Genomic DNA, 52,761 nt, shown 5'->3' on the forward strand with positions numbered 1-52,761 from the left:
AAACTTAGCCCGTGCCGGGGCCGCTGAGACCAGACCGGTGGGATAGACGGGTTCAGATGGGGCTTTGATGCATGGGTGGTCTGTTGTTGTGCAAATTGGTATCATACTGTGGTTAATGTGTCGACTCCGTGATGCATGTTTGTACGTTCCCGACGGTCGGTTTGCCAGAAGCGCCCCGCCGGTTGTTCCAGACCCGTTTCGAAGAAAGGAAACAACACTCACCTATGGCAGCTAAAAAATCATCTCCCTTGAAGATCATCCCGCTCGGCGGCCTTGATGGCATCGGCAAGAACATGACGGTCTTCGAGTGCGGCGACGACATGGTGCTCGTCGACGCTGGCCTCATGTTCCCCGACGACTCGCAGCCCGGTATCGATCTGGTGCTCCCGGATTACACCTACGTTCTGGAGAACGAGGAAAAGCTCCGCGGCATCATCGTCACTCACGGCCACGAGGACCACACCGGTTCGCTACCGTATCTGCTGCAGGACCTCAACAACAAGGTGCCCATCTTCTCGAGCAAGCTGACGCTCGGCTTCATCGAGGGCAAGCTCTCCGAGTTCCGCATCCGCGCGCCCAAGTTCCGCGAGGTCAAGGGCGGCAGCCATGTCAATCTCGGTGGCATCTCGCTCGATTTCTTCTCGATGACGCACTCCATCCCGGGCGCTCTGGGCGTGTTCATCCGCACCAACCAGGGCACCGTTATGCACACTGGCGACTTTAAGCTCGACCAGACGCCCATCGACGGCGTCACGCCCGACTATGCCGCTATCAGCCGCTTTGCCAAGCAGGGCATCGACCTGTTGCTATCCGACTCCACCAACGCCACGGTCCCCGGCTTTACCAAGTCCGAGGCCGAGGTCGGCCCCAACCTGCTGCATGCCATCAAGAATGCTCCGGGCCGCGTGTTTGTCGCCTCGTTCTCGAGCCACATCCATCGTCTGCAGCAGATCTGCGATGCCGCCCGCAAGTGCGGCCGCAAGGTCGTCGTGACCGGTCGTTCCATGCTCACTAACACCCGCGTGGCACGCGAGCTCGGTTATCTCAACATCGATGATGCCGATATCATCGATGCCTTCGATATTGACAACCTGCCCGACGACAAGATCGTCGTCATGTGCACCGGTTCGCAGGGCGAGCCGCTGTCGGCTCTTTCGCGCATGGCCAACGGCGAGCACAAGACGCTCTCCATCCACGAGGGCGATACCGTCATCCTCTCGGCAACGCCGGTCCCCGGTAACGAGAAAGCCGTTCAGCAGGTCGTCAACAGCCTCGCCAAGCTCGGCTGCGACGTGTGGGATAAGAACCGCGCCCTCGTTCACGTCTCGGGTCACGGTAGCCAGGAGGAGCTCAAGCTCCTGATGGCCATGGCCAAGCCTACGTACTTTATGCCGGTCCACGGCGAGGCCGTGCATCTGCGCGCCCATGCTCAACTTGCACGCAAGATGGGCCTCAAGGAAGATCATATCTTTATCCTCGACAACGGAGATACGCTCGAGATGCGCGGCGGTATCGTCAGGCGCGGTACGCCTGTTGAGTCCGGCGTCGTCTACGTCGACGGACTACGCATCGGCGATACCGACCCGATCGTTCTGCGCGATCGTCAGAAGCTTGCCAACGACGGCATGGTCACGGCTGTCGCTATCGTTTCGATCAAGCACAAGAAGATCGAGGCCATCGAGTTCTCGGGCCGCGGCGTCTCCTTTGCCATCGATGACCAGTTCTCCGAGGACGCCTCGGCGTCCATCATGAAGACGATCGAGAAGGGCAAGTTCAGCTTTACGAGCAGCGGTTCCGACGCCATTCGCAAGGCCCTGCGCGACTCGCTCTCTAACTTTATCTGGAGCCGTACGCGCACTCGTCCAATGATCATTCCGGTCGTCATGGAGGTTTAGTTTGGCGCGCGGAACTGCACAAAACGCCAAAGGCAATAAGGCCAATAACCAACCGGCATCTGCTAAGGGTGCCGGTTCCCATCTTCGTGCCAATAAGGGCCACGAGACCGAGTTCGACGATTTTGAGCCCCTGGTCGAGCCTTCGGCCAACCGCGATATCGCCGGCGTTGTCATTGCCGTTTTGGCGATTGCGTCCTTCATTGCCGTGATTTCGCCGGCGACCGCACCCGTTACGGCTGCGGTTGCCGGTTTCTACCACCTGGGCTTTGGTCTGGGCGCCTACGTGCTTCCGATCGTCATTTTGCTGTTTGCCGCCACGCTGTTTTTAGGCGAGGACTCGCCGCTTAACGTACGCTCTGTTGCGGGCGGCGCCGTGGTCTTTATCGCCGTCGTCTCCATTCTTTCGCTGATGGTGCCGGGTACCAGCGACTCGTGCGACCTTATGTTCACGCCGCAAAACCTGTCCGCCTCGGGTGGCTACATCGGTGCGTTTATTGCGAGTGCGCTGCAGAATGCCCTTGGTAAGCCTATCGCGATGGTGGTCCTTTTGGGTCTGGCTGTCGTGGGCTTTGTCATTATCGGCTTTTCGGTGGGCGGCGTTTTGCGCTCTGCCCGCGACCGTGCTGCCGATTTTGCCGAGCGCCGTCGTGCCGACGTCAACGCGAGTCCGTGGGGTGACGACGAAGCTCTGTCGGTGCCCGGCGTTGCCCGTCCGCACCTGAGCATTCTTCGTCAGAAGGGCTCCGATGCTGCCGTGACCACGGTCATGGGCAACGATGCGGGCCCAGTTTTGGACGATGACGACGAGGACGAGGATCCGTTTGTCGACGTGTCCGATGCCGTGGAGGCCGAGCGCGCTAAGACCACGCTGCTGCCTCGCCGTCATGCCAAGAAGGGCAAGACGGCTCCCAAACTCAATACGAGTGAGCCCGACCCGTCTTGGTCCGAGAGCGAGATTGAGCTTACCGAGGGCGATGGCGAGGACGACGAGTCCCCGCTCGAGACTGCTAAAACCACCTTGCTGCCCCGACGTCATGCAAAGCGCGGTCAGGTGACCGGCCAGCTTTCGATGGAGGACGATCCGGACAAGGTCGACGAGTCCGAACCGCCGTTTGCCGTGAATCCCGTCTCGGCCGCCCCTCAAATTCCTGATTTCCTCAAGCATCCCAAGGCTGCCGATATGGCTGTCGAGGGCGCTGTCGAGGCATCTATTTCTAGCGATGGGGGAGCGGGTAGTGCTTCCGCTGATGCCGAGGGCGAAGAAGAGGATGGCCTCAAGCTTCCGCCGCTTGAAATCCTGCATGCAAACCCTCAGTCCGCTTCTGCCGCGTCTTCGGACAAGGAGCTGGAACAGACCGCCGAGTCGTTGCAGTCCACGCTGCTTGAGTTTGGCCGTAGCGCTCGCGTCGTTGGCTGGATTGCCGGTCCCACGGTGACGACCTTTAAGCTGCAGCCCGGCGAGGGCGAGCGCGTGAGCAAGATTTCGAGCCTTGAGGACGACATCGCGCTGTCGCTTGCCGCTCAGTCCGTGCGTATCTTTGCGCCGATTCCCGGCACCTCGCTTGTGGGTATCGAGATTCCCAACCGCAAGCGTCAGAACGTCAACTTGGGCGATGTGCTGCCCTATGTTAAGGGCGGTCCCCTTGAGCTCGCCATCGGCCGCGATGCAGAGGGCACGCCGGTCGTCGCCGACCTCGCTAAGATGCCCCACCTGCTGATCGCCGGTACCACGGGTTCCGGTAAGTCGGTCATGATCAACTCCATCATCACGACCCTGCTCATGCGCGCCCTTCCCGAGGACGTTCGCTTGATCATGGTCGACCCCAAGCGCGTTGAGCTTGCGGGCTATAACGGTCTGCCGCATCTTTACGTGCCCGTAGTGACCGAGCCTAAGCAGGCCGCGAGCGCTCTGCAGTGGGCGGTGTCCGAGATGGAGCGTCGCCTGAAGGTTTTCGAGCGGCTCAACGTGCGCAAGATCTCGACGTATAACGAAAAACAGGCCGCCGGCGAGTTTGAGCACTACGACAACCCGCCGCAAAAGATGCCTTATTTGGTCATCATCATCGACGAGCTCTCGGACCTGATGATGGTCGCCGGCAAGGACGTCGAGGCGTCGATTGTGCGTATCGCCCAGCTGGGCCGTGCCGCCGGTATCCACCTTATCGTGGCGACTCAGCGCCCCAGCTCCAACGTGGTGACGGGCCTCATCAAGGCCAACATCACCAACCGCATCGCCTTCAACGTCGCCACGGGCATCGACTCCCGCGTCATCATCGACCAGATGGGTGCCGAAAAGCTCACCGGTTTGGGCGACATGCTGTTCTCCAAGGTCGACTGGGGCAAGCCTCGCCGTATCCAGGGCTGCTTTGTCTCGGATGACGAAATCAACGAGATTGTCGAGTTCGTCAAGTCGCAGAGCGAGCCCGACTACCACGAGGAGATCCTGTCTGCCGTGGCGCCCGCTTCCATGTCCATGGCGGGTGGCGGCGGCATTGTCCGCACCGGAGTCGCCGAGCCGCAAGACGATGATCCGCTCATTTGGGAAGCCGCCCATATTGTGGTGGAATCGCAGCTTGGCTCCACATCTGGCCTGCAACGTCGTCTGAAGGTTGGCTATGCGCGTGCCGGGCGTATTATGGACATGCTGGAAGAAAAGGGTGTCGTCGGCCCGCCCGATGGTTCCAAGCCGCGCGAGGTCCTGTTGGACGAGGAAGGGCTTGCCGCGCTGGAATCTGTCGACGCCGAGATGGCACGTGAAGATCGTGAGTTTGGAGGATTCTGATGGCTGCACGCTTTGGTGACATGTTGCTCGAGCAGCGTCGCCGAATGGGCCTTTCCATTCAGCAGGTCGCCAACACCATCAAAATCAGGCCTCAGATCATCGAGTTTTTCGAGACCGGTAACTTTGCCTCGATGCCGCCGCGCGGCTATGCGCAGGGTATGATTTCGAGCTATGCTCGCTTTTTGGGCCTCAATCCGCGCGAGGTCGTCAATGCCTACTTTGACGACCTGATGGCATACGAACGCGAGACGTCGCAGCAGGGCGGTCGTTTTCAGGACGCCGCCGGCTACGTCAATTCGCGTTCCTCGGTCGACAACGGGCGCTTCCTGATGGTTCAGGGCGGTCGTTCGACCCGCTATGGACAGCGTCCTCAGCAGGCCGGTTATATTACCGAGACGGGTTCGGGCGAGGAGATTCGCTCACAGCGTGACCGGTTCCGCAGTACGCCGATGCCCGAGGACCGTGCACTTCCCGCTGCCCGTGGCGTGGCGCGTGACCCTCGTGCCGGCTATGGCGACGGCGGCTATTCCGATCGCGGTTACCGTGGTGTTCCCACCGGACGCTCTCGCGGTGGCTATGCGGATGCCGATACCACGCAGGTGACGCCGCGTCTTCGATCTCAGTCGCAGACCTTTAGCCAGTGCTCCTCAGCACCTCGTTCGGGCCAGCGCAACTACCAGGGTCGCGGCGAGCTCTCCCCCCGCTCGGGCCAGCGCAATGTGCAGCACCAGGGTAGCTATCGCGGACGTTCCGACAATAACCGCGGTCGCATGCCCCAGGGCACTGATCGCGGTGTTTCCAATCGTGGACGCGGCGGTGGGCGTGCTCCCCAGAACAACGGTCTCGATCCTCGTATCGTTTACGCCGGCATCGGTGCCGTGGCGCTGCTGCTGATCGTACTCATCGTGGTGCTCCTGCGTGGCTGCGGCTCCTCGGCGCCCGAGTCGACGCCCGAAACGCCCGTTGCCACCAAGACAACGACTAAGAAGTCTCCCAAGAAGACCGAATCCGTCGATGAGGATGAAGATACCGACAAGACGGCGCCCGAGTCGGCCGATTCGGACACCGCCAAGACGACAGCCAAGAAGGAAGAGAGCAAGGTCACAAAGGTCAAGATTTCCGTTGCCAAGGGCAAGACTGCTTGGATTGAGGTCAAGGTTGATGGCAAGTCGGTCTATGGCGCCCAGGCGACCGGCCCCTTTGAGCAGGAATACACGCCAGAGTCCTCGATCGAGATCACCACGTCCAAGCCTTCCGATGTCACCGTTACCAAGAACGGTGAAAAGGTCCGTTACGATACCAAGACCTCGGGCGTGGCGCGTGTGACGATCACCGTTCCCAAGAAGGAGACGACTGATTCCGAGAATGGTGAAAGTTCTGATGGTGCCGACACCCCCGATGGTACCGATTCCACCGACGGCCCCGATACCCAGTCCACGGATGGCGCCGATACCGCACCTGGCGGTCAGGCGCCCGCCGATTCAACCGACTAGTCGTACGATAGCTACTAAGCCGCTCGTACGCGAAAGGAAACATCATGGCTAAAGATTCCAGCTTCGACGTCGTGTCCGAGGTCAACATGCAAGAGGTCGATAATGCCTTCCAGCAGACCACGCGCGAGATTTCCCAGCGCTATGACCTGAAGGATTCCGGCGCCACTATCGAGCTTTCGAAGGGCGACAAGCTCTTTACGATCAATGCCCCGGCCGACTTTGTCTCCAAGCAGATCATCGATGTCCTAACCTCCAAGCTCATCAAGCGCGGCATCGATCTTAAGGCCGTGTCTTGGGATGCGCCTCAGGCGGCATCGGGCGGCACCGTGCGCGTGCTCGGCCATATCGTCGAGGGCATCGACCAGGCGACCGCCAAGAAGATCAATAAGGACATCAAGGACCAAAAGCTCAAGGTCAAGGTGACGATTGAGGCCGACAAGCTGCGTGTTTCCTCTGCTTCGAAGGACGCGTTGCAGACCGTGATCCAGTTCCTGCGCGACCAGGACTACGGTCAGCCGCTGCAGTTCACCAACTACCGCTAGTATTATTCGAAAGGACCGCTCTCCAACATGGATACACCGTTGGGCTCCGTGCTCTACATCACCCTCGGGTGCGCTAAGAACGAGGTCGACACCGACCGCATGCGCTCTCTCTTGACCGCCGCAGGCTACGAGGAGGCATTCGATCCGCAGGATGCCGATATCGCCATCGTCAATACGTGCTCGTTCCTTGCCTCTGCAACGTCCGAGAGCATCGAGACCACGCTCGAGCTTGCCAACGAGGTGCAGGACGGCGTTCGTTCCTGCCCGATTGTCATGTGCGGCTGTGTGCCGTCACGCTACGGGGATGACCTGCCCGATGAGCTGCCCGAGGTCGCGGCCTTTGTGAAGACCGACGAGGAAGACGGCCTCGTCGCGGTTATTGATGACGTGCTGGGCGTCGAGCGCGAGATTGCCGCCTATATTCCGCAGGTCAAGCGCACCGTCGAGGGCGCTGTCGCCTACGTCAAGATCTCCGATGGCTGCAACCGCTTCTGCAGCTTCTGCATGATCCCGTATATCCGCGGTCGTTATCACTCGCGCAATGCCGAGAGCATTATCTCCGAGGTACGCGACCTGGTCGCCGGTGGTGTGCGCGAGATCGTTCTGATCGGTCAGGACACGGGCATCTGGGGTTCCGACTTTGCCGACGAGGACCTTGCCGAGGGCGCGCCGCGCAATCTGGCACAGCTGCTGCAGGCCGTTGCTAAGGTGGTGCATCCTCATAACGTCTGGGTCCGTGTGCTCTACCTACAGCCCGAGGGCATGACCGACGAGCTTATCGAGACCATTCGCGACACGCCCGAGGTGCTGCCCTATATCGATATTCCCGTGCAGCACTGCGACGCGCGCATCCTCAAGGCCATGCGCCGCTCCGGTTCGCGCCAGGAGCTCGAGGACCTGTTCCGCGACCTGCGCGAGCGCATCCCCGGTATCGTGATCCGCTCCACGGCCATGGTGGGGTTCCCGACCGAGACCGACGACGAGTTCCGCGATCTCATTGACTTTATGGACACCGTGGGCTTTGACTACACGAGTGTTTTTGCCTACTCGCAGGAGGAGGGTAGCCTGGCCGCCAAGATGGAAGGTCAGGTCGACGAAGAGGTTAAGCTCGACCGCGCCCAGGAGGCTATGGATCTGGCCGAGTCGCTCGGCTTTGCCGCGACTGCCGCGCACGTGGGCGAGCGCGCCCAGGTGATCGTCGACGGTATCGAGGAGACCGAGGACGGTACCGAGCTGATCGGACATGCCTGGTTCCAGGCGCCCGATTCCGATGGCGCGGTGCATCTGGATGCCAGCGAGGCATCTGTGGGCGACATTCTGACGGTCGAGTTTACCGATAGCTTCTGCTACGAGCTTATCGGTCATGTTGTGGAGTAGGAGAGCGTCGTGGCTAACGAGAGCAATAAGGAACTGACGAGTGTTTGGACGCCCGCCAACATCGTGACGTGCGTGCGCATCGTCTTTATTCCGGTGTTCATGATTGCATCGGCGCTGTCTCACACGAGTGTTGCCGGTACGGATTGGAGCGCCTTCGACGGCCCGCTCGCCGCCGCCGCCTTTATTCTGTACGTCATCCTGTCGTGCACGGATAAGGTCGACGGCTATCTGGCACGCTCGCGCAACGAGATCACCGATTTCGGTAAGTTCTTGGATCCCATCGCCGATAAGTTGCTCGTGTTCTCGGCCCTGCTGCTTTTCTTGGATTTTGGTGCCGTAACCGTGTGGTCGGTGTTCATCATCCTGTTCCGCGAGCTGCTGGTGAGCGCCCTGCGCATGGTCGCGAGTGCGGCCGGTGTGGTCGTTGCGGCCGATAAGCTCGGGAAGTACAAGACGGCGACTACGATGGTTTCCATCTGCGGCTATTTGTGCGTCTTTGCGATGGCCGGTTTGCACCTTGGCCCGGTGGCGGTGACACTCGGCATCTACTCGGTGTCGCGCTTCCTGTACGCCGTGGCCGTTATCCTGACCGTTATCTCGGGCGCCCAGTACTTCTGGAATTGCCGCAAGATCGTCTTTTCGGTCTAGGTCCTGGTAGGTATGAGGGAATCATTTGAGCAGATTGCCGCGCACAATGAAGAGCTCGCACGCGATATTGTCGAGCGTGCAAGCGCTCATGGTGTGACGGTTTCGACGGCTGAATCTCTGACAGCGGGCATGATCGCCTCGACGATCGCCGATATCCCGGGTGCCTCGGCGGTGCTGCGCGGCGGTGCGGTGACGTACTGCGACGAGATTAAGCATCGCGTGCTCGGCGTTGAGCAAGAGACGCTCGACCGCTATACCGCGGTGTCGTATCAGGCGGCGCGCGAGATGGCTACCGGTTCGCTGGAGCTGTACCAGAGCGATATTGCCGTGAGCGCGACGGGCTATGCCGGTCCCGGTGGAGGCACCGAGGACGATTCGGCTGGAACCTTTTATATTGGCTGGGCATATCGCTCGGGCGATGGGGGAGTGCCGGTCGTGGACTCCATTCGTTGTCACTATGAGGGCGATCGTTCGTGTGTTCGTGCCCATGCGGTCGCGGAGGCACTGGGTCGCATTGTCTGCGTGCTCCATTCTATGGAATAGACGTGTTTTTAAGGGGCCTCCGGGCCCCTAAATTGTGAAGAAGGGGACCTCTGACGAATTTACTCTTTGTGCAGGTAGTTGATGTATTTTCCTTCGTCATGCCTTGCTTGGTTCGCCTGCGGTCAAGTTTTTGGTCAGTGTTTGGTCGGCGTTTGGTTGGGATTTGGAAAGGTCGGCTTCATATGATTTATCTGAACGGTTGACCACGAACAGCCGTTCGTTTATTATCGATGCAGATTGTTAAGAGGAGGGCTATTCATGGCCAAGAATTCAGGTCCCGTACGTACCGTTCATGCTCGCACGACGGGTAAAGAGCGTGATGAGATGATTGCCACCACCAAAGCCGAGATCGAGAAGAAATTCGGCCAGGGTTCCATCATGAGGTACGGCGACGGTGGTCCCGAGCTCGAGGTCGAGGCCATTCCCACGGGCGCCCTGGCCCTCGATGCCGCTCTGGGCATCGGCGGCGTGCCGCGCGGCCGTATCGTCGAGATTTACGGCCCCGAGTCCTCCGGCAAGACAACGCTTTCGCTCGAGATTTTGGCAGAGGCTCAGGCTATGGGCGGCGTCGTGGCATTTATTGATGCCGAGCACGCGCTCGATCCCACGTATGCCGCGCGTATCGGCGTGGACATCGATGAGGTCCTCATTTCCCAGCCCGATACGGGCGAGCAGGCGCTCGAGATCGTCGACATGCTCGTGCGCTCTGGCGCTATCGACGCCATCGTCGTCGACTCCGTCGCCGCTTTGACTCCGCGTGCCGAGATCGAGGGCGAGATCGGCGATACTACGGTCGGCCTTCAGGCCCGTCTGATGAGCCAGGCGCTCCGCAAGCTCGCCGGCTCGCTCGCCAAATCTAAAACGACCTGCATCTTCATTAACCAGCTGCGCGAGAAGATCGGCGTCATGTTCGGCAACCCCGAGACTACGACGGGCGGCCGTGCCCTCAAGTTCTTCTCGTCGGTGCGCATCGATATTCGTCGCATCGACAGCATCAAGCTCAAGGACGAGGTCATCGGCAATCGTGTGCGCGCCAAGGTCGTTAAGAATAAGGTGGCCGCACCGTTTCGCTCGGCCGAGTTCGACATCATGTACGGCACGGGCATCTCTAAGGAGGGCTCGATTCTGGACATGGCCGTCGAGTGCGGTATCTGCAAAAAGATGGGCTCTTGGTTTGCTTACGGTGAGGACAAGCTCGGTAATGGTCGCGAGGCCGCTAAGGCATTCCTGCGCGAACACCCCGATTGTGCTGACGAGATCGAGCATAAGGTTCGTCTCGCTTGCGGCCTTGAATTCGATGACGATGCTCCGTCCGAGGTCGAGCTGACCGATCAGCCTAAAACTGAGGAGTTCGATGAGCTTTACGCCATCGATGGCTCCGCGATGCTCGATGATGACGACGAGTAGCGGATGCCCTCATGTCGTATATGGTGACCGAGGCCACGGTCGTCTTTCCCGATAAGAAGGCGGCCTCCTCGTTCTCGAGTGGGTATGCATCAAAAAAGCCTTGTGCACATATCGACTGTGAGCTCGAGGGCGGTTTTGAACGATCCATCTGGATTCCTGTTCGTGTCGCGCGCCTGTTCCTTAAAAATCGCCCCGATCTTCCTTGCGATTGGGATGTGTTTCGCGAGGCGGTACAGCTCATTGAGCGTAAATGCGCGCTTACCATGGTGACTGAGATGCTGTCGCGCCGAGACCATGCCACGGGTGAGGTCCGCGACAAGCTGGCTCGCTATGGTTTTCGTGCGGCTGCGATTGAATTCGCCGTTGAGCGTGCCACTGAGTATCGCTTTTTAGATGAGAGGCGCTTTTGTTCGTATTTTATCGAGGAGCGCAAGCGACGCGGCTGGGGACAGCGCAAGATTGAAACCGAGCTCAAGCGCCGCCATGTCGTACTCGATGATATCCCCGGCTATCCTGAGGAGTATTTTGCCGTGGAGGATGACATGGCTCGCGCATCGGCTTTACTCGCGAAGCGTCGTGTTCCCGAGACACGTGGATTCGAAAAGCTCGTCCGATTTTTGATGGGCAAGGGTTTTTCGTACCGCATCGCCGCCGATGCCGTTAAGGCGCGTCTCGATGCCGAACGTGAAGAATGTGCAGTTTAGACACATTCTAGACACATGCGTTTTGCGTACCTGCCGTTCACCGCGTTTTAGCCGCCGTGCTGGGTGCATTTATTTGACAGTTGTTGCGGTTCAACGTACGATAAACACTGTCATTTGCTTTGTGATATGCGCTCATCTTTGATGAGTTTGTTTATATGTTTATCTGTATCCGACCCGCATAAGCTGCGCCCATATTACTCAAATGTCGCGAGCCGTTCGTAAGGACGGTTCGCTTTGTTGTGTAACGAATCCATAAAAAGGAGTGAGCATGCCTATCATCGCAGCGCTCGTTGGCATCGTTTTGGGTGCCATCGCCGCCATTGCCTACATGCGCACCGCCAAGCAGGGTAGTCTTCACGAGGCCGACGAAAAGATCCAGTCGGCACATGCACAGGCTGAGTCCCTAATCGGCGATGCAAAGCGCCAGGCCGAGACCCTCAAAAAAGAGGCTCTGCTCGAGGCTAAAGAGGAGATCATCAAGAACAAGCAGGCTGCCGAGGCCGAGGATAAGCAGCGTAAGAACGAGATTCGTTCGCTCGAGAACCGTGTGATGCAGCGCGAGGAGTCCCTCGATCGCCGCAACGATGCCCTCGACAAGCGTGAGCACCAGCTGTCCAGCCAGGCTGGCCAAGTCGAGAAGCGCTCCCGCGAGCTTGAGGAGCTCTGCGCTCAGCAGACCTCGGAGCTCGAGCGTATCGCCGACCTGACTCGTGAGGACGCTCACAAGGAGCTCCTCGACAAGGTTCGTGGCGAGGTTACCCACGAGGCCGCCACGATCATCCGTGAGTCCGAGCAGCAGGTTCGCGCCGAGTGCCACAAGACCGCTCAGGAAATCTTGTCGCTGGCTATTCAACGCTGTGCCGCCGACCACACCGCCGAGGTTACCGTTACCTCCGTGCACATTCCTTCCGATGACCTCAAGGGTCGCATCATCGGTCGCGAGGGTCGCAACATCCGTACCTTCGAGCAGGTTTCCGGCGTCAACCTGGTCATCGATGATACGCCCGAGACCGTTGTGCTTTCGAGCTTCGATCCGGTCCGTCGTGAGACCGCCCGCGTCGCCCTCGAGAACCTTATTGCTGACGGCCGCATTCACCCTGCCCGCATCGAGGAGATGTATCACAAGGCCGCCGACTTGGTTCAGCAGCGCGTGCGCGAGGCTGGCGAACAGGCTGCCTTCGATACCGGTATCCACGATCTGCACCCCGAGATCGTTAAGACCCTGGGTGCTCTGCGCTACCGCACCTCGTTTGGCCAGAACGTGCTTCAGCATTCCCTCGAGGTTTCCGACCTGTGCGGCGTGATGGCTTCCGAGCTTGGCCTGGACGTTATGACCGCTAAGCGTGCCGGCCTGCTGCACGATCTTGGCAAGGCTATCGACCATGACGTCGAGGGTCCGCATGCCGTTATCGGCGCCGAGCTCGCCCGTCGCTATGGCGAGAAACCCGTTATCGTTCACGCTATCGAGGCTCACCACGCCGACGTCGACCCCAACACGGTGCTCGATGTTCTGGTCCAGGCTGCCGATGCCGTTTCTGCCTCTCGCCCCGGTGCCCGTCGCGAATCGGCCGAGAATTATATCAAGCGTCTTGAGAAGCTCGAGGAGATCGCCAACTCTCATGACGGCGTCGTGCGTACCTATGCCATGCAGGCTGGTCGCGAGGTCCACGTCATGGTTCAGCCGGACAAGATTTCCGATGCCCAGTCCACGGTCTTGGCTCATGACATCGCCCATCAGATCGAGGAAGAGATGGAGTATCCCGGTCAGGTGCGCGTCGTCGTGATTCGCGAGAGCCGCGCTGTCGATATCGCTAAATAACATGAACGACGCGAACGAGCTCATCTCATTTATCGCGTCGATGTCGGGGGAGGGCAACCTTCGCGTCGAGGAGAACCTTGGCGAGGGCTATGTCCGCCTCCGCGTTTCGGAGGCCGAGCGGCGCCAGGCAAAGCACGACATCCAGCATGTCGAGGATATTGTCATCGAAATGCTGCGCAACGCCCGTGATGCCGGCGCCGACAAGGTCTATCTCGCCACGACCAAGGAAGATGGCGTCCGTACGCTCGTCTTTCTGGACAATGGTTCGGGCGTGCCGCAGGATATGCAGGAGCGCATCTTCGATGCCCGCGTTACCTCCAAGCTCGAGAGCATGAAGATGGATCGTTGGGGCGTTCACGGTCGAGGCATGGCATTGTTCTCGATTAAGCAGAACACCGACGAGGCACGCGTTGTCGCATCTGATGTTGACCTTGGCTCGGTCTTTAAGGTGAGCGTCGCTACCGACCGCCTTGGCGAGCGTGCCGATCAGTCCAGCTGGCCTCAGGCCGTGAAGGACGAGGACGGTCACTATGTCTGCGCCCGCGGCCCTCACAACATCATTCGTGCCGCCTGCGAGTTTGCCCTCGAGGAACTACGCGCCTGTGATGTCTATCTGGGGTCCCCTTCCGAGATCGCCGCGACGCTGCATGCGCAGGCCTCCAGCCGTCTCGATGCTTCTCGTCTTTTGTTTATCGATGACGAAGCCGAGCTTCCCGTGGTCGATCGTCTGGGTCTTGCTTCGGATGCGGAAGACTTTATCCGTATCTGTTCGGGTTTGGGCCTTGAGATGTCCGAGCGTACGGCGCATCGGATCTTGGCGGGCCAGATTAAGCCCGTTCGCGGTGTGACCGCACGCCTGCTACGCGAGCGTGATTCGTCCTCACATGCGGCTGCTCCGGTTGATCTCGCCAAAGATCGTCGCGGGCTGCGTATCGCTAAGGACGATATGGCGCAGTTCTCGCGAGCCGTGGAACGCGACTTTAACGATCTTGCATCGCGGTACTATCTCAACCTTTGCGGCGATCCCAAGATTCGTGTTTCGCGTGATCGTATTATCGTGACGTTCGATCTTGCCAAAGAGGAATAGCATCTTTACCGAGTCCGTTCGCTACGTTACAGTTATTGCAGTTAAAACGTACTTTTAAACGCAGGAGTTTCTTCATGGATTGCCTGAAGGTATCAAGCAAATCTTCGCCCGCGTCCGTTGCCGGCGCCATTGCCGGCATGGTCAAAGATGGCGTTCCCGTCAATATTCAGTGTGTCGGCGCGGGTGCCGTCAACCAGGCCATTAAGGCTGTGGCCATTGCACGCGGATTTTTGATTCCGACCGGGTTTGATATTTCCTGTGCGCCGGTGTTTTCCGACATCCTCATCAACGGGGAGTCACGCACGGCCATCCGTCTTTCTATTTACGTTCATCAGATTAATCGAGCTGCTATGGATAACGTTGTGATGGACGACGTTAAGCCTGTGGCATAGAGTGTTTACCCTTTGCCCGCCCTCTTTGATTCCGCTTATTCCACCTCGTTAGGACTTATACACATGGACCAGGGTTCCGTACGCGATATTCTTGCCGGTAAAACCTACTTTATCCGCACCTTTGGCTGCCAGATGAATCAGCACGACTCCGAGCGCGTGAGTGGCCTGCTCGACTCGTATGGCTGCCTCATGGCGCTCGATCCGGAGCATGCTGACATTGTCGTGTTCATGACGTGCTGCGTTCGTGAGGCCGCTGACACCCGTCTGTACGGTCAGTGCAACTCTTGTAAGAGCCTCCCGCCTTCGCCTTCTGGCAAGCGCGTGGTCGCCGTGGGCGGCTGCATCGCGCAGCGCGACGGTGAGGGTCTGCTCACCAATGTCGATAACGTCAATGTCATCTTTGGCACGCATTCCATCGCGCATGTGGCCGAGCTCATTGCCGAGGCATTCTTGGACGGCAAGCGTCATATTCGCACCAATGAGCACGAGGACACGGATGCTATGAGCATGCCGTGGCATCGTGAGACCCAGTATCACGCTTGGGTCCCCATTATGACGGGCTGCAATAACTTCTGTACCTATTGCATCGTGCCGTATGTGCGCGGTCGCGAAAAGAGCCGCCCTTTCGAGGAGATTGTCGACGAGGTGACCGGCTTGGTACGCCAAGGCGTGCGTGAGATTACGCTGCTGGGCCAAAACGTCAACTCCTATGGTCGCGATCTGTTTGGCAAGCCGCGCTTTGCCGACCTGCTGCGTGCCGTGGGCGATACGGGTGTAGAGCGTATCTTCTTTACTTCCTCGCACCCCAAAGACCTGCTGCCCGAGACCATCGACGCTATGGCCGAGACGCCTGCCGTCATGCCGCAGCTGCACCTGGCAGTTCAGTCGGGCTCGACGCGCATCCTTAAAGAGATGAATCGTCGCTATACGCGCGAGGATTATCTGGGGCTCGTCGATCGCATCCGCAATCGCATGCCCGATATCGCGCTTTCGACCGATATTATCGTGGGCTTCCCCGGCGAGACCGAGGAAGACTTTGAGCAGACGCTTTCGCTTGCCGAGACGGTCCGTTATGCTCAGGCCTATACGTTTATCTATTCCAAGCGCGCCGGTACTCCGGCCGCCGAGATTGACGATCCCACGCCGCATGAGGTGATTCTTGAGCGCTTCAACCGTCTGGTGAAGGTTATCGAGACCACAGCGCACGAGTATAACCAGGGTGAGCTCCACACCGTTGTGCCGGCGCTTATTGAGGGTACGAGCAAAAAGAACGACGCGGTGCTGCTGGGCAAGAGTCCTAAGAATCAGACCGTTCATGCACCGATTCCCGAGGGTTACAGCATCGATCAGTTGATTGGCAAGATTGTCGATGTTGACGTCGACGTTGCCAAGACGTGGTATCTGTCCGGATCCGTTGTGGGTGAGCCTCGCTAATGATTGCTCCCAGGGCAGGCCTTTCCGCCGTCGCGATTGTCGGTCCGACCGCGGTTGGCAAAAGTGATGCCGCAGATCGTTTGGCGGCTCGCCTTTCGTCCGAAGTGCTGTCGTGTGACGCGATGCAAATCTATCGAGGCATGGATATCGGTACTGCCAAAATGGCACCCGAGGAATGCACGGCGCCGCAACGCCTGGTCGATATTGTTGAACCAGGCGTTGCATATTCTGCGGCGCTGTATCAGGCAGACGCTCGTGTGCATGTTGAGCGCTTGCTGGGCGAGGGCCGCCTACCGGTGTTTTGCGGGGGCACGGGTTTGTATCTCAAGGCCGCCCTGGATGAGATGGATTTTCCCTCGGGCGAACTTGAGGACGATCGCCGCACGGGGTATCAGGAGCTTGCCGAGCGCATGGGCGATGAAGCGCTGCACGCGCTGCTTGCCGAGCGTGACCCCGAGTCCGCTGCGGTCATCCACCCCCATAATGTTCGCCGCGTGATTCGCGCGCTCGAAATGCACGATGATGGTGTTTCCTACGCGCAGCAAAAGTCGCAGTTTAGTGTTCCGCGCGAGCATTATCACGCTCTGTGGTTTGGATTGACGCGTAATCGCGAGTCGCTTTACGAGCGTATTAACCTACGCGTCGATCTGATGTTTGAACAGGGTCTTGTTGATGAGGTTCGCGGTCTTATGGACCAGGGGCTGGGAGGTGCCCTGACTTCGATGCAGGCGATTGGCTATAAAGAGATTATCGATGCCTTTGACGGCGTCATTTCTATGGATGAGGCTTGCGAACTCATCAAGATGCGTTCGCGGCGCTATGCCAAGCGTCAGCTTTCGTGGTTTAAACGCGATGACCGCATCGTTTGGTTCGATATGGACAAGTTTTCGATCGATGAGGTCGTTGAGGATATCCTTCACCGTATCGAGGCGGCCTAATGGCTCGGTTTCCCCTCGTTCCTACGGCCCCTGAGCCCGAACGTGCCGTTCTTGTCGGAGTTGAGTGGCGCGATAACGCCTGGCCGCTCGACCGTTCGCTTGACGAGCTTGAGCGCCTGGCCCATACGGCTGGCGCCCAGTGCGTGGCGCGTTTGTCGCAGCGTCTTGTTAAGCCGTATCCAACATCGTTTATTGGCTCCGGTAAGGTCGAGGAGCTTTGCGGGCTCGTTCATCGTATGGATGCCGATGTCGTTATCTTCGACGACGATTTAACGCCCTCGCAGCAGTCTTATCTGGAGAAAGCCGTGGGCGAACCGGTTAAGATTATCGACCGTACGGCCTTGATTCTCGATATCTTTGGCCTGCACGCTCAGACCCGTGAGGGCCGCCTGCAGGTGCAGCTGGCGCAGCTGCAGTATCTGTTGCCTCGCTTGCGCGGTATGTGGAGCCATCTTGCTAAAGAGCAGACACGCGGTGGCATTGGTTCGCGCTTTGGCCAGGGCGAAAGCCAGCTCGAGGTTGACCGACGTTTGATTCGCAACAAGATTGCCGCGCTTCGTCGCGAGCTTTATCAGGTTGAACAGTGTCGCGATGTCCAGTCAAAGAGCCGTATCGAGTCGCCGGCGTTTCGCGTTGCCTTAGCCGGTTATACCAATGCCGGTAAGTCGACGCTGCTCAATCGCCTGACCGGTTCGACGGTGCTTTCACAGGACAAATTATTTGCCACGCTCGATCCGACGACGCGCTCGTATCGCTTGCCCGGCGGTCGTGGTATGACCATTACCGATACCGTTGGCTTTATTCAAAAGCTACCGCATGGTCTCGTTGATGCCTTTAAGTCTACGCTATCTGAGGTCCTTGGTGCCGACCTGATCCTTAAAGTTGTGGATGCCTCTGACGAGGACTACGAGCGCCAGCTCGAGGCAGTCGATCGTGTTCTTGACGAGATCGGTGCCGGCGAGCGTTTGACGCTTACGGTGTTCAATAAAATCGACCTACTCGATAGCGTCGATCGATTGAGTTTCCATCGTCGGTATCCCGAGGCCGTGCTGTTCTCGGCCCAGACGAGCGAGGGACTCGACGATCTCGTCGACCGTATTGCTCGTGAGGCCGCTGCCACCGACGTGTTGCTCTCCGCTGATATTCCGTATCGCGAGGGCGCCCTTATCACCTTGGTGCATGAGCAGGGAACCCTTCTGCATGAGGAATATCTTGAGGACGGCGTTCGCATTGTGGCGAAGTTGCCGGCCCGAATCGCCCCGCGTTTTGAGCGCTATCGTACGGAATAAGCGAGTTCTAGCACGCCTAGAATGACAGGCTGATGGAACAGGTAGAACGGTAAGGCGTGCCGACCGAGGACTGTGAGCGCCGGGATGGGATTGGCGTATGCCCATGCTGGCGCTTCGAGGCTTGATTCTTGTGCTGCCTGGGCAGCGCAAAAGCCGGTAAGGTACATAAAGACAAACGGAATGAGCGGATAGTAGTCTCCCGAAACAAAACCCGGGCTCGGGAATCCAAGCCATGCCAGGTAGGGGAGTGGGTAGATCGCTTTTGGAATGCCCCAGGTTAGGGCAAAAAGAACAAGGCACGCTGCAATGCCCCACGAGCCCGGTATTTTTTGGAGTACCGGACGGGTGAGTGCAACTACCGCCGTGCATGCTGCCATGCAATAAACGATGCCAAAGTTTACCGACTCGTCGACTGATACCAGTGTAGTTGCAATCCATACAATCAAGGCTGCGGCGGCGTATTTGAGGGTGCGCTTAACGTTATTGCGCGAGAGCGTGCACATCCAACCGGCGATAAATAAAAATACCCAGCTGATGCTAGCGCGCCAGATATCCTGGAAAACCGTTTCGGTAAACCATGGCATATCCCATCCATATAGGTAGGCCAAATCGTAGCAGGTGTGAAAACCTGCCATCGATAGCATCGTAAACCCTCGGACGGTATCAAATATGGTGATGCGATTTTGCATTACGAGAACCGGCGCATTAAACCGACAACCTTACCCAAAATAACGGGGTTCGTCGCATAGATGGGCTCCATAGTGTCGTTCTCGGGCTGCAAGCGCACACGCCCCTGCTCCTTGTAGAACGTCTTGACGGTCGCCGAGCCATCGATCATAGCCACGACGATTTCGCCGTTCATGGCGCTCTTTTGCTCGCGAACGATAATGTAGTCACCGTTGTAGATGCCGACATTGATCATGGAGCTGCCGTGCACCTCAAGGATAAAGGAGCCCTGGTCTGTGGCGATTTCGGTCGGGATGGTAAAGGTGTCCTCGATATTTTGCTCGGCCAGAATGGGAATCCCAGCCGCGACGCGACCGACGAGCGGCAGCGAGACCGTTCCGCGGGGTGCCGTGGGTTCATCGGATTTGGAAATCGAGACGGAGGATCCGTCCTCATCAAAGAGCTCTAGGGCGCGAGGCTTGGTGGAATCGCGCTTGAGCAGGCCTCGAGCCTCCAGGGCAGAGAGATGAGCATGCACCGTGCTGGGGGAGGAGAGGCCTACGGCCGATGCCATCTCGCGCACACTGGGCGGATAGCCCTTCTCTTGCTGATATTCCTTGATGAAGTCGTAAATCTGCTGCTGACGCTTGGTAATTTTGCGAGCCATCAGGGGATCCTCTCTACCAATGTCAAACAAATGTTCGATTATTGCTTGACAGGAACAACTGTTCGCAGATAATAATAACCGAACATTCGTTCTCGCGCTAGACATTTTTGTCCGCGCGGCTTGATAAAACTGTTCTCAGCAAAACACGCGAGAGGAGAACATGATGAACGCAACGGATATGGTCCAGGGAAACCTCGCCCTTAAGCTCGAGACGCCTGCGGCGCCGGCTTTCACGGTTGTCAAAGGCGGCCGATCTGGTTTCCAAACGCTGCCTGGTAAGCCCGTCCGCAGCCAGCGTGTCGCCACGACTTCGGCCCCCGCTGCTCTGAAGGTCTCGACGATTGTCGCTCTTGCCGTTGCGCTCACGCTCTTCTTTGTACTTGCTACCTCGATCTTCAGCGCTCGTCACGCCGCATATGCCGAGTCGGTATCCAACGTTACCTACGAGACCGTTCGTGTTCAGTCTGGCGATTCCTTGTGGTCGCTTGCCCAGGAGCATCCTATTGAGGGTCTTTCCACACAGGAGACCTCTGATATGATCCGCGACGTCAATCATCTGGAGCATGGCTCGCTCGATGCCGGTGCGCATCTTAAAGTTCCCGCACGTTCCTAAGATTTAAGTACCGTCGCATGGTACCCTTGTAATCGTTTTAGAGGAGGTACCATGCGCTGTCCCAAATGCGGTAAGGCACATACCCGCGTCGTTGATTCCCGCATGCAGGAATCTAATAACACCATCAAGCGCCGTCGCGAATGCTGCTCGTGCAATTATCGCTTTACGACATTTGAGCGTTGTGAAGACCCTATCGAGGTCATTAAGTCAGACGGAACCAAGCAACGGTTCGATCGCAATAAGCTGCTGGTCGGTTTGATGCGCGCCACGATCAAGCGTGATATCGACACTAAAAAGCTCAATGAGATCATTGACGATATAGAGGTCGAGCTTCGCTCTCGTACACTCACGGCCGTTACGTCTCATGAGCTGGGCGATATGGTTCTTAAGCGGTTGGCCAAGATCGATAAAGTGGCCTACATCCGCTTTGCCTCGGTCTATCGCGATTTCAAAGATGTCGATGAGTTTCTGCAAGAGCTCGACAAGCTAAGGTGATTTCATGTCCAACATTACCGTTAACATTAAGCGTCTCGACCCAGCCGTCGAGCTTCCCAAATACGCCCATCCTACGGATGCCGGCCTTGATCTCCGCGCCAACGAAGACTGCACCCTCAAACCCTTTGAGCGACGTTTGGTCTCCACGGGCCTAGCTATCGCCCTGCCCGACGGCTACGCCGGCTTCGTCCAGCCCCGCAGCGGCCTGGCCATTAAGCAGGGCCTGTCTATAGTCAACACGCCCGGTCTCATCGATGCTCACTATCGAGGAGAGCTCAAAGTCATCCTCATTAACCTAGACCCTACGAACGACATCCAAATCAACAAAGGCGACCGCATCGCCCAACTTGTCATCCAAGAAGTCCCCACGGTCAACCTCGTAGAAGTAGAAGAACTAGACGAAACCGACCGAGGCAAAGGAGGCTTCGGCTCCAGCGGCGTAGCTTAGGGGCGCTCGTATCTCTCCCGGCCGTCTCTCACACATATCATTCCATGCTCAAACATTCTCGCTTCGCTCGCTGCGAAACTGCGCGTGGAACGATATGTGTGAGAGACGGCCGGGCGGCTACTCGCTTGAAAAAATAATTACATTCTAGTAAGCCAATGCGACAAAGAAACAATCCCTTTGTCGCATTGGCCTACTACATTTAGATTTTCCAGTTTCATCTTTGCAGGTTCTAGTGGTGGGGAATCTGGTATAGCTGCTAGTACGTAAACGCAGCTTTCCCGTGGGAGGCCCCTATATATCGTCCCACGCGCAGTTTCGCAGCGCAGCGAGAATGTTTGAGCATGGGATGATATATAGGGGCCTCCCACGGGAAAGCGGGCATTAAGACGCTAGCGGATATGCGCGGGTTTTCCGCCCCAGTAAAAGCGGCAGAAGGCTCGTTTGCGTTTTTGTGGTTTTCCGACGAGTTCCATGGTTGCGATGGCAATGTCTTCGGCTGCGCGTGGTCGGCGCAACACTTCGCCATTGATGAGCAATGCCTTGAGCGACTCCGGATGATCGTGGAGATGGCGCAACGTCACGATGAGCTCTCGTGCCGTGGTGACGTGCATGCTGGCGCCCATGCCGGTGAGCATCGTGGTGTTGGCCTTTTCCTGGCCATAGGACTTGCCCAGCAGGATCATCGGCAGATGTGCGCATAGGCACTCGGTGACCGTGAGTCCGCCCGATTTGAGGATTGCCAAGTCGCAGCCGTGCATGAGGGCCGCCATGTCGTCGACATAGTCCAACACCGTGACGTTCTCGAGCTTCATGGCATCGAAGAGCGTCTTCAGCCGGGTGGCATACTCCAGGTCTTTGCCAGGCAGAAAGACAAAGTGCATGTCTTCGAAGCTGCGCAGGAAGGGGAGTGTGTGGTCCATCGCCGCGCGAAAGCGGACGTAAGGCTGAGGCAAGCTGGCACCGGCCATTACCAGAACGACGGTCTTGTCAGTGGGGAGGTTGAACTTGGCTAGTTCTTCCTCGCGATTGTAGTCCGTGTCGAATCCGGCGCGAATAGGAATGCCGGTAATGCGAATCTTTGCCTCGGGCACCTTGCGCGGACGCAGCGTTTCGGCCATAAATTCGTTGGCAACACAGAATAGATCGGTGTCCTTGTGGGGCCACCAGCCCTCGACTTCGTAGTCGGTCGGCACGCAGGTGACCGGATAATCGATACCCGTAATGACGCGGGCGCCCACGGCAACATTGGCTGCTGTGATGTGCGTTGCGACCACGGCTATGGGCCTGCGGCTACGAATATATTCGTTGAAGGCGGGGAACATAATTCGCGACCATGCCGTGCCGCCACCCCAGAGAAGATGTCCCGTAAGCGTATATCGCCAGGTCAGGTCGTAAATGGGGCGCGTGGCTCCCGTGAAAGAAGCCGCGGTCTTATTGCCGTCGAATGTAATACGTCCAAAATCAAGGATATCGAGCACTTCAATCTCAACATCCTCGGGGATACCATTGGTGCCGCGGATGAGGTCGAATGCCTGCGCAATCGCATTTGCGGCGGCCTTGTGGCCCGAGCCGACCGAGGCGTGCACGATGGTCACGAGAGGTTTTTGCTGAGCCAAGAGTGAGGTTTGCTTCGATTGGGGAGTGCTTTGCGTGAGCAGGGGAGCGTCATCGCTCGTCTGCGTCTGATCCATCGATAACTCCCCTTCGACGTTGTAACACGGTTTTATCATTGTAGTGCATGAGTGTCACGTTCACGTAAATTTGGGTATGAGCGCAAGGAATGACAACGTTTCGACGAGAGGACTCTTCATGACTACCGATCAGACGATCGACGTTGCGATTATCGGCGGCGGTCCCGCGGGCTATGCTGCCGCCATTTATGCGGCGCGCGCCAACCTGACGACGACTGTCCTTGAGCAGGGCATGTCGGGCGGACAGATCACCACGACCAACGAGATCGAGAATTATCCTGGCATTCCGCTGCTGAGCGGTGCTGAACTTGGTGAGCGGTTCCAACAGCATGCTGAAGGCCTGGGGGCTCAGGTTGAATGGAGTATGGTGACAGGCGTCGATTACGATGCCGATGCGGCTCAATTTACCATCCATCACGATATGGGCGACACAGCGGCCAAGAGCGTCATTGCGTGCATGGGCGCCACGCCGCGTCCTGCAGGTTTTGTTGGCGAGGACACGTATCGCGGTCGAGGCGTTTCGTATTGCGCGACGTGTGACGGCATGTTCTTCCGTGGCAAGCAAGTCTTTGTTATCGGAGGCGGCAATTCGGCATGCGAAGAGGCGCTGTTCCTGTCCGACATTGCCAGCAGCGTGACCATCGTGCTGCGTCGCGATCAATTCCGTGCACCCGAAGGCGTTGTGAATAAGGTGCTTGCTAAGGACAATATTTCAGTTAGGTACCAAACTAGTATTGTTGAGCTTTCCGGTGAGGCGATGCCCACGACAATTACCTTCAAGGACAATGCGAGCGGCAAGACGCATACTGAGGCCTTTGAACCTGGCTCGTTTGGCATTTTTGTCTTTGCCGGCACGCAACCTCATACCGAACTTGTCGAGCATCTGGTCGATCTGGGGCCCGATGGCGGCATCCTTACCGATGAGTCCATGGCCACCCGTACACCCGGCTTATTCGCAGCCGGCGATATCCGTTCCAAGCGTTTGCGTCAGGTTGTGACCGCCGTTTCGGACGGAGCTATAGCGGCAACCAGCGCATACACTTTCTTACGCGCATAAGTACGATAATATATCTTATGTAAGGTTGTTATCTTTAAACAAAGTGGTTGGACGGTGCATCAATGTGCTGTCCAACCACTTTTACTTAGCGGCTATGTGGTATGCAAAACTAGATAACCTAGAATACAATATAGAAAACGAACGGAGGTCTCTTATGAACCACGTCAAACATGTTATCCCGATGTCCGATACATCGGTCAGCATTAAGCCGGAGGATATTCAGCCAACGGTGCTGCCGGATGCATTTATTCAGTCCGATATGGCGGGTAAACTCAACGCGTTGAGCCTGCCACGCTATGATCAGCTGCCCAATGTAACGCTCTATCGCGATCAGGTTATTGAATATGTTGCGTTGTGGATGGAGCCGCTTTCGATTTGCGTAGAGCAGCCCGTTATCACGCCATCGATGATCAATAACTACGTGAAGGTCGGCCTCGTTCCTGCTCCGGTTAAAAAGCAGTATGGCCGTGAGCAGATTGCGCGTCTCATCGTCATTTGTATCTTTAAGCAGGTGCTGCCCATCGCCGCGATTCAGGCGCTCTTTAATATTCAGCGTTTGAGCTACGACGCTCCGACGGCTTTCGATTATGTAGTCGATCAACTTGAATCATCGATTCGTGCGGCATTTTCCGTCGAGCAGACTCCTGTGTCCGATACCGCACATCAGGTTACGCGCGAGTCACTGCTCGTACGCAGTGCTGTATCGTCCTTCGTTTCGAAGGCGTACCTGATGAGCTACCTCAAGTTCAATGGGTTTCATAGCTAACCGAGGTATAAGACGGGCGGGATAAAGAGCCATTGGCCCCTTATCCCGCCCGTACGTTTGTCAAGTTGGACATTATCGGCCCGAAGCCACGCCCATGCCGTAGCCGATAATGAGGCCGTGCATTTCGGCATAGTATGAATCTAGCCCGTTACAGGGCATGATGATGGTCTTGGAGCCGGGCCAGTGTTCCGCAATGCGGCTGGCAAGTGCCTGGGCGCCCGCCTCATTATCGACATGGTCGATAACGACTTCGCCACCAGTATAGCCTTCGGCCTCCATGGTATCGATAATCTTGCCAAGCATCTTCTTTTCGCCACGCGTGTGCCCAACGAGTTCAATTTTGCCCGCTTCGCTCGCCGTGCCCAAAATGCGGATATTGAGCTTGTTGGCGATGACTCCGGCCGCCTTAGGGATACGTCCGGCCTTGGCGAGGTTTGCGTAATTGCACAGGCTAAAGAGGATCTTGCTGTTCTGCTCCAAGCTATCAAAGTAGGCACAGGCGTCCTCAAAGGAGGCATCCGGGTTGCTCGCAAGATAGCGGTCGAACAGCAGGAAGATTAGGTCCATTTTGCCACCTGCGGCTCGTGAGTTAACCAAATGAATCTGACGGTTGGGATCTTCGGCAAGCACCATGTCACGTGCGGTGGCCGCGGCATTGTAGCTTCCTGAGACGCCCTCGGAGATGGGCATGCAAATCGTCTTGTCGGCAAGCCTAAAGAGTTCGGCCCACTCCCCTACGCTTGGACAGGCGCTCGAAGAAGCACTCGACTCCGCCTGCACGGCACTATTGAGCTCGTGCACGTCGAGCGTGAGGTCATCGATAAACTCTCGCTCCCCCACTCGGATCTTAAGGGGTGCAAATGCGAAGGTGGTATGAGGTGCGGTTGGCTGCCAATCGCGAAGATTGCAGCTCGAATCGGAGATAAGTGCCCAGCTCATTGAGGGTCCTTTCTAATTGTTCCCCAACAATTATAGCCATCTTTCTGATCGATTGGACGGCTATCTAGTTTTGAATACTAGATAGCCGTGTTGATCTCAAGGCAAAAGGTAGGGGCAAAAAGAATGGGCCTCGTGACTCAAGATCGCGGGGCCCACGTTCGTTCGCTGTAGTAATAAATTAGTAGCGTACGAAGATGTAGTTGTTGTTCATACCGGCTGCGACGGAGCTGATGATGACGCCCGTTTTGTAGTCGGAAGCATGGATCATCTGACCATTACCGATATAGATGCCGGTATGGTAGGAGTTAACCACAACATCGCCGGGTTGCGGATCGGACACACGGGTCCAACCCATGAAGGTGCCGGTGGTGCCCAGACGGCAGTAGCGTCCCGTGAGGCAATAGCTTACAAAACCGGAGCAGTCAAAGCTGTCCGGTCCAATGCCACCCCAAGAGTAAGCGTATCCGAGCTTGCTATAGGCGCGCGAAACAACGGAACCGCCATCAACGGACGGGCTCGGTGCGGAAGGCGTCGGAGAAGGAGCCGGAGCCGGAGCGGGCGTCGGGGGCTGCGGCGTAGGGGCGGGAGCCGGAGCGGGTGCCGGCGTGTTGCCACCGCCGTCGTTGGTCGTACCGCCACCCTTGTTGGTGTTCTCGGTCGTACCGGCGGTGTCGTTGCTCACCGTGGCCTTTTCGGCGGTGCTAGCATTTATGCCAGCCTGCAGCGCGGCGTTGGCCTGGGCCTCGGCAGCAAGCTCGGCCTGCAACTGTGAATCCAGGGAGTTCACGACACTCTGGGCATCAGCCTGCTGGGCATTGAGCTCGTCGACCTTCTTCTGCGTCGCGGCGACGTTCTGCTCCTGCTCGGTTTGCTTATCGGTAAGCTGCTGCTTAAGGTCCTTGACCTCTTGAATGGTTTGGGCCTGCTTGTCGGACACCTTACCGTAGTAGAACAGGCGGTTGAGCATGTCGCCCAGATCGTCGACGCCCGTCAGAACCTGAAGGAGACTCAGACCGCCGGTCTTGTACTCACCGGCAACGTAGGTCGAAAGCTTTGCCTGACCTTCGGCAATCTCTTGCTGCTTTTGCGTGATCTCGCCTGCAGTCTGATCAAGCTCCTGCGTCTGCGCGGAGAGTTCATCATGAATTTGCTGGGTTTGCGTGCCAATCTGCTCGAGTTTAGTACGAGCAGCGGCAAGGTCGGATGCGGTATCGGCGTAGGCCGGAGCCACGAGGCCCAAGCCCAAAACACAAGCGAGGGTTGCCGTAGCAGCGCAGCGTGCCATATTTCTGTGCGTATTTGCTGTGCGCATGGAGCTTCCTTTCCAGTACTAGGGTAACGGCTAGTCCACCGTTACCAGGCTAAAGAGCTCAACGTCCTCATGGGAAGGCGTGAGCTTCTCGCGCGGGTTAAGAAACGCAAGCTCAAGGATACAGCCATAGCCTACAAGCTTTGCGCCCATATCTCGCACCAGTTTACCTGTTGCCTCGACGGTTCCGCCCGTCGCGACCAAGTCGTCCAGAATCAACACGGTATCTTTAGAGCTGATGGCATCGGCGTGGATCTCGATAGAATCCGTTCCATACTCGAGCTCGTAGCTCTCGCTGACCGTCTTGCGCGGCAGTTTGCCCGGCTTACGTGCGGGAACAAAGCCGGCACCCAGGGCGACGGCCACGGGAACACCGACCATAAAGCCGCGGGCCTCGGGTCCCACGACCTTGGTAATGCCCATGTCGGCAAAATGCTCGGTCAGGGCATCCACCATGGCCTTCAGGGCCTCGGGATTGCCAAAGAGCGGTGTGATGTCCTTAAAGACGACTCCGGGCTCGGGATAGTCGGGGATATCGACGATATGAGATTCGAAGTCGTACATGGCGTGACCTTTCATGGATTGCCGGGTGGACGGCGGTTATTTACCCGTGTCAGTAGACGAGCTATGCGAGGTGACGATGACCTTGGACGGGTGTACGAGCGACTCGTCGTGTGCGGCAACCGCGGAGACACTTGCCCCATCGCTTTTAGCCTTGGTGGATTCGGAACGCGCGATCTCCTCATCGAGAGCATCGATGTCAGCGTCCTCGACCACGGCGTTGAGCGACTCAAAGACACGGTTCTTAAGTAGCGCGGTGTGCACACCCTCGGTGAGGTCGTGCAGCTTCTTAAAAGCGCGCTCGAGCTTGGCATCGCGCTCGTCATCGGAGGTATCCATGCCGAGCATGCTCACAAGCACCTGCTCAAACATCGAAGACTCGCGGTTTGCCGACGATACGTACTGGCGCAGGTTACGCGGCTCAATGTGGAAGCGCGACAGCTCCGAGCAGTAACGGATAATCGGGAAATCTCGGCCATCGACGAGCTCACGGTTCTGCGGGCTCTTGATGATGCGGATAAGATCGTTCTCGGCAAGGGAGCGGATAAACGAGATCTCAACACCGAGCATATCGGGGATCGTCTCGATGGGGTGCAGCTTTTGCTTGGTCTCCTTGGGCTCCGTCTTAAGCGGAACATCGGACAGAAGACCCACCTCGTAAGCCAAAGTGGACAGGTCCGTTGCGTTTTCCAAGCGCTGCTTAATCACGTTGAGCGGCATGTAGCGGGTCTTCTGCAGGTGCAGGATGACCTCGAGACGGTCAACGTCTTCCTTGGAGTACTGGCGATACCCCTTAGGCGTCCGATGAGGGGCGATGAGCCCCTCATCTTCTAGAAATCTAATTTTTGAGTTCGATAGATCGGGGTATGCGCCTCGAAGTAGGTTGACGACTTGGCCGATACTCAGATAGTTGCGTTCGGCCATTACCTACTCACCGGTTTCGATGCGCTCCGGCGTGCTCTCGTGGTAGATGAGCGTGAACGTACCGATCTGAACGGAAGAGCCGTCGTGCAGCGGAGCACCGTTGACGATGGCCCCGTCGACCCAGGTGCCGTTGAGCGAGCCCAGATCCTCAATACGGGCGCCCAGGCCCTCACGAATAATGCGTGCGTGGCTGCGCGAGACAGTCATGTCGTTGAGGAAGATGCCGTTCGCGGGATCGCGGCCGATAGTGGTCACGTCGTCCTCGAGCTCAAAGGCAGCTCCGGTCTGCGGACCCTTGACGATGGACAGAACCGGAGCAGTGATGCGCACGTTGGCCATAAGGTCGGGAACGGTGACATCGCTCGAAGGAACACGGAAAACGCAGGTAGCGTCCGCAGTCTTATCGTTCTGAGGCATATTGTTATCCTTGTTGTCCATGACAACCCCTATCTAACGCGGACGTGCCGCAAAAAATGTACCGTACGTAATCATACCCCAACGACCTAGTCTTCGATTTCGGGGTTCAGAAAGTCGATGTCCTCGTCCTCGGGATGCGCGATGGCCTGTTTAATGGCCACCCCTCCCTTAATGGTATAGATGACAGCGGTGAGCATGGAGAAGATGACGCCGCCGTAGACAAAAAAGATGCCGAGGGGCACCGAGCTGCCGTTGAGGCCCGGGAATGCCGTGTGCGTGGCGGGTAGCAGATGCCAGCCGTCCACGACGGGGAACCCAAGCAGCATGAGCGAGAAGCCGGTCATGAGCAGTGCCGTGGCAATCTTGCCGGGAAAGACGACGTCGATGGGGCGCCGGTGGTAGTGCCGCACGGTGAGCGTGCCGATGCCCAGGTAGATATCGCGGCCGATAATGAGCACGCAGACCCAGATGGGAAGCTCGCCGCGGACGACCAGGCCCAGCACGCCGGTAAACAGCAGCGCACGATCGCAGATGGGATCCATAACCTTGCCGAGCCACGAGACCGTTTTGGTCATGCGGGCAATCTGACCGTCCATCCAGTCGGTGGAAGCCGCGATGGCATAGATGACAATGGCGACGACACGGTTGTTGTCCGTCACAAACAGGTACAGGAAGACGAGCGTGAGGATCAGGCGCGTAAAGGTGATGAAATTGGAGATCGTGAAGATCTTATTCGACGGGTAATCGGAAGTGCCGATAAGCTCCTTTTTGATCTTCTTCTTGATGCCCACAGGACTCCCCCGCTGGTAAACGACAAAACTTACGATACTATACCCGTTCTGGCGATGTCTAACCAGCGTAAGCATAGAGAGTCCAGACATATGAAGGGTGCTTCTGGGCGGCGCGAGATTCTGCATTTGTGTACGTCAGCCTCCAAAAACGTCATTTTTCGGCATCTTTGATGGCTGACGTACACGTTTTGATTCGGTGATTGCATCGATCGAGAAAGTTGTTGCCTTAAGCAAATTAATCATGATGTGCGGGTCGAGAAGGGTTGGCGCCAAAAGAACCCAACGGCCGTTACGGCTTCGTTAGAAACGCGCCCCACCATGGATAGTGAACCCGAAAGGTAAGGCGCGCGAGCACGGTGACTTGGCCCGCGCGCCCGGAAGAGGAAGGATAAACCCATGGGTTACATGCTCGAGACGCGCGGGCTCACCAAGCGCTTCGGCCGCGGCGACCAGGCGCAGGACGCCGTGGCCGACGTGAGCCTTCATATCCGCGAGGGCGAGGTGTACGGGCTGCTCGGTCCCAACGGCGCCGGCAAGTCGACAACGCTCAAGATGATCTGCGGGATGCTGCGGCCGACGGCCGGGGAGATTCTCTTTGCCGGGCACGCCTGGCGCCGCGAGGACCTCTACGCAATCGGCAGCCTCATCGAGGAGGCGCCGCTCTACCCCAACCTCACCGCGCGCGAGAACCTGCGCGTGCGCACCACGCTGTTGGGCCTTCCCGAGAGCCGCATAGATGAGGTGCTCGCCGCCGTGGACCTCACGGACACCGGGAAGAAGCGCGCCGGTCGCTTCTCGATGGGCATGCGGCAGCGCCTGGGGCTCGCGCTGGCGCTGATCGCCCGGCCACGCCTGCTCGTGCTCGACGAGCCCACCAACGGCCTCGACCCCATCGGCATTGAGGAGCTGCGCGACCAGATCCGCGCCTTCGCGGCGGCGGGTACGACGGTGATCGTCTCGAGCCACATCCTCTCCGAGGTGCAGCAGATGGCGGACACCATCGGCATCATCTGCGGGGGGCGCCTCGCCTACGAGGATGCGCTTCGTCCCGGGCAGGACCTCGAGGAACTCTTCATGAGCTTCTGCCGGGAAGGGCGACGAGCGCGCGGGGAGGTGGCGGCATGACGGGTGAGAAAGGCGGCCTGCTCGCGGCCCTGCGCGCCGAGGCCCTGAAGTCGCGCCACGCGGCACCGGTTCGCCTGGCCGTGCTCATGGCGCTGCCGATGCCGCTGCTCGGCGCGATGCCCTACCGGGGCGTGCAGATCTTCAGCGCGTGGAACTACTGGTACGTGCTCTTCCTGCCCGTGTGTCTCTCGCTCGTGGTGGCGTGCGTCGCGCGGGCGGATGCTCGCACGCGGATGCGGGGGCTTCTGGGCCTGGGCTTCCCGCTCGGGCGCGCCTGGTGGGCCAAGGCGCTCTGGTGCCTCGCGCTCTGCACGCTCTCGAACCTCGTGGTCTTCGGCATCTACCTCGCGGGATCGGCGTTCTCCTCGCAGGGCCTCACGGTCGCGGGCACGCTCACGATGCTCCTCTGCGCGCTCGTCAACACGGTGACCGCGGCGTGGATGATCCCCGCAGGGCTCTTTCTCACGGCGCGGCTCGGCATGCTCGCGGGCATCTTTTGCCCGCTCACCGCGCAGCTCATGGGTGGTTTCGCCTGGTCGCTGATGCCGCTGCCGCAGCTCTTTCCGCCGTCGGCGAGCATGGTCATCCCCACGAGCTTCATCCCCGTGCTGCCGAGCGGCGAGCCACTCGCGGCGGACATGGCGCTTGGCGGGGCGCTCGCGGCGGATGGCATGCTCACGCTGGCGGGCCTTGCGGTCAGCGCGCTCGCGTTCGCCGCGCTCACGGCGGCGGGCGCGGCCTGGTTCGCGCGCTCCGAGGAGAGGTGATGGCCATGACACGACTCTCCGACCCGACGCCGCGCATGACTCTCTCGCGGGCCCTGCTCTCCGAGGGCCTGCGCCTGGCGCGCTCCCCGCTCACGGCGGTGCACCTCGTCTGCGGCCTGGCAGCCGGTCTTGCCTGCGGTGAGTACTTCTCAGTAGCCCGATGGGACCCGGCGCTGGGCGCGGACGCCTACGTCCAATTCCTCGGCGCCCTCATGCCGCTCATGTCCGCCATCGTCTGCGGGCTCGCCGTGGACGAGGAGCGCGCTGCCGGGCGCCTCGCCAACCTCACGGCGGTCCCCTCGCGCGGGCGTGCCGTCGCGGCGAAGCTGCTCGCCCTTGTGGCGCTCGGCGCCGCCGCGCTGGCCGTGGCGCTCGGCGTGTTCGGGGCCGTGCTCGCCGTTGCCGGACGCCTGCCGCTCGGGCCCGCTCCGCTTGCGGCCGCCTGGGCGGGCATCGTGCTGGGCAGCCTGCCCCTCTACGCGCTGGGGCTCTGGGTGGCCCTGCGCCTCGGCCGCAACGTCGCCATCGGCGCCGGCGCGGCGGGGGGGCTCCTCGCGTTCTTCTCGGTGGGCGGACTTGCGCACGGCCTCATGACCGGCGAGCTCACCGGTGCCCTGGTGACGCCCCTGAGCTGGGTGCCGCTCGCCTGGCCCGCGCGCCTGGGGTCACTCGGGGTGGAGGCCTTCATCGACGCCGCACGCGCGGCGGGCCCTCTCCTCACGACTGCGCTCGCTAGCCTCGTGCTCACCCTGGCAGCCGACGCCGTCCTTCTCGTGTGGTTCTGCCGCTTCGAGGACGGGAGTGTAGATGCGTAGGAAGCCGCTCACCGCCATGCTCGTCCTCCTCTCCGCAGCGCTCGTCCTGGGCGGGAATGCCCTGCTCGACGCCGGCTGGGGGTCGGCGCTGCGCTCGATCGCCGACCGCGTGCTGCCCAACCCTGAGATCGCCATGTGGGCGCCCGCGCCCGAGCCCGGCAGCCACGCGAGCACCTACGCCGACGCCACCGGGGCGGGGGCAAACTACGTCTACCTGGTGGACGCGGCGGACGACAGAGGCAATGTCCGAGAGCTCCAGCTCATCTTCTTCGGGCGGGAGTCGGACGGCGAGGGCTGGCTCGAGATTGAGGCGCACGGCGGCTCGGGCGTGCGCTACCGCGCGTGCGACGCGGTCGAGGCACCCGTGGCTGCGCGCAGGGCTCTGGACCGCTGAGCGCGGCGTTAGTACAATTTCGACGAGAGTTTCAGGAGGTCGATCATGGCGAGGATACTGGCAGTGGATGATGAACGGGCGATCCTCGACGCGCTCGCGCGCGTCCTCGGCCGCGACGGCCATGAGGTCGTCAGGGCGCTGGACCCGACGGCGGTCCCGGGGATGGACCTCTCGCGCTTCGATCTCGTGCTCTGCGACGTCATGATGCCGGGGCTCGACGGCTTCGAGCTCGTGCGGCAGATCCGCCCGGACTTCGACGGGCCCATCGTCTTCATGACCGCGCGCGTGGCCGAGGAGGATGCCGTGGCCGGCTACGGCCTGGGCGCCGACGACTACGTCCGCAAGCCCTTTGGGGCCGCAGAACTGCGCGCCAAGGTCGCGGCCCATCTACGCCGTGAGCGCCGGCCGCGCTCGCACGCCCTCTCCTTCGGGGAGGTGCGGATCGACCTCGGGGCGCGCGACCTCGCCGTGGGCGGCGAGACCGTGCCGCTCACGCCCACCGAGTACGCCATCTGCGAGTACCTCGCGCGCCACCCCGGCCAGGTCATGAGCCGCGCGCAGATACGTGAAGCGGTGCTCGGCTGGGAGAGCGACGCCGACGACGCGGCCATATCCATGCAGGTCAGCCGCGCCCGGAGGAAACTCTCCGAGGCCGGCGCCGATCCGATCGCGACCGTCTGGGGGATGGGGTACAAATGGCAGCTCTGAAGATCGGGGCGCGAGGTCGCGGGGGCATGCCGCTCTCCTTCGTCATCGCGCGCTACTTCGCCTACGCGTTCGCGGCGGTCGCCACGGCGTGGCTCGCCTCGTTCATGGTGCTCTTCGTGGCGATCAACGCGGGCTTCGTCTACGAGGCAAGCTGGGGGCCGGCCAATGCGCGCGAGGTCGCGGAGGGCCTGGCACGCGACGGCGTCTGCGGGCAGCAGGACGTGCCGACGGCGTACCGCTACCTCATCCTGAACAAGGACGGAAACGTGCTGATGACAGACCTCGAGAGCAAGCGGCTCGAGGACGCGACGGAAATGGCCCGTACGGCACTCGCCGCGGATCCGGGCACAGTGGAGATCGAGGGCGGGGGTTCGGGCCTCACCTACGCCGCGTTCCCGCTCAAGGGCGGCGGGGCCTGCGCACTCGTCAGCGAGTACCTGCCGCAGTGGGTCTCGCGCGACCTCGCCGGCCTGCTTCCCAACCCGCAGAACCTCATGCTCGCCGGCGCCACGGCGGGAAGCGCGCTCGCGCTCGCGCTCGTGGCGCGCCGTGCGAGCCGCGTGATCTCGCGCAAGATGGCGCCGCTCGCGGAGGCGGCGGAGCGCGTCGGCGCGGGGGAGCTCGACTTCACGGTCGGCAGCACCAACGTTCGCGAGGTGAACGACGTCCTCGCAGCGATGGACGCCATGCGGGCCTCCCTCGCCGAGTCGCTCGAGGCCCGCTGGGCCGCGGAGCGGGGGCAGCGCGAGCAGATGGCGTCACTCGCCCACGACCTCAAGACGCCGCTCACCGTGCTGCGCGCCAACGCCGACTTCGTGGCGGAGGAGCTGGAAGACGAGAATGACGCCGATCTCTCGGCCGCCGCGCGCGACATAGCCGGCGGTGTCGAAAGGCTCGACGGCTACGTGCGCCTGCTCATTGAGGCCTCGCGCGGGTCCGGCGGGGCGGAGAGGGCCCCTATACGGCCGGCCGAGCTCTGCGAGCAGGTTCTCGCCGAGGCCGCCCAGATCGCCCGGGCGCGAGGCGTGACGCTCGACGCGGCCACGGGCCCCGCTGTCGCGGGCGCTCCCGAGGCCCCGCTCGACCGAACCACCCTGGCGCGAGCCGCCGCGAACCTCGTGGCCAACGCCGCCGAGCACGCTCGCTCGCGCGTGGCTGTCTCCTGCGACGTCGCGGGCGGGCGCCTCGTCATCGAGGTCGCCGACGACGGACCGGGCTTTTCTCCCGCCGCCCTCGAACGCGGCTGCGAGCGCCTCTTCACAGACGACTCCTCCCGCTCTTCGCGCGACGGAGGCCGCCACTACGGGCTCGGCCTCCACGTCGCCTCCGAGGCCGCGAGCGCCCACGGGGGCTCCGTCTCGCTCGCCAACAGCCCCTCGGGCGGCGCGGTGGCCACCATCGCGGTCCCCCTGTGCGGGATCTGACGACTTCCTCGATGTCTACCTCGACTGCGATATGTCGCTCGCCGAGGCCGCGACGAGATGGTGTTGCGTCTGCTCCGCTTGGTGCTTCTATCTCAAATTTGATCTGATGTAAGGCCCGTGCAATCCTGCATGGGCCTTCCTTTTGGCAATTGCTCGACCGATTCGTGGCTTGAAACACAAATTATCGAGTTAAGGAGACATGGGGTCATGCAGCGGCTCTCAGAGCGCCCGCCGCACTCCCCCGCCAATACCCTGCGGCGTCCTCGTATGTGGAGCCCATCCCGTTTGGCATATCGTTGCAATCGCCCACTTGTCCACCGATCAAGTGAACTACTGGAATAAATACAGCGACACGCTTGTTCGTTACAGTCGCTATATCTGCGTAAATCGCCGCGATAAATACAGCCCGTACTCGGCTGCATACCAGCTACGCGTATGTAGATTCATATCGCGTTAATAAATCGGCTCAAGCGCGTGCAAAACGCACAAGTAGCCGCAAAAGGCGAATATCGCGTAGGTAGATTTTTGGCACCCTGTTGCTTAATCAAAATTAGGCAATTGCTTAAAACAAAAAAGGCCAGGCACTATGTGCCTGGCCTGCAAACTTCTGGTCGGGACGACTGGATTCGAACCAGCGACCCCTTGACCCCCAGTCAAGTGCGCTACCAAGCTGCGCCACGTCCCGAAGCTTTTGTTTGTTGCTGTGCTCTCGCTCGCAACAGGGAGTATATTAACCCGAAACATTGTCGTTACGCAAGAACTATTTTAAATATTATGAAGCAAGTCCAAAATTGTATCTGCGAGCTGGGATTTTGTTAGCACAGGAAGTTCTTGCGTACCTGCTGTGCTCACGATCCAAGCCTTGTTGGTATCAGTTCCAAAGCCCGAATCGGCGCGCGAGACATCGTTGGCGATGATCGCATTGCAGCCCTTGCGGGCCAATTTACGCTTAGCGTACTCCACGACGTTATCGGTCTCGGCTGCAAAGCCGATCACGCACCGCTCGCCCTTCTGGCGCGAAAGCTCGGCCAAGATGTCAGCCGTCTCGACGAGCTCGATTCGATCCAGGCGCTCGTTGGCCTTTTTGAGCTTATGGTCCGCCGGGGCCGCCGGCGTGTAGTCGGCGACGGCGGCGGCGCAAATGGCCGCGTCGGCCGTCTGGAAGGCGCTCAGCGCTGCCTTGAGCATTTCTGAGGCGGTCTGTACGTGCACGCACTCCACACCGCGGGGAACGTCGAGCGATGTCGGTCCCAGCACGAGCGTGACGGCGGCGCCGCGGCGTGCGGCCTCCCCCGCCAGAGCGATACCCATCTTGCCCGATGAACGGTTGCCGATAAAACGCACGGGATCGATCGGCTCGTGCGTGGGGCCGGCAGTGATCACGATGCGCTTGCCCGCCAGGTCTTGCGGGACGGGGTTCAGCACCTCACAGACGGCCTCGACGACGTCCTTGGGCTCGCTCATGCGCCCCGTGTCCACGTCGCCGCAGGCAAGGTAACCGTTGCCGGGTCCCACCACATGGACGCCACGGTCGCGCAACGTTGCCATGTTGGCCTGCGTCGCCGGTGCCTTCCACATGCCGTTGTTCATAGCGGGTGCGATCACAATGGGTCGCGGCGTGGCGAGCAGCGTGGTGGAGATGAGGTCATCGGCAATGCCGTTGGCCATCTTGGCGATGATATTGGCCGTCGCGGGCGCCACGATCACCAGATCGGGCTCCTGCGCCAGCGAAATGTGGTGGATGGGGTCGGAGGGATCGTCGAACAGACCTACAGCGACGGGCTCGTTGGTGAGCGCACGGAAGGTAAGCGGCCCCACGAACTCGGTGGCATGCTCGCTCATAACGACCTTGACGCGCGCGCCGCGCTTTTGCAGCAGGCGCACGATATTGCACGACTTATAGGCGGCGATCCCGCCGGTAATGCCCAGCAGGATCGTTTTACCCTCAAGTTGCATTGAATTGTTGGGCGCCGCCATCGTTAGGCTTCCTTGCTCGGGAGCACCAGCAGGCGGTGGCAGTACGGGCAGTGCGCGATCTCGCTACCGTCGTGGTTGAGGTCGCTCATGGATGATGCCTGCAGCGCGGTGTGGCAGATGGTGGGAATGTTGCCCTTGATAGTCTCGACGGCCAGGCCACGGAACTGCTTAAGCAGGCGCTCGTAGTCGGCGAGCACATCGGTGGGCAGCGTAGCGGCAAGGGCAATGCGCTCCTTGGTGGCGGCGTCAATCTGAGCCTGGAGGTCGGCAGCCTTGGCACGGGTGGCCTTGGTATCGGCTTTCACGCCTTCCTCGAACTTGGCGATGATGGCCTGCGCGCGAGTCTCGCGGTCGAGCGCCTCCTTATGGGCGACAACGACATCCTTGCGGGTGTGCTCGATCTTGTCCAGACGCTTTGCCAGGGTGGCGAGCTCATTCTCCAGGTCCTGCACCTCGCGGTAATCAGAACCGTCGACGTGACGCTTCTTGGCAGCCTCGATGGCGTTATTGGTCTGAATCTCGGTGGTGTTGAGATCGTCGAGCTCAATGTCCAGATCCTTGCGCTGTGCGTAGAGCTTGGTCATCTCGGACTTGAGTTTCACATAGGTCTTGCGCTTGGAAGCGAGCTCCTTGAGCTCCGGCATATTGGCAAGTTCGCTCTTGTTGCGCGCGAGCTCCAAATCGATCTGTTGCAGCTTGAGTAGCGTAGCGCCGGCGCTCATAAGTTCTCTCCTTTTGTCACAGTCCACCATTGGCAAGGGTTCAGTATTTTAATCGCATGACGGGGGTCGACCCCGGCGTCAACTGCAGAGTTCATCAATATATCAACGAACGACTCCTCGGAGCGGTCGTGGCCGAGTAGGATCACGCCTAGGCCACGTAAGGCAAGGTCCTGCGCCACGTGGTAGCCGGCTTCTCCAGTCACAATTACATCTGCGCCTGCGGCGATGGCAAGCTCTCCAAAATCGCCGAGGGAGCCGCCCAGAATGGCGACGGTGCGGCACGGGCGCTCGGCATCGCCCCATACGCGCGGGTCGCTGCCGAAGGCCGTGGCAGCACGTATGGCAAGATCGCGCAGGTTGCAGGCATCGTGGAGGGTCGCGAGTGCGCCCAGACCGGTGAGCTCAGGCTCGTCCACATGCTCCAGCGAGCTCATGGGCTCTGCGCCCAGCAACTCGCTCAGGCGAACGCGCGCTTCGTGCGAGCGGTCCAGGTTGGTGTGAAGCGAGATGATGCTCACGCCGCAACGAGCTGCCTCGTACAGCGCGGCGCTGCACTGGGGACGCGCGGGATCGGCCGGACAAAAGGCCTCGGGCGCCTTGATATAGATGGGATGATGCGTCAGCAGCACGTTGGCGCCGGACTCCAGGGCGCGGTGCACGTTGGCCTCGGTCGCGTCGAGTGCGCAGGCAACACCGGTGATCTTTGCAGTGGGATCTCCCACAGATAGCCCTACATGATCCCAGCCCTCTGCGTCCGCCTTGGGGTAGCGTGCCAGCAGCGCATGTTCAAGCTCGGAGACAATCATGCGGCGCCTACGATCGAAAGCAGCGTCTGGGCGAACTCATCTAGGTCGGCAGGGTTCACGCGGTCATCAAACGAGATGCGCAGTGCGCCTAGCGCCTGCTCGCGACCAATGCCCATGGCGCTGAGCACATGGCTCGGGTCCATGCTGCCGCTCGAGCAAGCCGATCCGGCCGAAACCTCAAAGCCGGCGGCATCGAGCTTGATGATGAGCTCTTCGGAGTCCATGCCGTCAACGTAGATTGAAACCATGCCTGGCAGACGATCTGCCTGCGCGTAGTCGCCCATCGTGGCGTGAATGCGAGGATGGGCCGTAAGCGTGGCGTAGAGCTTGTCGGAAAGGGCTTGCAGCTTCGCGCGCTCCTGGGCAACGTGGGGCGCCAGCGTGCAGGCGGCAGCGGCAAAAGCCAGCTGCGTGCGCAGATCCTGCGTACCGGCGCGACGGCCGGCTTCCTGTCCACCGCCAAAGATGCGCGGACGCAGCGGCGTGCGGTTCTTAAGGTAGAGAGCGCCGGATGCCACAGGGCCGCCGATCTTGTGCGCGGCAACGGTCATAGAATCGACGCCTAATTCGGTGACATCGAGCGGAATATGCAAGTACCCCTGGATGGCATCGGTATGAAACAAGGCGCCGTCAGCATGTGCGGCGGCGGCCAGCTCGCGGATGGGCTGCACCACGCCGGTCTCGTTGTTGGCGACCATAATGCTCACGAGTGCCACGTCGTCGCCTAGCAGCTCGACAAGCACGGCAGGGTCAATGAAGCCCGCCCGGCAGGGCTGCACCAGGTCGACGGTAAAGCCGGCGGCACGCAGCAGCGGCAGGTTGTCCAGAATCGAATCGTGCTCGATGGCCGAAACGATGACACGATCGCGCTTGCGATCGCGCTGACGAGCACCCTCGGCAAGACCGAGTAGCGCCAGCTGGTTGGCCTCGGTGCCGCCGTTGGTAAGGATGATCTCGGACGGGCGAACGCGTGCGCCAAAGCTACGGGCGATCTCGCGACGGGCGACTTCCAGGCGTGCGGCGGCCTTGCGGCCAAGCGAGTGCAGTGAGTTGGGGTTGACGCCGGCAAGCTCGCTGTCGTCATATTCGCGCTGCGCAAGGCGCGCCTCGGCGCGCATGGGCGTCGAGGCGGCATAGTCAAGATTCACGGGTATGCGATTTTGACCTGCGGTCATAAGGGTTTATGCCTCCTGTGCGGCCTCGTTGCCCAGTTTCTGCAGCAGCGCAACCTCGGCAGCGGGATCTTCGGACTTAAATACGGCGGAACCGGCCACGAGCACGTTGGCGCCAGCCTTGACAACATCAGTGATGTTTTTGGAGGAGATGCCGCCATCGACCTCGATCAGAGGCGACACGCCGTGGCGCTCGCACATGGCCGTAAGCTCGTGCAGCTTAGGTAGAGTACCGGGAATAAAGCTCTGGCCGCCAAAGCCAGGGTTCACGCTCATCAGCAGCACCATGTCGACAACGTCGATGATGCTTTCGAGCACGCAGACGGGCGTGGCGGGGTTGAGCACCACGCCGGCCTTGACGCCGCGCTGCTGCAGATGGGTGAGCGTGCGGTGCAGGTGTGTGGAGGCCTCGTAGTGCACGGTGATCATGTCGGCACCGGCGTCGGCGTACCAATCGACCGTCTCGTCGGGGTTCGACACCATCAGGTGCGCGTCGACCGGTACATCGGTGGAGCGCTTGACGGCCTTGAGGATGTCGACGCCAAAGGTGAGGTTGCCGGTAAAGTGACCGTCCATGACGTCGAAGTGCACGTAGTCGGCACCGGCGATCTTATCGAGTTCGCCCTTGAGGTTGGCCATGTCGGCCGAGAGGACGGACGGAGCGATTTTGATGGAACCCATGGTAGAAGCCTTTCTGCGCTAGTCGGTGAGTCCGTAGAACTCTTGGGAGGGTACGCGATCGGTAAGAATCTCGAGCGCCCTATCCAAAGTAACACCGTTGTAGAGCGTTTGCTCCACGGCAAAGGTGAGCGGAATGTCTACGCCCAGTGAACGGGCGAGTTCGCTGACGCTGCGGGCCGCGACGGCACCCTCCACCACCATATGCGTGCGCGTCTGGTACTCGTCGAGCGAAACGCCATGAGCGAACTCGAAGCCAAAGGTGCGGTTGCGCGAATGCTCGGAGGTGCAGGTGGCGATAAGGTCGCCCATGCCGGCAAGTCCCATGCAGGTCATGGCCTGACCGCCGCGGGCGTGTACCAGGCGGCTGATCTCGGCCAGACCACGCGTCATGATGAGAGCGAGCGTGTTGTCGCCTGCGCCCGAGCCGGCGGAGATGCCACACACGATGGCGATGACGTTTTTCATGGCGCCGCAGACCTCGACGCCGGTCATGTCCTGCGACAGGTAGATGCGGAAGGCCGTGGACAGCAGCAGCTCCTTAAAGGTCTCCCCTACCTGTTGGTCTTCACTGGCGATGACGGCGGCCGAAAGTCCACCACGGCAGATCTCCTCGGCATGGTTGGGGCCCGAAAGCGCCGCCACGCGCGCCTCGTTACCGATCTCGCTGGCGATGACCTCGCTCATGAGCAGGCCGGATTCGGGCTCGATGCCCTTGGTGAGACAGAGCGCCGGGGTGTCGGTGGCGATAAAGGGTGCCGCCTGGTGGCAGACGTCGCGCAAATGCGTCGAAGGCACAGCAAAGATGATGGCCTCGGCACCGTCGAGCGCCTGAGCCAGGTCCGTCGTGGCGACAACGTTTTCCGGCAGCACGTAGTCCAACAGATAGCGGGGATTACAGTGCTCGCCGTTTATGCCCGCGGCCGTCTGCTCGCTATGAGCCCACATGGTCACACGCTCGGCTCGCGCGGCGGCAAGGCCGGCGACGGCGGTTCCCCAGGAGCCGGAGCCAATCAGCGCAACATTCATGACTCTCTCCTACTTATCGTCGGGCTCGGTGACACGCTTGGTAAACGAGAGTTTGGACTCCTTACCCGTCATGAGCTTTTTGATGTTCGCACGATGGGCCCATACCACGGTGATGCCGATCAGCGCCATGCAAAACTTGAGGCCCAGGCTGCTGTACGGAAAGACCGCGCAGGCGGCGATGGGAAGACCGATGGCGGCGGCAAGTGAGCCCACCGACACGTACTTGGTGATGGCGACGGCCACAATAAACATGCCCAGTAGCGACAGACCAATGGGCCAGTACCAGGCAAGAATCACGCCCAGGCCCACGGCGATACCCTTACCGCCGTGGAAGTTAAGGTAGGGCGAAAAGATGTGTCCCCACACGGCAGCCAGGCAAATGACGCCGAGCATCCAGTCGCCGGCGGCACCGGGAGCCATGATGCTCACAGGGAAGCCATAGCCCACGCTCGCGATGAGCGGACGCGCGATAAGGACGCAGATGGCGCCCTTAAGGCAGTCGAGCAGCAGCGTGAGCGCGGCCACCTTAGGGCCAGCCACGCGCAGCGCGTTGGTGGTGCCGATGTTGCCGGAGCCCGCCTTGCGAATGTCCGTGTGGTTGAACACGCGGCCCAGGATCAGGCCAAACGGAATCGCTCCGATAAAGAACGAGACCACGGCGCAGATGGCGGTCAGCAGAATCGGATTAAGCATCCTTTTGCTCCTTCTTCCTAAAGAAGAGTCGAATGGGCGTACCGGCGAAGTCGAAGGTCGAGCGCATGCGGTTCTCCACGTAACGCTGGTAGGTATCATTGACCAGGTCGCTGTGGTTGACGAAGAAGGTGAACGTCGGCGGGTTGACGCCCGTCTGGGTCACGTAGTGCATGCGCAGGCGGCGCTTGCCGTCTACCACGGTGTGGCCAAACTCGCGCAGGTCGGTGAGGAACGTGTTGAGGCGCGAGGTGGTGATCTTTTGCGAGCGTGTCTTTTCGGCGGCATCGACCATGGCCCAGATCTTCTCGACGCTGCTACCGGTGAGGGCAGAGATGCGCAGGTACTGGGCCCAGGGAGCCATGACGCCCAGACGGCGGTCGACGGTCTCCATGCAGGCCTCGCGCTTGCGGTCGTCGTCGAGCAGGTCCCACTTGTTGAGCAGCACCACGATGGCACAGCCGCGCTCGATGGCCAAGCCCATGACCTTTTGGTCCTGCTCGGTGACGCCCACGGAGGCGTCGACGACGAGCAGCGCCACGTCGGCGCGGTCGATGGCACGCAGGCCGCGAACCATGGAGTAGTACTCGATGTTCTCGTACACGGTGCTCTTCTTGCGAATGCCCGCGGTATCGACCATGCGGTAGTGCTTGCCGTCGCGCTCGACGACGGTATCGATGGCGTCGCGCGTGGTGCCGGCGATGTTGGACACGATGGAGCGGTCGGCGCCCAGGATGCGGTTGAACAGCGACGACTTACCGGCGTTGGGGCGGCCGATGATGGCGACGTTCAGCGCGTCGGGGAATTCGTCGGCGACCTCGTCCTCTTCCTCGGGGAGCAGGGCCACGATATCGTCGAGCAGGTCGCCCGTGCCATGGCCGTGCAGGGCCGAGAGCGGCGTGGGCTCACCGATGCCGAGCGAATAGAACTCCCAGATGTTGTCGTTCTCGCGATCGGGGTTGTCGAGCTTGTTCACCAGCAGAAAGACCGGCTTGTCGGAGCGCTTGAGCATGCGGGCGACCGACTCGTCCTCCTCGGTGACGCCGGTGCGGCCGTCGACCACAAACAGGATGACGGCGGCTTCCTCGGCGGCGGCGAGGGCCTGGTCGCGAATGGACGTGGCAAAGACGTCATCGCTCTTGAGCGGCTCGATGCCGCCCGTGTCGACGATGGTGAACTCGCGGCCGTTCCAATCGGCCGTGTGATACGAGCGGTCGCGCGTGACGCCGCGGGACTCGTGGACGATGGCGTCCGAGGTCTGGGCCAGGCGGTTGACGAGCGTGGATTTGCCCACGTTGGGGCGTCCGACGACGGCGACGATAGGTTTCATCTGCTCTCCTTTAATGGGTAGGGTCAGCGGGAATAGTTGAATTGGCGGGCGTTATGCCAAGAATGTGCTCCAGGGTATCGAGCAGCTCATGCGGCATGGTCGATACCACATGAACCTCGGCGCCGCGACTGGTAAGGCTTGCGAGTAAATCGTCACGATGATACTCGTCAAGCGTCATGCCGTCAGCGTTGAACATGAGCTTAGGCACAAAGAGCATAACCCCCGACAGGTCTTGCGGCAGCTGCTCCAAGATGTCGCTCGCGACGATGAGGCCGGTCACGTCCACGTTGCCGCCAAAGTAGCGGTTTTTGATGGCTGTGACGGTGCCGGCAAGGCCGTGCGGCGATTCCACAAAGCGCGCCACCGTATCGCGCGCGCTGGCGCCCGAGAGGCACAGCAGGTGCTGGCCGCGGGCTGTGATGGCCTCGCGAACGCGGGTCAGGCGTTCGGCATCGGCAGTCAGTACGCAGTCGGTCTCGTCCAGATACGAGCGGATCATGCCGATGCCGTCATAGTACTGCGGGTAGCCGTCGTAAAAGTCCGCCTCGGGAGGCTCGATGCCGGCGTCCAGGTAGAACTCGTCGCTCATCTGGAAGGTGTGGCGACCAAAGCGCTCGAAGGCACGGTCCTGGAAGGGCCGGATCATGGCAATGGTCTCGCGCGCGAGCTCGGGCTTATCGCTGTAGGACCAGCTAAAACGGTTCTGATGCTTGGTAAAACCGAGCGGCACAATGCCCAGGCTCGTGATCTGCTCGTGATCCTCGCAGTAACGCAGGGTCTTTTCCAGCTCCTCTCCGTCGTTCAGGCCGGGGCACAGCACAATCTGCGCGTGAATCTCGATGCCGGCTGCCATGATGGCCTCGAGCACGTCCATGCCGCGCTGGGCGTTGCGGCCCATCATACGGCGGCGGACATCGGGGCTCACGGCGTGGACCGACACGTTCATCGGACTCATGTTGCGATCGATAACGTTTTGCACGTCCTCGTCGGAAAGGTTCGTGAGCGTGACAAAGTTACCCTGTAAAAAGCTCAGGCGATAGTCGTCGTCGCGAATGTAGAGCGTGGAGCGGCCGCCCTTGGGCAGCATGGTCATAAAGCAGAACACGCAGGCATTGACACAGGTACGCATGCCATCAAAGATGGGGCCGTCGAACACAAGGCCCCAATCCTCACCCGGGAAGCGGTCGAGCTCGACGGGGGTGATGGTGCCGTCGCGCGGGTCGAAAACCTCCAACTCGACGGTGTCGTCGTCGGCTTCCCAAAGCCATACGATCATGTCGGTGAGCTGCTCGCCGTTGACCGTGAGCACGCGCATGCCCGGCTCGATACCCACATCCCATGCGGGCGATTCGGGGCGCACGTTCTTAACGAGCGCACCCTCCCCCGGCTCGGGGTCGCGGCTGCGCCCGTAATCGGCCACCTCGGCGGCGTATGCGGGTACGGTCTGGTCCATCATTAGCGGCAAAGCTCCTTGATGCGCGCAACGGCGCGTTCGATGTGTTCTTGCGGGGTGGAGGCTCCGGCAGTGATGCCGATGTGGCGCGCGCTGGCAAACCATGCGGCCTCAAGCTCGGAAGCTTCCTCGATGTGATGCGTGTGCTCGCAGGCATCGGCACAAATCTGCGCCAGGCGGCGCGTGTTGCCCGAATTTTTGCCGCCCACGACGACCATGCAATCACAGCGGTTGGCGAGGGTTGCGGCTGCCTGCTGGCGCTCGCTCGTGGCGGCGCAGATCGTGTTGATCACGCGCAGTTCCTGCACGCGCGGGGTGATGGAGGCCACAACCTCGGCCAGGTTCTGCGCGGTCTGGGTGGTCTGCACAACCAGGCCAACCTTGCCCTTGAGCGGCAGTGCGTCCGCATCGGCGGCACAGCTCACGACCTGCGCGTCATCACCAGCATGGCCCAGAATGCCCTCGACCTCGGGGTGGCCCGGCTCGCCCACGACGATTACGCGGTAACCCTCGCGCACCAGGCGCGCGGCCGCCACATGGACTTTCTTGACGTAGGGGCAGGTGGCATCGACCACGGTAAGGCCACGCTCGCGAGCGGCCTCAATCACCTGCGGCACCACGCCGTGCGCGCGGATGATCACGGTGCCCGACGCGGCGTCATCCAGGGTGTCGGCCAGACCCACGCCTGCCTCGGCAAGCTCGCGCACCACGATGGGGTTATGAATGAGCGGGCCCAGGGTGTGGACCTGAGTGTTCTTCCCCGCCTGCGGGGCGGCCGCCAGCGCCATGTCGAGCGCGCGCTGCACGCCGTAACAGGTGCCGGCGTGGGCAGCGATCTCGATGGTGGGGACGTCTGCCTTGCCGGGCACAGCCTCGACGGTGTTCATGATTTTATCGCCCATGGCTAGAACCTACCCGGGTGCTCGGTGCACAGCTCGTCGCGCATGGCGTAGACACGGCTCATAGCCTCGGACTCAAACCAAGCCAGGCGCTCCTTGCGCTTGAGCTCGGTCGGAGCGTCGGAAAGCGAGACGGCCTTGCCGGCGCGGATCCAGCACTTCCTGGGGCGCATGAGCTTTTTGCCCTTAGGCGTGATGTCGGACCAGCCACAAATGGCGAGGGGGTTGACCGGCGCCTTGCCCATCTGGGCGATAAGCGCAAAGCCGCCATGGACCTCGGGCTTAATCTCGCGCGAGCGGATGCGCGTGCCCTCGGGGAAAATCAGGACGTCCTCGCCGCGTTGCAGCGCATGCTGGGCGGCGCGCAGGCACTTCATGTCGGCGGTGCCGCGCTCGACGGGAATACCGCCCACGCGGCTAAAGGCCCAGCGCACGATCTTGCTCTTGGCAAACTCGGACTTAAAGATGGGGCGGACGCGGCGGCCGCCAAAGAACAGCGCCGTCTCCACGGCCAAGAGTTCGGCCATCGAGGTGTGGTTGCAGATGACTACGCTGCCGCGGCCTTCCTGGCGCTCAAACAGCAGGTCGGCGTCTTCGACCTTCCAGCGCCACATGAGCTTGGAGAAGACCCACAGGATGCCCATGACTACCGCGACAGTGCCGCGGATGAGCGCCGGGAACTCGGCGTAGGGGGCGTTGTAGTAATCCTCGGACGTCTGCTTAAACAGGCGCATGGGCTACCTCCTTTGGTTGATGAGGTCCTCGATGATCGAGACGACCTCATCGATGGTGTGGGCGGTGGAGTCGACGTGCACGGCGTCCTCGGCGGGCACAAGCGGTGCGACCTCGCGGCTGCTGTCGAGTTTGTCGCGCTGCTTGAGGGCATCGAGGGTTTCGTCGACCTCGGCCTCGAGTTGTGGGGCGGTAAGCGGCTGGGCGTCGTTTTGGTGGCGCTGCAGCACGCGGCGGCGGGCACGCTCACGCGGGTCGGCGGTCAGAAACACCTTGACCTGCGCGTTGGGGAACACGACGGTGCCGATGTCGCGACCCTCGGCCACGATATCGCGGTCCTCGGCGGCGCGGCGCTGATGGATGAGCATGGCGGCGCGTACACCCGGGTAGGCCGAGACCTTGGAGACGTTGGCGTCCACCTGCGGGGTACGGATGGCAGCCGATGCGTCCTGGCCGTCGATGGTCAGGCGCGTGTCCTCGCCGGTGCCGTTGGTAAAGCGGATCTCGATCTGCTCGGCGAGGGCGTCGATGGCCGCCTCGTTGTCCAGGTCGATGCCACTGTCGAGCGCGGCAAAGGTGACGGCGCGATACATGGCGCCCGTGTCGAGTTTGTTAAAGCCCAGCTGGCGGGCGATCTCCTTGGCGATGGTGGACTTGCCAGAACCGGCGGGGCCGTCGATGGCGACGATCATGCAATGCTTCCTTTCGGTGGTTGACGTGCTGGTGTGGGACGCGGGGGCTGCTGTTTAGCGGGTTGCCTAGCCTGTGTAGCGCTCGCGATAGGTATTGCGCTTGGGCGCGGAGCCGTGGCTGCCGTGGTGACGTGTGTGGCTTGCGGTGTTGGTCGCCGGCGCGGCAGCGCGCTTGGAGCTGGCCTGATTGGGCGGGATGCCGCCGGCCTTGAGGACCTGTACCTCGCGGTCGGTGAGCTCGCGCCACGAGCCCTTGGCCACATCCTTGAGCTCCAGGCCGGCAAAGTTACAGCGGTGCAGGCGGATCACCGGATGGTGGATCTTGCCCAGCATGCGCTTGACCTGGTTTTTGCGGCCCTCGCGGATGATGACCTCCACGGCGGTGGTGCCGGGCTTGACGCCTTGCGGAGCCACGGCCTCGGCCTCGCGCGCGGTAATGACGCGGCAGATCGCCGGTTGGCACAGACCGTCATCGAGCTCGATGCCGCGACGGAGTGGTTCCAGGTCGCGATCGGTCAGGTGGCCATCCACCAGCGCCTGGTAGGTCTTGTAGACGTGCTTGCTGGGGTGCAGCAGGTCCTGCGACAGGTCGCCGTCGGTGGTAAAGAGCAAAAGGCCCGTGGTGTCGCGGTCCAGGCGACCCACCGGGAAGAGCCCCGGAAAGCGGTCGCGCGGGACCAGGTCGGCCACGCAGGGGCGCTCCTGCGGGTCGCTCATGGTGGTGAGGAAGCCGGTCGGCTTGTAGAGCATCAGGTACACGGCGCCCTGGTTGAGCGTGACGGGCATGCCATCGACCTCGATGTGATCACGGTCGACGTCGACCTTGGTGCCCAGTTCGGTCGCGACCTGGCTGTTGACGGTCACGCGGCCGGCGGTCATTAGATCCTCCGAGCCGCGGCGGCTCGCCACGCCCGCACGCGCCAAAAAGCGCTGCAGGCGCATGGTGTGCGGGTAGACGGGCTGGGAGTCGGTCGCGGGCGCGCCCATGACGCCGGCGATGTGCGTCTCCCCTGCTTCGTTAGTCCTCGTCATGCATATCCTCCGAGCTGTCACCGCTGGTCAGGATCTCTTCATCTGCGTCGTCCTCAACATCGGTATCGATCAGTTCGTGCTCTTCGTCCAGGTCCTCGGCCTGCTCCTCGAGCGTGGACTGAATGCTGCGGCCGCTCAGGCGCTCGCGGATAAACTGACGCGACTGCTCGTCGGGCGCAAACTGCTCCAGATCGGGCAGGTCGCGGGTGGAGCGCAGGCCGAACTTTTCCAAGAAGGCGTTGGTCGTGCCGTAGATGATTGCCTGACCGCGCTCGGGGTCGCGGCCGAGCTCGCGCACCAGGCCCTTGTCCACGAGCGACGCGATGACGCCGTCGGAGTTGACGCCGCGGATGCCCTTGACCACCTCGCGCGTGACGGGCTGGTGGTAGGCGATGACGGCCAGAGTCTCGAGCGCCGCCTGCGACAGTTTTTGCGTGTCCCAGCTCAGTACATAGGCCTCGACCACATCGTGGAAGGCGGGGTGTGTGAACAGGCGCCAGCCGCCAGCGACCTCGCGCAGCTGAAAGCCGCGGTTGGCCTCCTCGTACTCAACCTTGAGCTCGGCCAATAGCGACGCGCACTCGCCGGGGGCGATATCCAGCGCACCTGCCAGCGCGGGCGCGCTTACGGGGTCGCTCGACACCAGCAGCAGCGCCTCGAGGGCACCTTTGAGGCTGTTTGCCTCTAGCGTGGAAAGGGTTGACATGGTTGCCGCTCCTATTCGGTGAGCTCGGGGCCCTCGCCGGGCACGTATGCCTCGGCGCCCTCGAGGCGGTTGATCTGAATGGTTCCAAAAATCTCGTCCTGGCTTAGCGTGAGCGAGCCGCGTTTGGCGAGCTCGAGCATGGCCAGGAAGGTGACGACGAGCTGCTCGGTGGTGGCGTCGCCGTCCAGCAGCTCACGGAAGGTGCAGGTTTGGTGCGCCATGGTAAAGCGGTCGACCGAGGCCACCGTCAGGTCGAGCGGCACGCGATGCGGTGCCACGTGCTCGGCCTCCAGCAGGAAGGTCTGGCGCTTGCCGTCCAGGTCGGCGCAGATGACGGCCAGGCCGCGCAGGGTAATGCCGGCCAAGTAGTCGGGCATAAGGCCTAGGAACTCGGGGTCGGGGCCGGCCACGCGCGGATGCATGCGGCTCTCGGCCTGCATCCGCGCGCCAAGGGCCGCCGCTGCGCCCTTAAACTGCTTGTAAGCGATTAGGCGCTGAATCAGGACTTCGCGCAGGGCGTCACCGTCGAGCGCGCTAAGCTCCTCGAGATCTTCGTCGTCCTCGTCATCTTCGTCTGTGTTGCTTGGGGCCTCCTGGGGCACCAGCGAGGCGGCCTTGATGTCCAGAAGGGTTGCCGCGACCAGCAAAAAATCGCTCGCCACGTCTAGGTCCAGCGCCTCGATGCGCTCGACCTCGGTAAGGTATTGCTCGGCCACCTCGCTGATCGAGATGGCGCCGATATCTACTTTTTGGCGGGTCACCAGCTGCAGCAGCAGGTCGAACGGTCCGCTGTAGATCTGCGTCGACACGCGATACGACATCTTCGACCTCCTTTGACGGCGCCTTCACGGCGCGGTTTGGGTGCATGTTACGACCGTTTTGCACGGTCGATCTGTAAGTTTACCCTAGATGCCGGCGGTTGCGAAGTTGAGCAGATGCTCCGCCAGCGGATACACGGTAACGTCGAAATACCGGCCGATCACATCTATACCGGTCCACATGGGCAGCAAGTACAGCACGATGATAAGGATCGGCATGGCGTATTGCTGCAGACGATAGTAGTTGGCGAGCGCCTTGCCTTTGAGGAACGGCACAATGATCGACGAGCCGTCGAGCGGCGGGATCGGGATGAGGTTAAAGAACGCGAGCGACAGGTTGACCACGATAAAGGTGGCGCCGAAGTTCATGATTTGGGACGCCACGGCAAAGGACATGCTGGTGTAGAGGTTGCCATACGCTGCGTGCATGAGGGCGGCTGCGAGGCACGCGAGTGCAATGTTCGATGCGGGGCCGGCTGCGCTCACCAGGACCTCGTCGCGCTTGGGGTGCTTGAGGTTGTTGAGGTAGACGGGCACCGGCTTGGCAAAGGCGAACACCGGGCCGCCGGCCGCAAGCATGAGCAACGGCAGGAGGATGGTGCCAAACGGGTCGATGTGGTTGAGCGGGTTGAGCGAGACGCGGCCGCGCGAACGGGCCGTCTTGTCGCCGAGCGCCCAGGCCGCGGCGGCGTGCGCGCTCTCGTGGATGACAATACCCACGATGACGGCAACGGCGCTGGCGAGCAGGTTCATGAGGTGGCTGTTGGACATTGCGCCCCCTAGCGGACGCGGCGCGAGGCGCGCGTGAGCAGGTAGTCGATCACAAACAAGATTATGGTGACGATGGCGTAATCCAGGCGGAACACACCGCCAAAGGGCGATGTGATGACGCCGTAGCCGGCGATAGCACTCGGCAGCGCGCGCGAAAGCTCAACGACAAAGCCCACGATCTGCAGCTTGGCGGTGAGGCCGCTAAAACATAGCAGCACGGTCATCGCGCTCATAAAGATGCCGCAGATGCGACAGGCGATGGCGATAATGCTCATCGCCACGGCAGCGGCCTTACGAGAGTTCACGCGCGGTCTCCTCTTCGATCTGGGTGGAAAGCTCCAGCCATTCGTCCTCGAGCTTGGGCAGCTCTTGCTTAAGCCCGTTATATTCCCCCAGCGCGGCGTTGAACTTATCCTGATCGGCATAAAGCTCTTCGCTTGCCATCAATTCCATAAGCTCGTCATAGCGGGTGCGCTTTTTGTCGAGCTCCGCCTCGATCTTCTTGAGCTGGTTGCGCACGCCCTTGAGCTTTTTGTTGAGCGCGGCGCGGGCCTGGGCCTCGGCGCGCTTTTGCTCCTTGGTCTTTTTGCCCTCGGCGGGCTTGGGGGCGGCGGGGATGTCGGCCTGGGCGGCGCTGGCTTTGGTGGACTTGGCCGTGGCGGGCGAACTCTCCGTGGGCGCCTCGGCGGCGGCGCGGGCCGCGAGGTCCTCGCGCTTGTAGAGGTAGTAGTCGTAGTCGCCGTCGTAGACCGTGACCTTGCCGTCGCGGATGTCAATGATGCGGTTGGCCACAGCGCGCACCAGGTGCTCGTCGTGGCTGATCAGCACGATGGTGCCGGGGAAGTTTTGCAGGGCGTTCTCGAGCATGTCCACCGAGTCGATGTCCAGGTGGTTGGTGGGCTCGTCCAGGCACAGGAGCGCCTCGGGCGCCACGAGCATCTTGGCCAGGGCCAGACGCGCCTTTTCGCCGCCGGAGAGGACGCGTACCTGCTTCTCGATGGAATCGTTGTCGCTAAACAGGAAGGCGCCAAGCAAACTGCGCTGCTGCGGCACGGTCCACTTGGGTGTGACGGTGTCGATCTCTTGCAGGACGGTGTTGGACTCGGTCATGCCCTCGAGCGCATGCTGGGCGTAGTAGGCCACGCCCACGTTGGTGCCAAGATCGCGGGTGCCGGTGGTGGGCGGCTCCAGGCCGGCGAGGATCTTCATGAGCGTGGACTTGCCGGCGCCGTTGGGGCCGACGAGTGCCACGTGCTCGCCGCGGTAGAGCTTGAGGTCGATGTCGCTGTAGATGTGCTTGTTGCCGTAGGACTTGGATGCGCCCTCGAGCCCCACGACCATGTCGCCGGAGCGCGGCGGGTCAGGGAACTTAAACTCGATGTGCTTGTGGCCTTCGGGCAGGATGACGAGCTCCTTTTTGATCTGCTCGATCTTGCGGATGCGCTCCTGGGCCTGGGCGGCCTTGGTGGGCTTGTAGCGGAACTTGTCGACGAAGACCTGCATGTGGGCGATATCGCGCTCCTGGGCAGCACGCTTGGCGCGCATCTGCTCCAGGTTGTCCTCGCGCTGCTTGAGGTAGCTGCTGTAGTTGCCGGTGTAGGTGGTCACGCGACGGTTTTCGAGTGCGGCGACGTGGTCGACACAGGCGTCCATAAAGGCGCGGTCGTGACTGACGATGAGGACGGCGCCGTCGTAGTTGGCGATAAAGCCGCGCAACCACTGGACGCTTTCGAGGTCCAGGTGGTTAGTAGGCTCGTCCAGAAGCAGCAGGTCGGGATGGCGCAGGAAGAGCTTGGCCAGCGCGATGCGCATCTGCCAACCGCCCGAGAACTCGGAGCACGGGCGCTCAAAATCGGCGACCTTAAAGCCCAGGCCAGACAGGATCTTGCGGGCGTTGCTCTCAAGCTCGTAGCCGCCCAGATGCTCAAAGCGGTCCTGGACCTGGCCGTACTCGTTGAGGAGTGCGTCGACGTCCTTGCCCTGCTCGGAGAGCTCAGTAATCTGGGCCTGCAACTCGTTGGCGCGCTCGCCCATGCGGCGGATTTCCTTGGCGGCGGCCATGACCTCGGCAAGGATGGTGGTGTCCTTTTGCTCCAGGTTGGTTTCCTGCTCTAGGTAACCTACCTGGCAGTCCTTTGCGTACTGGACCTGGCCGGCGTCTGGGCTGTCGATGCCCATGATGATCTTGAGCATGGTAGTTTTGCCGGCGCCGTTGGGTCCCACAAGCGCGAAGCGCTCGCCGGGGTTGATCTGGAAGGACGCGCCGCTAAAGAGGACGCGCGCGCCGAAGCTTTTTTCGATCTTGTCGACCAGGAGGATCATGGTGC

53 protein-coding genes and 1 tRNA gene are annotated in these 52,761 nt (G+C 60.8%); 26 read left to right on the top strand and 28 right to left on the bottom strand.

Annotated elements, in window-relative coordinates:
• Positions 1–224: 224 nt before the first annotated feature.
• The 15 genes from SFLMC1_RS09155 (at position 225) to hflX (ending at position 18,350) form a co-directional block, all read left to right on the top strand.
• Complete coding sequence (locus SFLMC1_RS09155) at positions 225–1,895, top strand: ribonuclease J (protein ID WP_152073828.1); 1,671 nt, start codon at positions 225–227, stop codon at positions 1,893–1,895.
• 1 nt (position 1,896) lies between these two features.
• Positions 1,897–4,677 carry an FtsK/SpoIIIE family DNA translocase gene (locus SFLMC1_RS09160; RefSeq protein WP_226814233.1) on the top strand — a complete coding sequence of 927 codons (2,781 nt, stop codon included), beginning with the start codon at positions 1,897–1,899 and terminating at the stop codon, positions 4,675–4,677.
• Positions 4,677–6,170, top strand: coding sequence for a helix-turn-helix domain-containing protein (locus SFLMC1_RS09165; protein WP_152073827.1), 1,494 nt, complete (start codon positions 4,677–4,679; stop codon positions 6,168–6,170). Before SFLMC1_RS09160 ends, SFLMC1_RS09165 begins: the two co-directional genes overlap by 1 nt.
• A gap of 44 nt (positions 6,171–6,214) precedes the next feature.
• A complete protein-coding gene (locus SFLMC1_RS09170; protein ID WP_152073826.1) occupies positions 6,215–6,712 on the top strand; it encodes a YajQ family cyclic di-GMP-binding protein in 498 nt (165 codons plus the stop codon).
• Between the two features lie 27 nt (positions 6,713–6,739).
• Positions 6,740–8,089, top strand: a complete 1,350-nt coding sequence (gene rimO / locus SFLMC1_RS09175) for a 30S ribosomal protein S12 methylthiotransferase RimO (RefSeq protein WP_152073825.1) — start codon at positions 6,740–6,742, stop codon at positions 8,087–8,089.
• Between the two features lie 99 nt (positions 8,090–8,188).
• Positions 8,189–8,737, top strand: a complete 549-nt coding sequence (pgsA, locus tag SFLMC1_RS09180) for a CDP-diacylglycerol--glycerol-3-phosphate 3-phosphatidyltransferase (protein WP_373422686.1) — start codon at positions 8,189–8,191, stop codon at positions 8,735–8,737.
• A 12-nt stretch (positions 8,738–8,749) separates the two neighbouring features.
• Complete coding sequence (locus SFLMC1_RS09185) at positions 8,750–9,280, top strand: CinA family protein (protein ID WP_152073823.1); 531 nt, start codon at positions 8,750–8,752, stop codon at positions 9,278–9,280.
• Between the two features lie 258 nt (positions 9,281–9,538).
• Positions 9,539–10,687 (top strand): recombinase RecA, encoded by a 1,149-nt coding sequence (recA, locus tag SFLMC1_RS09190; RefSeq protein ID WP_226814232.1) that lies wholly within the window; start codon positions 9,539–9,541, stop codon positions 10,685–10,687.
• 11 nt (positions 10,688–10,698) lie between these two features.
• Complete coding sequence (locus SFLMC1_RS09195) at positions 10,699–11,391, top strand: regulatory protein RecX (RefSeq protein WP_152073822.1); 693 nt, start codon at positions 10,699–10,701, stop codon at positions 11,389–11,391.
• 268 nt (positions 11,392–11,659) lie between these two features.
• A complete protein-coding gene (gene rny, locus SFLMC1_RS09200; RefSeq protein WP_152073821.1) occupies positions 11,660–13,210 on the top strand; it encodes a ribonuclease Y in 1,551 nt (516 codons plus the stop codon).
• 1 nt (position 13,211) lies between these two features.
• Entirely contained in the window at positions 13,212–14,297 is a 1,086-nt protein-coding gene (locus tag SFLMC1_RS09205; protein ID WP_152073820.1) for an ATP-binding protein, read from the top strand.
• A gap of 74 nt (positions 14,298–14,371) precedes the next feature.
• Complete coding sequence (locus SFLMC1_RS09210) at positions 14,372–14,689, top strand: stage V sporulation protein S (protein ID WP_006235982.1); 318 nt, start codon at positions 14,372–14,374, stop codon at positions 14,687–14,689.
• A 63-nt stretch (positions 14,690–14,752) separates the two neighbouring features.
• Positions 14,753–16,123, top strand: coding sequence for a tRNA (N6-isopentenyl adenosine(37)-C2)-methylthiotransferase MiaB (gene miaB / locus SFLMC1_RS09215; RefSeq protein ID WP_152073819.1), 1,371 nt, complete (start codon positions 14,753–14,755; stop codon positions 16,121–16,123).
• Positions 16,123–17,061, top strand: a complete 939-nt coding sequence (gene miaA / locus SFLMC1_RS09220; protein WP_152073818.1) for a tRNA (adenosine(37)-N6)-dimethylallyltransferase MiaA — start codon at positions 16,123–16,125, stop codon at positions 17,059–17,061. The genes miaB and miaA overlap by 1 nt, the downstream gene beginning before the upstream one ends.
• On the top strand, positions 17,061–18,350 hold the full coding sequence (gene hflX, locus SFLMC1_RS09225) for a GTPase HflX (protein WP_152073817.1): 1,290 nt from the start codon (positions 17,061–17,063) through the stop codon (positions 18,348–18,350). Before miaA ends, hflX begins: the two co-directional genes overlap by 1 nt.
• Here hflX and SFLMC1_RS09230 read toward each other — a convergent pair.
• Positions 18,335–19,039 carry a heparan-alpha-glucosaminide N-acetyltransferase gene (locus SFLMC1_RS09230; RefSeq protein WP_152073816.1) on the bottom strand — a complete coding sequence of 235 codons (705 nt, stop codon included), beginning with the start codon at positions 19,037–19,039 and terminating at the stop codon, positions 18,335–18,337. The two genes, hflX and SFLMC1_RS09230, sit on opposite strands and share 16 nt — an antisense overlap.
• Positions 19,039–19,683 carry a transcriptional repressor LexA gene (gene lexA / locus SFLMC1_RS09235; RefSeq protein WP_117818083.1) on the bottom strand — a complete coding sequence of 215 codons (645 nt, stop codon included), beginning with the start codon at positions 19,681–19,683 and terminating at the stop codon, positions 19,039–19,041. Before lexA ends, SFLMC1_RS09230 begins: the two co-directional genes overlap by 1 nt.
• Positions 19,684–19,846: 163 nt before the next feature.
• Between lexA and SFLMC1_RS09240 the strand changes: the two genes are divergently transcribed.
• The 3 genes from SFLMC1_RS09240 to dut are packed head-to-tail and all read left to right on the top strand — an operon-like array spanning position 19,847 to position 21,239.
• Positions 19,847–20,296: a LysM peptidoglycan-binding domain-containing protein gene (locus SFLMC1_RS09240; protein ID WP_187323937.1), complete on the top strand. Its 450-nt coding sequence runs from the start codon at positions 19,847–19,849 to the stop codon at positions 20,294–20,296.
• A 51-nt stretch (positions 20,297–20,347) separates the two neighbouring features.
• Positions 20,348–20,791, top strand: a complete 444-nt coding sequence (gene nrdR, locus SFLMC1_RS09245; RefSeq protein ID WP_022093781.1) for a transcriptional regulator NrdR — start codon at positions 20,348–20,350, stop codon at positions 20,789–20,791.
• A gap of 4 nt (positions 20,792–20,795) precedes the next feature.
• Positions 20,796–21,239, top strand: coding sequence for a dUTP diphosphatase (dut, locus tag SFLMC1_RS09250; RefSeq protein ID WP_152073814.1), 444 nt, complete (start codon positions 20,796–20,798; stop codon positions 21,237–21,239).
• A gap of 389 nt (positions 21,240–21,628) precedes the next feature.
• On the opposite strand, the gene SFLMC1_RS09255 is transcribed toward dut, so the two are convergent.
• Complete coding sequence (locus tag SFLMC1_RS09255) at positions 21,629–22,930, bottom strand: MGDG synthase family glycosyltransferase (RefSeq protein WP_152073813.1); 1,302 nt, start codon at positions 22,928–22,930, stop codon at positions 21,629–21,631.
• A gap of 118 nt (positions 22,931–23,048) precedes the next feature.
• On the opposite strand from SFLMC1_RS09255, the gene SFLMC1_RS09260 reads away from it, so the two are divergent.
• Together SFLMC1_RS09260 and SFLMC1_RS09265 are read left to right on the top strand one after the other, a co-directional pair.
• On the top strand, positions 23,049–23,987 hold the full coding sequence (locus SFLMC1_RS09260) for an NAD(P)/FAD-dependent oxidoreductase (protein WP_152073812.1): 939 nt from the start codon (positions 23,049–23,051) through the stop codon (positions 23,985–23,987).
• Positions 23,988–24,141: 154 nt separating this feature from the next.
• On the top strand, positions 24,142–24,753 hold the full coding sequence (locus SFLMC1_RS09265) for a DUF1836 domain-containing protein (protein ID WP_187323938.1): 612 nt from the start codon (positions 24,142–24,144) through the stop codon (positions 24,751–24,753).
• A gap of 72 nt (positions 24,754–24,825) precedes the next feature.
• Here the strand turns inward: SFLMC1_RS09265 and SFLMC1_RS09270 are convergent, their stop codons facing one another.
• The 6 genes from SFLMC1_RS09270 to SFLMC1_RS09295 form a co-directional block, all read right to left on the bottom strand.
• Positions 24,826–25,692 carry a DegV family protein gene (locus tag SFLMC1_RS09270; RefSeq protein WP_152073811.1) on the bottom strand — a complete coding sequence of 289 codons (867 nt, stop codon included), beginning with the start codon at positions 25,690–25,692 and terminating at the stop codon, positions 24,826–24,828.
• A 178-nt stretch (positions 25,693–25,870) separates the two neighbouring features.
• Positions 25,871–27,004: a coiled-coil domain-containing protein gene (locus SFLMC1_RS09275; protein WP_152073810.1), complete on the bottom strand. Its 1,134-nt coding sequence runs from the start codon at positions 27,002–27,004 to the stop codon at positions 25,871–25,873.
• A 30-nt stretch (positions 27,005–27,034) separates the two neighbouring features.
• Positions 27,035–27,565 carry an adenine phosphoribosyltransferase gene (locus SFLMC1_RS09280; RefSeq protein WP_187323939.1) on the bottom strand — a complete coding sequence of 177 codons (531 nt, stop codon included), beginning with the start codon at positions 27,563–27,565 and terminating at the stop codon, positions 27,035–27,037.
• A gap of 36 nt (positions 27,566–27,601) precedes the next feature.
• Positions 27,602–28,486, bottom strand: coding sequence for a MerR family transcriptional regulator (locus SFLMC1_RS09285; RefSeq protein ID WP_152073808.1), 885 nt, complete (start codon positions 28,484–28,486; stop codon positions 27,602–27,604).
• Positions 28,487–28,489: 3 nt separating this feature from the next.
• On the bottom strand, positions 28,490–28,924 hold the full coding sequence (locus tag SFLMC1_RS09290) for an FHA domain-containing protein (RefSeq protein ID WP_187323940.1): 435 nt from the start codon (positions 28,922–28,924) through the stop codon (positions 28,490–28,492).
• A gap of 65 nt (positions 28,925–28,989) precedes the next feature.
• Entirely contained in the window at positions 28,990–29,694 is a 705-nt protein-coding gene (locus tag SFLMC1_RS09295; RefSeq protein WP_152073807.1) for a CDP-alcohol phosphatidyltransferase family protein, read from the bottom strand.
• 396 nt (positions 29,695–30,090) lie between these two features.
• Here SFLMC1_RS09295 and SFLMC1_RS09300 point away from each other — a divergent pair, with 396 nt between their 5' ends.
• The 6 genes from SFLMC1_RS09300 to SFLMC1_RS09325 are packed head-to-tail and all read left to right on the top strand — an operon-like array spanning position 30,091 to position 34,927.
• Entirely contained in the window at positions 30,091–30,819 is a 729-nt protein-coding gene (locus SFLMC1_RS09300; protein ID WP_152073806.1) for a lantibiotic protection ABC transporter ATP-binding protein, read from the top strand.
• A complete protein-coding gene (locus SFLMC1_RS09305) occupies positions 30,816–31,586 on the top strand; it encodes a hypothetical protein (protein ID WP_152073805.1) in 771 nt (256 codons plus the stop codon). Before SFLMC1_RS09300 ends, SFLMC1_RS09305 begins: the two co-directional genes overlap by 4 nt.
• On the top strand, positions 31,586–32,401 hold the full coding sequence (locus tag SFLMC1_RS09310; protein ID WP_154063933.1) for a lantibiotic ABC transporter permease: 816 nt from the start codon (positions 31,586–31,588) through the stop codon (positions 32,399–32,401). The genes SFLMC1_RS09305 and SFLMC1_RS09310 overlap by 1 nt, the downstream gene beginning before the upstream one ends.
• Positions 32,394–32,795 carry a hypothetical protein gene (locus SFLMC1_RS09315; RefSeq protein ID WP_152073803.1) on the top strand — a complete coding sequence of 134 codons (402 nt, stop codon included), beginning with the start codon at positions 32,394–32,396 and terminating at the stop codon, positions 32,793–32,795. Before SFLMC1_RS09310 ends, SFLMC1_RS09315 begins: the two co-directional genes overlap by 8 nt.
• Before the next feature lie 45 nt (positions 32,796–32,840).
• A complete protein-coding gene (locus SFLMC1_RS09320; RefSeq protein ID WP_152073802.1) occupies positions 32,841–33,503 on the top strand; it encodes a response regulator transcription factor in 663 nt (220 codons plus the stop codon).
• Entirely contained in the window at positions 33,491–34,927 is a 1,437-nt protein-coding gene (locus SFLMC1_RS09325; RefSeq protein WP_152073801.1) for a sensor histidine kinase, read from the top strand. Before SFLMC1_RS09320 ends, SFLMC1_RS09325 begins: the two co-directional genes overlap by 13 nt.
• Positions 34,928–35,535: 608 nt before the next feature.
• Here SFLMC1_RS09325 and SFLMC1_RS09330 read toward each other — a convergent pair.
• From SFLMC1_RS09330 to SFLMC1_RS09420, 19 genes are all read right to left on the bottom strand, one after another.
• A tRNA-Pro gene (locus tag SFLMC1_RS09330) sits at positions 35,536–35,612 on the bottom strand.
• Positions 35,613–35,692: 80 nt separating this feature from the next.
• Positions 35,693–36,904 (bottom strand): bifunctional phosphopantothenoylcysteine decarboxylase/phosphopantothenate--cysteine ligase CoaBC, encoded by a 1,212-nt coding sequence (coaBC, locus tag SFLMC1_RS09335; RefSeq protein WP_226814231.1) that lies wholly within the window; start codon positions 36,902–36,904, stop codon positions 35,693–35,695.
• 2 nt (positions 36,905–36,906) lie between these two features.
• Entirely contained in the window at positions 36,907–37,626 is a 720-nt protein-coding gene (locus SFLMC1_RS09340; RefSeq protein ID WP_152073800.1) for a zinc ribbon domain-containing protein, read from the bottom strand.
• Positions 37,623–38,432, bottom strand: coding sequence for a Nif3-like dinuclear metal center hexameric protein (locus SFLMC1_RS09345; protein ID WP_152073799.1), 810 nt, complete (start codon positions 38,430–38,432; stop codon positions 37,623–37,625). Before SFLMC1_RS09345 ends, SFLMC1_RS09340 begins: the two co-directional genes overlap by 4 nt.
• On the bottom strand, positions 38,429–39,607 hold the full coding sequence (locus SFLMC1_RS09350) for a cysteine desulfurase family protein (protein ID WP_152073798.1): 1,179 nt from the start codon (positions 39,605–39,607) through the stop codon (positions 38,429–38,431). The genes SFLMC1_RS09345 and SFLMC1_RS09350 overlap by 4 nt, the downstream gene beginning before the upstream one ends.
• A 6-nt stretch (positions 39,608–39,613) precedes the next feature.
• A complete protein-coding gene (rpe, locus tag SFLMC1_RS09355; protein WP_152073797.1) occupies positions 39,614–40,285 on the bottom strand; it encodes a ribulose-phosphate 3-epimerase in 672 nt (223 codons plus the stop codon).
• Positions 40,286–40,303: 18 nt separating this feature from the next.
• Entirely contained in the window at positions 40,304–41,311 is a 1,008-nt protein-coding gene (locus SFLMC1_RS09360; RefSeq protein WP_152073796.1) for an NAD(P)H-dependent glycerol-3-phosphate dehydrogenase, read from the bottom strand.
• A 9-nt stretch (positions 41,312–41,320) separates the two neighbouring features.
• Positions 41,321–42,004, bottom strand: coding sequence for a glycerol-3-phosphate 1-O-acyltransferase PlsY (gene plsY / locus SFLMC1_RS09365; protein WP_152073795.1), 684 nt, complete (start codon positions 42,002–42,004; stop codon positions 41,321–41,323).
• The gene (der, locus tag SFLMC1_RS09370; protein WP_152073794.1) at positions 41,997–43,331 is read right to left on the bottom strand and encodes a ribosome biogenesis GTPase Der; all 1,335 of its coding nucleotides are present in this window, start codon (positions 43,329–43,331) and stop codon (positions 41,997–41,999) included. The genes plsY and der overlap by 8 nt, the downstream gene beginning before the upstream one ends.
• Before the next feature lie 10 nt (positions 43,332–43,341).
• Complete coding sequence (locus SFLMC1_RS09375; protein WP_152073793.1) at positions 43,342–44,784, bottom strand: DUF512 domain-containing protein; 1,443 nt, start codon at positions 44,782–44,784, stop codon at positions 43,342–43,344.
• A 2-nt stretch (positions 44,785–44,786) separates the two neighbouring features.
• A complete protein-coding gene (locus SFLMC1_RS09380; protein WP_226814230.1) occupies positions 44,787–45,686 on the bottom strand; it encodes a 4-hydroxy-3-methylbut-2-enyl diphosphate reductase in 900 nt (299 codons plus the stop codon).
• Positions 45,687–45,688: 2 nt separating this feature from the next.
• Positions 45,689–46,417 (bottom strand): lysophospholipid acyltransferase family protein, encoded by a 729-nt coding sequence (locus SFLMC1_RS09385; RefSeq protein WP_152073792.1) that lies wholly within the window; start codon positions 46,415–46,417, stop codon positions 45,689–45,691.
• 3 nt (positions 46,418–46,420) lie between these two features.
• Entirely contained in the window at positions 46,421–47,107 is a 687-nt protein-coding gene (gene cmk / locus SFLMC1_RS09390) for a (d)CMP kinase (protein ID WP_152073791.1), read from the bottom strand.
• A 66-nt stretch (positions 47,108–47,173) separates the two neighbouring features.
• Positions 47,174–48,139 (bottom strand): pseudouridine synthase, encoded by a 966-nt coding sequence (locus SFLMC1_RS09395; RefSeq protein ID WP_187323941.1) that lies wholly within the window; start codon positions 48,137–48,139, stop codon positions 47,174–47,176.
• On the bottom strand, positions 48,126–48,845 hold the full coding sequence (gene scpB, locus SFLMC1_RS09400; RefSeq protein WP_152073790.1) for an SMC-Scp complex subunit ScpB: 720 nt from the start codon (positions 48,843–48,845) through the stop codon (positions 48,126–48,128). Before scpB ends, SFLMC1_RS09395 begins: the two co-directional genes overlap by 14 nt.
• An 11-nt stretch (positions 48,846–48,856) precedes the next feature.
• Positions 48,857–49,666: a segregation and condensation protein A gene (locus tag SFLMC1_RS09405; protein ID WP_152073789.1), complete on the bottom strand. Its 810-nt coding sequence runs from the start codon at positions 49,664–49,666 to the stop codon at positions 48,857–48,859.
• Between the two features lie 84 nt (positions 49,667–49,750).
• On the bottom strand, positions 49,751–50,434 hold the full coding sequence (locus SFLMC1_RS09410; protein WP_152073788.1) for a site-2 protease family protein: 684 nt from the start codon (positions 50,432–50,434) through the stop codon (positions 49,751–49,753).
• Positions 50,435–50,442: 8 nt separating this feature from the next.
• The gene (locus SFLMC1_RS09415; RefSeq protein ID WP_226814229.1) at positions 50,443–50,739 is read right to left on the bottom strand and encodes a hypothetical protein; all 297 of its coding nucleotides are present in this window, start codon (positions 50,737–50,739) and stop codon (positions 50,443–50,445) included.
• Complete coding sequence (locus SFLMC1_RS09420) at positions 50,726–52,756, bottom strand: ABC-F family ATP-binding cassette domain-containing protein (protein ID WP_152073787.1); 2,031 nt, start codon at positions 52,754–52,756, stop codon at positions 50,726–50,728. Before SFLMC1_RS09420 ends, SFLMC1_RS09415 begins: the two co-directional genes overlap by 14 nt.
• Between the last annotated feature and the right edge of the window lie 5 nt (positions 52,757–52,761).

It is taken from the genome of Collinsella aerofaciens, assembly GCF_901212495.1.
GTDB lineage: Bacteria > Actinomycetota > Coriobacteriia > Coriobacteriales > Coriobacteriaceae > Collinsella > Collinsella aerofaciens_H.

Bases quoted from the DNA above. Each gene is read 5' to 3' on its own strand.
- SFLMC1_RS09155 (WP_152073828.1), top strand. From the start codon at position 225: ATGGCAGCTAAAAAATCATCTCCCTTGAAGATCATCCCGCTCGGCGGC.
- SFLMC1_RS09165 (WP_152073827.1), top strand. From the start codon at position 4,677: ATGGCTGCACGCTTTGGTGACATGTTGCTCGAGCAGCGTCGCCGAATG.
- SFLMC1_RS09170 (WP_152073826.1), top strand. From the start codon at position 6,215: ATGGCTAAAGATTCCAGCTTCGACGTCGTGTCCGAGGTCAACATGCAA.
- rimO (WP_152073825.1), top strand. From the start codon at position 6,740: ATGGATACACCGTTGGGCTCCGTGCTCTACATCACCCTCGGGTGCGCT.
- pgsA (WP_373422686.1), top strand. From the start codon at position 8,189: ATGATTGCATCGGCGCTGTCTCACACGAGTGTTGCCGGTACGGATTGG.
- SFLMC1_RS09185 (WP_152073823.1), top strand. From the start codon at position 8,750: ATGAGGGAATCATTTGAGCAGATTGCCGCGCACAATGAAGAGCTCGCA.
- recA (WP_226814232.1), top strand. From the start codon at position 9,539: ATGGCCAAGAATTCAGGTCCCGTACGTACCGTTCATGCTCGCACGACG.
- SFLMC1_RS09195 (WP_152073822.1), top strand. From the start codon at position 10,699: ATGTCGTATATGGTGACCGAGGCCACGGTCGTCTTTCCCGATAAGAAG.
- rny (WP_152073821.1), top strand. From the start codon at position 11,660: ATGCCTATCATCGCAGCGCTCGTTGGCATCGTTTTGGGTGCCATCGCC.
- SFLMC1_RS09205 (WP_152073820.1), top strand. From the start codon at position 13,212: ATGAACGACGCGAACGAGCTCATCTCATTTATCGCGTCGATGTCGGGG.
- SFLMC1_RS09210 (WP_006235982.1), top strand. From the start codon at position 14,372: ATGGATTGCCTGAAGGTATCAAGCAAATCTTCGCCCGCGTCCGTTGCC.
- miaB (WP_152073819.1), top strand. From the start codon at position 14,753: ATGGACCAGGGTTCCGTACGCGATATTCTTGCCGGTAAAACCTACTTT.
- miaA (WP_152073818.1), top strand. From the start codon at position 16,123: ATGATTGCTCCCAGGGCAGGCCTTTCCGCCGTCGCGATTGTCGGTCCG.
- hflX (WP_152073817.1), top strand. From the start codon at position 17,061: ATGGCTCGGTTTCCCCTCGTTCCTACGGCCCCTGAGCCCGAACGTGCC.
- SFLMC1_RS09230 (WP_152073816.1), bottom strand. From the start codon at position 19,039: ATGCAAAATCGCATCACCATATTTGATACCGTCCGAGGGTTTACGATG.
- lexA (WP_117818083.1), bottom strand. From the start codon at position 19,683: ATGGCTCGCAAAATTACCAAGCGTCAGCAGCAGATTTACGACTTCATC.
- SFLMC1_RS09240 (WP_187323937.1), top strand. From the start codon at position 19,847: ATGAACGCAACGGATATGGTCCAGGGAAACCTCGCCCTTAAGCTCGAG.
- nrdR (WP_022093781.1), top strand. From the start codon at position 20,348: ATGCGCTGTCCCAAATGCGGTAAGGCACATACCCGCGTCGTTGATTCC.
- dut (WP_152073814.1), top strand. From the start codon at position 20,796: ATGTCCAACATTACCGTTAACATTAAGCGTCTCGACCCAGCCGTCGAG.
- SFLMC1_RS09255 (WP_152073813.1), bottom strand. From the start codon at position 22,930: ATGGATCAGACGCAGACGAGCGATGACGCTCCCCTGCTCACGCAAAGC.
- SFLMC1_RS09260 (WP_152073812.1), top strand. From the start codon at position 23,049: ATGACTACCGATCAGACGATCGACGTTGCGATTATCGGCGGCGGTCCC.
- SFLMC1_RS09265 (WP_187323938.1), top strand. From the start codon at position 24,142: ATGAACCACGTCAAACATGTTATCCCGATGTCCGATACATCGGTCAGC.
- SFLMC1_RS09270 (WP_152073811.1), bottom strand. From the start codon at position 25,692: ATGAGCTGGGCACTTATCTCCGATTCGAGCTGCAATCTTCGCGATTGG.
- SFLMC1_RS09275 (WP_152073810.1), bottom strand. From the start codon at position 27,004: ATGCGCACAGCAAATACGCACAGAAATATGGCACGCTGCGCTGCTACG.
- SFLMC1_RS09280 (WP_187323939.1), bottom strand. From the start codon at position 27,565: ATGTACGACTTCGAATCTCATATCGTCGATATCCCCGACTATCCCGAG.
- SFLMC1_RS09285 (WP_152073808.1), bottom strand. From the start codon at position 28,486: ATGGCCGAACGCAACTATCTGAGTATCGGCCAAGTCGTCAACCTACTT.
- SFLMC1_RS09290 (WP_187323940.1), bottom strand. From the start codon at position 28,924: ATGGACAACAAGGATAACAATATGCCTCAGAACGATAAGACTGCGGAC.
- SFLMC1_RS09300 (WP_152073806.1), top strand. From the start codon at position 30,091: ATGGGTTACATGCTCGAGACGCGCGGGCTCACCAAGCGCTTCGGCCGC.
- SFLMC1_RS09305 (WP_152073805.1), top strand. From the start codon at position 30,816: ATGACGGGTGAGAAAGGCGGCCTGCTCGCGGCCCTGCGCGCCGAGGCC.
- SFLMC1_RS09310 (WP_154063933.1), top strand. From the start codon at position 31,586: ATGGCCATGACACGACTCTCCGACCCGACGCCGCGCATGACTCTCTCG.
- SFLMC1_RS09315 (WP_152073803.1), top strand. From the start codon at position 32,394: ATGCGTAGGAAGCCGCTCACCGCCATGCTCGTCCTCCTCTCCGCAGCG.
- SFLMC1_RS09320 (WP_152073802.1), top strand. From the start codon at position 32,841: ATGGCGAGGATACTGGCAGTGGATGATGAACGGGCGATCCTCGACGCG.
- SFLMC1_RS09325 (WP_152073801.1), top strand. From the start codon at position 33,491: ATGGCAGCTCTGAAGATCGGGGCGCGAGGTCGCGGGGGCATGCCGCTC.
- coaBC (WP_226814231.1), bottom strand. From the start codon at position 36,904: ATGGCGGCGCCCAACAATTCAATGCAACTTGAGGGTAAAACGATCCTG.
- SFLMC1_RS09340 (WP_152073800.1), bottom strand. From the start codon at position 37,626: ATGAGCGCCGGCGCTACGCTACTCAAGCTGCAACAGATCGATTTGGAG.
- SFLMC1_RS09345 (WP_152073799.1), bottom strand. From the start codon at position 38,432: ATGATTGTCTCCGAGCTTGAACATGCGCTGCTGGCACGCTACCCCAAG.
- SFLMC1_RS09350 (WP_152073798.1), bottom strand. From the start codon at position 39,607: ATGACCGCAGGTCAAAATCGCATACCCGTGAATCTTGACTATGCCGCC.
- rpe (WP_152073797.1), bottom strand. From the start codon at position 40,285: ATGGGTTCCATCAAAATCGCTCCGTCCGTCCTCTCGGCCGACATGGCC.
- SFLMC1_RS09360 (WP_152073796.1), bottom strand. From the start codon at position 41,311: ATGAATGTTGCGCTGATTGGCTCCGGCTCCTGGGGAACCGCCGTCGCC.
- plsY (WP_152073795.1), bottom strand. From the start codon at position 42,004: ATGCTTAATCCGATTCTGCTGACCGCCATCTGCGCCGTGGTCTCGTTC.
- der (WP_152073794.1), bottom strand. From the start codon at position 43,331: ATGAAACCTATCGTCGCCGTCGTCGGACGCCCCAACGTGGGCAAATCC.
- SFLMC1_RS09375 (WP_152073793.1), bottom strand. From the start codon at position 44,784: ATGGACCAGACCGTACCCGCATACGCCGCCGAGGTGGCCGATTACGGG.
- SFLMC1_RS09380 (WP_226814230.1), bottom strand. From the start codon at position 45,686: ATGGGCGATAAAATCATGAACACCGTCGAGGCTGTGCCCGGCAAGGCA.
- SFLMC1_RS09385 (WP_152073792.1), bottom strand. From the start codon at position 46,417: ATGCGCCTGTTTAAGCAGACGTCCGAGGATTACTACAACGCCCCCTAC.
- cmk (WP_152073791.1), bottom strand. From the start codon at position 47,107: ATGATCGTCGCCATCGACGGCCCCGCCGGTTCTGGCAAGTCCACCATC.
- SFLMC1_RS09395 (WP_187323941.1), bottom strand. From the start codon at position 48,139: ATGACGAGGACTAACGAAGCAGGGGAGACGCACATCGCCGGCGTCATG.
- scpB (WP_152073790.1), bottom strand. From the start codon at position 48,845: ATGTCAACCCTTTCCACGCTAGAGGCAAACAGCCTCAAAGGTGCCCTC.
- SFLMC1_RS09405 (WP_152073789.1), bottom strand. From the start codon at position 49,666: ATGTCGTATCGCGTGTCGACGCAGATCTACAGCGGACCGTTCGACCTG.
- SFLMC1_RS09410 (WP_152073788.1), bottom strand. From the start codon at position 50,434: ATGTCCAACAGCCACCTCATGAACCTGCTCGCCAGCGCCGTTGCCGTC.
- SFLMC1_RS09420 (WP_152073787.1), bottom strand. From the start codon at position 52,756: ATGATCCTCCTGGTCGACAAGATCGAAAAAAGCTTCGGCGCGCGCGTC.